The 57671-nt window shown below is 69.5% G+C and carries 48 protein-coding genes, 3 tRNA genes, 1 other RNA gene and 1 pseudogene (1 of these 53 only partly in view); 36 read left to right on the plus strand and 17 right to left on the minus strand.

What is annotated here, in order from left to right:
* From ACLBYD_RS06435 to ACLBYD_RS06470, 8 genes are all read left to right on the plus strand, one after another.
* Positions 1-435: DUF3152 domain-containing protein (locus tag ACLBYD_RS06435; protein WP_447815804.1), on the plus strand; the 435-nt coding region annotated here is incomplete at its 5' end.
* Between the two features lie 54 nt (positions 436-489).
* Positions 490-1722: an adenylyltransferase/sulfurtransferase MoeZ gene (moeZ, locus tag ACLBYD_RS06440; RefSeq protein WP_447815805.1), complete on the plus strand. Its 1233-nt coding sequence runs from the start codon at positions 490-492 to the stop codon at positions 1720-1722.
* A gap of 75 nt (positions 1723-1797) precedes the next feature.
* Positions 1798-2652 carry a TIGR02569 family protein gene (locus ACLBYD_RS06445; protein ID WP_026061392.1) on the plus strand — a complete coding sequence of 285 codons (855 nt, stop codon included), beginning with the start codon at positions 1798-1800 and terminating at the stop codon, positions 2650-2652.
* 122 nt (positions 2653-2774) lie between these two features.
* A complete protein-coding gene (locus tag ACLBYD_RS06450; RefSeq protein ID WP_039584791.1) occupies positions 2775-4229 on the plus strand; it encodes a nitrate/nitrite transporter in 1455 nt (484 codons plus the stop codon).
* A 29-nt stretch (positions 4230-4258) separates the two neighbouring features.
* Positions 4259-6775 (plus strand): nitrite reductase large subunit NirB, encoded by a 2517-nt coding sequence (gene nirB / locus ACLBYD_RS06455; RefSeq protein ID WP_447815806.1) that lies wholly within the window; start codon positions 4259-4261, stop codon positions 6773-6775.
* Between the two features lie 89 nt (positions 6776-6864).
* Positions 6865-7299 carry a nitrite reductase small subunit NirD gene (nirD, locus tag ACLBYD_RS06460; protein WP_060651360.1) on the plus strand — a complete coding sequence of 145 codons (435 nt, stop codon included), beginning with the start codon at positions 6865-6867 and terminating at the stop codon, positions 7297-7299.
* Positions 7296-8435 carry a uroporphyrinogen-III synthase gene (locus ACLBYD_RS06465; protein ID WP_447815807.1) on the plus strand — a complete coding sequence of 380 codons (1140 nt, stop codon included), beginning with the start codon at positions 7296-7298 and terminating at the stop codon, positions 8433-8435. Before nirD ends, ACLBYD_RS06465 begins: the two co-directional genes overlap by 4 nt.
* Positions 8432-9160, plus strand: a complete 729-nt coding sequence (locus ACLBYD_RS06470; protein ID WP_447815808.1) for a sirohydrochlorin chelatase — start codon at positions 8432-8434, stop codon at positions 9158-9160. The genes ACLBYD_RS06465 and ACLBYD_RS06470 overlap by 4 nt, the downstream gene beginning before the upstream one ends.
* Before the next feature lies 1 nt (position 9161).
* On the opposite strand, the gene ACLBYD_RS06475 is transcribed toward ACLBYD_RS06470, so the two are convergent.
* Positions 9162-10898 (minus strand): NTP transferase domain-containing protein, encoded by a 1737-nt coding sequence (locus tag ACLBYD_RS06475; RefSeq protein ID WP_447815809.1) that lies wholly within the window; start codon positions 10896-10898, stop codon positions 9162-9164.
* Between the two features lie 94 nt (positions 10899-10992).
* Between ACLBYD_RS06475 and ACLBYD_RS06480 the strand changes: the two genes are divergently transcribed.
* Positions 10993-11406 (plus strand): DUF6412 domain-containing protein, encoded by a 414-nt coding sequence (locus tag ACLBYD_RS06480; protein ID WP_447815810.1) that lies wholly within the window; start codon positions 10993-10995, stop codon positions 11404-11406.
* On the plus strand, positions 11372-13237 hold the full coding sequence (locus ACLBYD_RS06485; protein ID WP_447815811.1) for a DUF6297 family protein: 1866 nt from the start codon (positions 11372-11374) through the stop codon (positions 13235-13237). The genes ACLBYD_RS06480 and ACLBYD_RS06485 overlap by 35 nt, the downstream gene beginning before the upstream one ends.
* Here the strand turns inward: ACLBYD_RS06485 and ACLBYD_RS06490 are convergent.
* Positions 13196-13537: an MGMT family protein gene (locus tag ACLBYD_RS06490; protein ID WP_413767150.1), complete on the minus strand. Its 342-nt coding sequence runs from the start codon at positions 13535-13537 to the stop codon at positions 13196-13198. The two genes, ACLBYD_RS06485 and ACLBYD_RS06490, sit on opposite strands and share 42 nt — an antisense overlap.
* A gap of 3 nt (positions 13538-13540) precedes the next feature.
* Positions 13541-14326: an alpha/beta fold hydrolase gene (locus ACLBYD_RS06495; RefSeq protein WP_413767151.1), complete on the minus strand. Its 786-nt coding sequence runs from the start codon at positions 14324-14326 to the stop codon at positions 13541-13543.
* A gap of 155 nt (positions 14327-14481) precedes the next feature.
* On the opposite strand from ACLBYD_RS06495, the gene ACLBYD_RS06500 reads away from it, so the two are divergent.
* Entirely contained in the window at positions 14482-17808 is a 3327-nt protein-coding gene (locus tag ACLBYD_RS06500; protein WP_447815868.1) for an ATP-dependent helicase, read from the plus strand.
* The gene (locus tag ACLBYD_RS06505) at positions 17805-21161 is read left to right on the plus strand and encodes an ATP-dependent helicase (protein WP_447815812.1); all 3357 of its coding nucleotides are present in this window, start codon (positions 17805-17807) and stop codon (positions 21159-21161) included. Before ACLBYD_RS06500 ends, ACLBYD_RS06505 begins: the two co-directional genes overlap by 4 nt.
* A 7-nt stretch (positions 21162-21168) precedes the next feature.
* Here ACLBYD_RS06505 and ACLBYD_RS06510 read toward each other — a convergent pair whose 3' ends face one another.
* Positions 21169-22233, minus strand: coding sequence for an NAD-dependent epimerase/dehydratase family protein (locus ACLBYD_RS06510; protein ID WP_258258517.1), 1065 nt, complete (start codon positions 22231-22233; stop codon positions 21169-21171).
* Positions 22234-22282: 49 nt separating this feature from the next.
* Positions 22283-22672: a DoxX family protein gene (locus tag ACLBYD_RS06515; protein ID WP_447815813.1), complete on the minus strand. Its 390-nt coding sequence runs from the start codon at positions 22670-22672 to the stop codon at positions 22283-22285.
* A gap of 121 nt (positions 22673-22793) precedes the next feature.
* On the opposite strand from ACLBYD_RS06515, the gene ACLBYD_RS06520 reads away from it, so the two are divergent.
* Both ACLBYD_RS06520 and nudC read left to right on the plus strand, forming a co-directional pair.
* Complete coding sequence (locus ACLBYD_RS06520; protein WP_120279828.1) at positions 22794-23882, plus strand: potassium channel family protein; 1089 nt, start codon at positions 22794-22796, stop codon at positions 23880-23882.
* Positions 23883-23891: 9 nt separating this feature from the next.
* On the plus strand, positions 23892-24791 hold the full coding sequence (gene nudC, locus ACLBYD_RS06525; protein WP_447815814.1) for an NAD(+) diphosphatase: 900 nt from the start codon (positions 23892-23894) through the stop codon (positions 24789-24791).
* Positions 24792-24872: 81 nt separating this feature from the next.
* Here nudC and ACLBYD_RS06530 read toward each other — a convergent pair whose 3' ends face one another.
* Positions 24873-25127 carry a mycoredoxin gene (locus ACLBYD_RS06530; protein WP_447815815.1) on the minus strand — a complete coding sequence of 85 codons (255 nt, stop codon included), beginning with the start codon at positions 25125-25127 and terminating at the stop codon, positions 24873-24875.
* Positions 25128-25237: 110 nt separating this feature from the next.
* On the opposite strand from ACLBYD_RS06530, the gene ACLBYD_RS06535 reads away from it, so the two are divergent.
* Complete coding sequence (locus ACLBYD_RS06535) at positions 25238-27382, plus strand: ATP-dependent DNA helicase UvrD2 (protein WP_447815816.1); 2145 nt, start codon at positions 25238-25240, stop codon at positions 27380-27382.
* Between the two features lie 56 nt (positions 27383-27438).
* Here ACLBYD_RS06535 and ACLBYD_RS06540 read toward each other — a convergent pair whose 3' ends face one another.
* Positions 27439-27798, minus strand: coding sequence for a VOC family protein (locus ACLBYD_RS06540; protein WP_447815817.1), 360 nt, complete (start codon positions 27796-27798; stop codon positions 27439-27441).
* A 159-nt stretch (positions 27799-27957) separates the two neighbouring features.
* Here ACLBYD_RS06540 and ACLBYD_RS06545 point away from each other — a divergent pair, with 159 nt between their 5' ends.
* The gene (locus ACLBYD_RS06545; RefSeq protein ID WP_447815818.1) at positions 27958-28098 is read left to right on the plus strand and encodes a hypothetical protein; all 141 of its coding nucleotides are present in this window, start codon (positions 27958-27960) and stop codon (positions 28096-28098) included.
* Positions 28099-28334: 236 nt separating this feature from the next.
* Positions 28335-28664 carry a WhiB family transcriptional regulator gene (locus ACLBYD_RS06550; protein WP_447815819.1) on the plus strand — a complete coding sequence of 110 codons (330 nt, stop codon included), beginning with the start codon at positions 28335-28337 and terminating at the stop codon, positions 28662-28664.
* Positions 28665-28679: 15 nt separating this feature from the next.
* Here the strand turns inward: ACLBYD_RS06550 and ACLBYD_RS06555 are convergent.
* The 3 genes and pseudogenes from ACLBYD_RS06555 to ACLBYD_RS06565 all read right to left on the minus strand — a co-directional run.
* A pseudogene (locus ACLBYD_RS06555) lies at positions 28680-29999 on the minus strand (ABC1 kinase family protein); the annotation flags it as partial.
* Positions 29996-30889, minus strand: coding sequence for a hypothetical protein (locus ACLBYD_RS06560; protein ID WP_447815820.1), 894 nt, complete (start codon positions 30887-30889; stop codon positions 29996-29998). The gene ACLBYD_RS06560 and the pseudogene ACLBYD_RS06555, both read right to left, overlap by 4 nt.
* 84 nt (positions 30890-30973) lie before the next feature.
* Entirely contained in the window at positions 30974-32419 is a 1446-nt protein-coding gene (locus tag ACLBYD_RS06565; RefSeq protein WP_447815821.1) for a zinc-dependent metalloprotease, read from the minus strand.
* A gap of 183 nt (positions 32420-32602) precedes the next feature.
* Here ACLBYD_RS06565 and ACLBYD_RS06570 point away from each other — a divergent pair, with 183 nt between their 5' ends.
* The gene (locus ACLBYD_RS06570) at positions 32603-33628 is read left to right on the plus strand and encodes a YlbL family protein (RefSeq protein WP_447815869.1); all 1026 of its coding nucleotides are present in this window, start codon (positions 32603-32605) and stop codon (positions 33626-33628) included.
* A gap of 41 nt (positions 33629-33669) precedes the next feature.
* Here the strand turns inward: ACLBYD_RS06570 and ACLBYD_RS06575 are convergent, their stop codons facing one another.
* Positions 33670-34275, minus strand: coding sequence for a PPA1309 family protein (locus ACLBYD_RS06575; protein WP_060651378.1), 606 nt, complete (start codon positions 34273-34275; stop codon positions 33670-33672).
* Positions 34276-34467: 192 nt separating this feature from the next.
* On the opposite strand from ACLBYD_RS06575, the gene ACLBYD_RS06580 reads away from it, so the two are divergent.
* On the plus strand, positions 34468-37485 hold the full coding sequence (locus ACLBYD_RS06580; protein WP_447815822.1) for a UPF0182 family protein: 3018 nt from the start codon (positions 34468-34470) through the stop codon (positions 37483-37485).
* 66 nt (positions 37486-37551) lie between these two features.
* Here ACLBYD_RS06580 and ACLBYD_RS06585 read toward each other — a convergent pair whose 3' ends face one another.
* The gene (locus ACLBYD_RS06585; RefSeq protein ID WP_447815823.1) at positions 37552-38082 is read right to left on the minus strand and encodes a transglycosylase family protein; all 531 of its coding nucleotides are present in this window, start codon (positions 38080-38082) and stop codon (positions 37552-37554) included.
* 468 nt (positions 38083-38550) lie between these two features.
* On the opposite strand from ACLBYD_RS06585, the gene ACLBYD_RS06590 reads away from it, so the two are divergent.
* Positions 38551-38627: transfer RNA gene (locus ACLBYD_RS06590), tRNA-Met, on the plus strand.
* A gap of 34 nt (positions 38628-38661) precedes the next feature.
* On the opposite strand, the gene ACLBYD_RS06595 is transcribed toward ACLBYD_RS06590, so the two are convergent.
* From ACLBYD_RS06595 to ACLBYD_RS06605, 3 genes are all read right to left on the minus strand, one after another.
* A complete protein-coding gene (locus ACLBYD_RS06595; protein WP_447815824.1) occupies positions 38662-40365 on the minus strand; it encodes an acyl-CoA synthetase in 1704 nt (567 codons plus the stop codon).
* Between the two features lie 209 nt (positions 40366-40574).
* Positions 40575-41789, minus strand: coding sequence for an acyl-CoA dehydrogenase family protein (locus tag ACLBYD_RS06600; RefSeq protein ID WP_447815825.1), 1215 nt, complete (start codon positions 41787-41789; stop codon positions 40575-40577).
* 28 nt (positions 41790-41817) lie between these two features.
* The gene (locus tag ACLBYD_RS06605; protein ID WP_193902326.1) at positions 41818-43212 is read right to left on the minus strand and encodes an acyl-CoA dehydrogenase family protein; all 1395 of its coding nucleotides are present in this window, start codon (positions 43210-43212) and stop codon (positions 41818-41820) included.
* 122 nt (positions 43213-43334) lie between these two features.
* On the opposite strand from ACLBYD_RS06605, the gene ACLBYD_RS06610 reads away from it, so the two are divergent.
* Positions 43335-44171, plus strand: a complete 837-nt coding sequence (locus ACLBYD_RS06610; RefSeq protein WP_421096912.1) for a MerR family transcriptional regulator — start codon at positions 43335-43337, stop codon at positions 44169-44171.
* Positions 44172-44209: 38 nt separating this feature from the next.
* Here ACLBYD_RS06610 and hisN read toward each other — a convergent pair whose 3' ends face one another.
* Positions 44210-44995, minus strand: a complete 786-nt coding sequence (hisN, locus tag ACLBYD_RS06615; RefSeq protein WP_447815826.1) for a histidinol-phosphatase — start codon at positions 44993-44995, stop codon at positions 44210-44212.
* A 145-nt stretch (positions 44996-45140) separates the two neighbouring features.
* On the opposite strand from hisN, the gene prfB reads away from it, so the two are divergent.
* The 15 genes from prfB to ACLBYD_RS06690 all read left to right on the plus strand — a co-directional run bounded on the left by prfB (position 45141) and on the right by ACLBYD_RS06690 (position 56900).
* Positions 45141-46259, plus strand: a complete 1119-nt coding sequence (prfB, locus tag ACLBYD_RS06620; protein ID WP_060651385.1) for a peptide chain release factor 2 — start codon at positions 45141-45143, stop codon at positions 46257-46259.
* A gap of 21 nt (positions 46260-46280) precedes the next feature.
* Positions 46281-47168 carry a mechanosensitive ion channel family protein gene (locus ACLBYD_RS06625; protein ID WP_447815827.1) on the plus strand — a complete coding sequence of 296 codons (888 nt, stop codon included), beginning with the start codon at positions 46281-46283 and terminating at the stop codon, positions 47166-47168.
* A complete protein-coding gene (locus tag ACLBYD_RS06630) occupies positions 47165-47671 on the plus strand; it encodes a hypothetical protein (RefSeq protein ID WP_447815828.1) in 507 nt (168 codons plus the stop codon). The genes ACLBYD_RS06625 and ACLBYD_RS06630 overlap by 4 nt, the downstream gene beginning before the upstream one ends.
* A gap of 55 nt (positions 47672-47726) precedes the next feature.
* Positions 47727-48416 (plus strand): cell division ATP-binding protein FtsE, encoded by a 690-nt coding sequence (gene ftsE / locus ACLBYD_RS06635; RefSeq protein WP_006550350.1) that lies wholly within the window; start codon positions 47727-47729, stop codon positions 48414-48416.
* Between the two features lie 49 nt (positions 48417-48465).
* Positions 48466-49371, plus strand: a complete 906-nt coding sequence (gene ftsX / locus ACLBYD_RS06640) for a permease-like cell division protein FtsX (protein ID WP_120279813.1) — start codon at positions 48466-48468, stop codon at positions 49369-49371.
* 69 nt (positions 49372-49440) lie between these two features.
* Positions 49441-49917 carry an SsrA-binding protein SmpB gene (gene smpB, locus ACLBYD_RS06645; RefSeq protein ID WP_024101458.1) on the plus strand — a complete coding sequence of 159 codons (477 nt, stop codon included), beginning with the start codon at positions 49441-49443 and terminating at the stop codon, positions 49915-49917.
* Positions 49914-50771, plus strand: a complete 858-nt coding sequence (locus tag ACLBYD_RS06650; RefSeq protein ID WP_447815870.1) for an EamA family transporter — start codon at positions 49914-49916, stop codon at positions 50769-50771. The genes smpB and ACLBYD_RS06650 overlap by 4 nt, the downstream gene beginning before the upstream one ends.
* Before the next feature lie 128 nt (positions 50772-50899).
* Complete coding sequence (locus ACLBYD_RS06655) at positions 50900-51322, plus strand: TIGR03667 family PPOX class F420-dependent oxidoreductase (protein WP_447815829.1); 423 nt, start codon at positions 50900-50902, stop codon at positions 51320-51322.
* 114 nt (positions 51323-51436) lie between these two features.
* Positions 51437-51805: a transfer-messenger RNA gene (gene ssrA / locus ACLBYD_RS06660) on the plus strand.
* A 514-nt stretch (positions 51806-52319) separates the two neighbouring features.
* Entirely contained in the window at positions 52320-53948 is a 1629-nt protein-coding gene (gene pgm, locus ACLBYD_RS06665; protein ID WP_447815830.1) for a phosphoglucomutase (alpha-D-glucose-1,6-bisphosphate-dependent), read from the plus strand.
* A 60-nt stretch (positions 53949-54008) separates the two neighbouring features.
* Positions 54009-55226 (plus strand): MFS transporter, encoded by a 1218-nt coding sequence (locus tag ACLBYD_RS06670; RefSeq protein ID WP_447815831.1) that lies wholly within the window; start codon positions 54009-54011, stop codon positions 55224-55226.
* Between the two features lie 26 nt (positions 55227-55252).
* A complete protein-coding gene (locus tag ACLBYD_RS06675) occupies positions 55253-55744 on the plus strand; it encodes a MauE/DoxX family redox-associated membrane protein (protein ID WP_447815832.1) in 492 nt (163 codons plus the stop codon).
* 41 nt (positions 55745-55785) lie between these two features.
* Positions 55786-56535, plus strand: coding sequence for a DsbA family protein (locus ACLBYD_RS06680; protein ID WP_447815833.1), 750 nt, complete (start codon positions 55786-55788; stop codon positions 56533-56535).
* 146 nt (positions 56536-56681) lie between these two features.
* Positions 56682-56754 (plus strand) — tRNA-Ala (locus tag ACLBYD_RS06685).
* Between the two features lie 73 nt (positions 56755-56827).
* A tRNA-Ala gene (locus ACLBYD_RS06690) sits at positions 56828-56900 on the plus strand.
* Positions 56901-57001: 101 nt separating this feature from the next.
* Here the strand turns inward: ACLBYD_RS06690 and ACLBYD_RS06695 are convergent.
* On the minus strand, positions 57002-57671 hold the 3' end of the coding sequence (locus ACLBYD_RS06695; protein ID WP_447815834.1) for an SIP domain-containing protein. 1175 nt of this gene lie beyond the right edge of the window; the window shows 670 of its 1845 coding nt (coding positions 1176-1845); its start codon lies off the right edge, out of view — the gene reads right to left on this strand; the stop codon is at positions 57002-57004.

Genomic DNA, 57671 nt, shown 5'->3' on the forward strand with positions numbered 1-57671 from the left:
CCGCGGAGCTGGATCGGCGACGAGGCCGTCGCCTTCCGCCGCGTCGACACCGGCGAGCCGGACTTCCGGATCTCCCTCACCTCGCAGATGACCATCCGCGAAGGATGCGGCTACGACATCCCGCTCGAGGGATCGTGCTTCAACCCCTCGATGGAGCGGGTGTTCCTCAACGAAGCGCGGTGGGTGCGCGGGGCCGTCGCCTTCCAGGGCGACATCGGGTCGTACCGCCAGTACGTCGTCAACCACGAGGTCGGCCACGCCATCGGCCTGGCGCAACACGACGCCTGCACCACCGACGGCGGCCTCGCGCCGATCATGATGCAGCAGACCTTCGGCACCGCCAACGACGACATAGCGCGCTTGGACCCGGGTGGCGCGGTCCCTGCCGACGGGGCGCGGTGCCGGTTCAACCCGTGGCCGTACCCGCGGGCGTAGGCGCCGGGCACGGTCGTCGACGGGCGGGGCGGGGGTGCAGCACCGAATGGCACCATGGACGGTGACGCAGGACGCATCGCGACAGGAGAACCCGTGACCGCAACGACACCGTCGACGCGCCGATCCCTTCCGCCGCTGGTGGAACCCGGCCCGGAGCTCGGTCACGAGGAGGTCGCCCGGTACAGCCGTCACCTGATCATCCCGAACGTCGGGGTCACCGGTCAGCGACGGCTGAAGAACGCGCGGGTGCTGTGCATCGGCGCCGGTGGGCTCGGTTCGCCCGCACTGCTGTATCTCGCGGCGGCGGGCGTCGGCACGATCGGCATCGTCGAGTTCGACGACGTGGAGACGTCGAACCTGCAGCGTCAGGTGATCCACGGTCGCTCCGATGTCGGACGACCCAAGGGGGAGAGCGCCCGCGACAGCATCCTGGCGATCAACGACGGCGTCACCGTGCGGCTGCACGAGGCGCGGCTGGAGTCGAGCAACGCCGTGCAGTTGTTCGAACAGTACGACCTGATCCTCGACGGCACCGACAACTTCGCGACCCGCTATCTCGTCAACGACGCCGCCGTCCTCGCCGGCAGGCCGTACGTGTGGGGCTCGATCTTCAGGTTCGAGGGCCAGGTGTCGGTGTTCTGGGAGGACGCCCCCGACGGTCGCGGCCTGAACTACCGCGACCTCTACCCCGAGGCGCCGCCGCCGGGAATGGTTCCCTCGTGCGCCGAGGGCGGTGTGCTCGGTGTCCTGCCCGGCACGATCGGCACCGTCATGGCCACCGAGGCGATCAAGCTCATCACGGGGATCGGGGAGCCGCTGCTCGGCCGACTCATGATCTACGACGCGCTCGCGATGTCGTTCCGCACGGTGACCCTGCGCCGCGATCCGGGACGGGAGCCGGTCACAGAACTCGTCGACTACGAGGCCTTCTGCGGGATCGTTCCCGACGCCGCCGCATCGGCGCGATCGGCCGTCACCCCCACAGAACTGCGCCGCATGCTCGACGAGGGCCGCGACCTCGCGCTGATCGACGTGCGCGAACCCGTCGAGTGGGAGATCGTCCGCATCGACGGTGCCCGGCTCGTGCCGAAGGACCGCATCCTCTCCGGGGAGGCCCTCGCCGACCTGCCGCAGAACACCCCGATCGTGCTGTACTGCAAGACCGGTATCCGCTCGGCCGAAGCGCTCGAAGTCCTTGCGCGAGCAGGTTTCTCGGATGCGACGCATCTGCACGGCGGCGTGATCGCCTGGGCGCAGCAGGTCGACACCTCGCTGCCGGTCTACTGACGGTGACCTCGTTGTGACCTGAAACAGCGGAGTGCCTTCCCGATCCGGGCGGTTTGCGGAGGTAGGTTGAGCGTCGTGAGCTCACCCGAACCGCCTCAGCACGTGTGCTCCACATTCGGTCTCCGCGATGTCGAACCGGTCCCGCTCGGGCCCGACTGGGACGGAGGTTTCCGGTGTGGGGACGTCGTGCTGTCCCGTGTCGCCGATCATGCCCGCGCGGCCTGGTCCGCCAAAGTGCGGGAGACCCTGACCGTCGACGGCGTGCGGCTGGCGCGCCCGGTGCGGTCCACCGACGGCCGCTACGTGGTCTCCGGATGGCGCGCCGACACCTACATCGTCGGCACGTCCGAGCCCCGGCACGACGAAGTGGTCTCGCTGTCGCTGCGGCTGCACACCGCCACCGCGCAGCTCGAACGTCCCCGTTTCCTCATGCAGCCACCCGTCGCACCCTGGGAGGACGTCGACGTCTTCGTCGCGGCCGACCGCGCGGCCTGGGAGACCGTGCCCCTGCGCAGCGCCCGCGCGGCGGGGGCGCCCGAGACGGTGACCCCCGACGGCCGTAAGAGCCTCGACCTGATCAACCAGCTCGCGACCTTCCGCAAGCCCGTGCACCTGCCCGACCAGCTCGTCCACGGCGACCTGTTCGGCACCGTCCTGTTCGCCGGGCGCGCGGCACCCGGGCTGACCGACATCACCCCCTACTGGCGTCCGGCCTCGTGGGCGGCCGCCGTCGCCGTCGTCGACGCACTGTCGTGGGGCGGTGCCGACGAAGGGCTCATCGGTCGCTGGGAGGACCTGCCGGAATGGCCGCAGATGCTGCTGCGCGCGGTCATCTTCCGTTTGGCCGTGCACGCGCTGCACCCGCGCTCGACCGAGGACGCCTTCCCGGGCCTGGCGCACACCGCCGACCTCGTGCGGTTCCTCCTGTAACACCTCACAGGGCGGCCGGGGCCGGGGTGAGCAACTCTTGACGCGACGGTCACCGCGGGCAGCACCGTAGCAACACCCGTTTCCTACCTTGGGGATCAACACGGACCCGAGGAGGAACGGCGATGACGACCTTCATCGAAAAGGAAAGTCTCAGAGACAAATTCGCGCGCAAGCACAACATCGAGCGGTGGGACGCCGAGGATGTGGAGGCGTGGGAGGCCGGCGGCAAGCAGGTCGCCAAGCGCAACCTGATCTGGTCGGTGATCGCCGAGCACGTCGGCTTCTCCGTCTGGTCGATCTGGTCGGTGATGGTGCTGTTCATGCCCACCGAGGTGTACGGCATCGACGCCGCCGGCAAGTTCTTCCTGGTCGCCGTCCCCACGCTCGTCGGCGCGATCCTCCGCATCCCCTACACCGTCGCCACCGCCCGCTTCGGTGGCCGCAACTGGACCATCTTCAGTGCCCTCGTACTGCTGATCCCCACCATCGGGGCGCTGTACCTGATGCTGAACCCGGGCCACTCCTACACGACGTTCATGCTGGTCGCGGCACTTGCCGGTGTCGGCGGCGGCAACTTCGCCTCGTCGATGACCAACATCAACGCCTTCTACCCCCAGCGACTGAAGGGCTGGGCCCTCGGACTCAACGCCGGCGGCGGGAACATCGGTGTCCCGGCGGTCCAGCTGATCGGCCTGCTCGTCATCGCCACCGTCGGCAACACCGAGCCCTGGATCGTGTGCGCGGTCTACCTGGTCCTGTGCGCCGTCGCCGCGCTCGGCGCCGCCCTGTTCATGGACAACCTCCGTGATCAGAAGGCCGACCTGCGGGCCATGGGCGCCGCGCTGAAGTTCCGCGACTCGTGGATCATCTCCTTCCTCTACATCGGCACCTTCGGTTCGTTCATCGGCTTCAGCTTCGCCTTCGGTCAGGTCCTGCAGATCAACTTCCTCGCCGGCGGCGACACCCCCGCCCAGGCCGCACTGCACGCCGCGCAGATCGCCTTCATCGGCCCGCTCCTCGGATCCATCTCGCGCCCGCTCGGCGGAAAGCTCGCCGACCGCATCGGCGGCGGGAAGATCACCCTCTACACCTTCGTCGCGATGGCCCTGGCCGCCGCGGTGCTCATCGTCGCCGGCACCCTCGACGACCGCACCACCGGCGCCGCGACCGGCGGTGTGCTGACCGCCATGGTGCTCGGCTTCATCGCCCTGTTCCTGCTCTCCGGGCTCGGCAACGGCTCGGTCTACAAGATGATCCCGTCCATCTTCGAGGCCCGTGCGCAGGATCTCGACGAACTGGATCGCGACGAGAAGGCCGCCTGGTCGCGCAGCATGTCCGGTGCCCTCATCGGCTTCGCCGGTGCCATCGGCGGACTCGGCGGCGTGGGCATCAACCTCGTCTTCCGCGCCTCCTACGGCGGCGAGGCGCAGTCCGCGACGATGGCCTTCTGGGTCTTCGCGATCTTCTACCTCGTGTGCATCGCGGTGACCTGGTTCGTCTTCCTCCGCCGCCCGAACACCACCCCCACGAGCGAGCCGTCCACCGAGGCTCCCGCCCCGGCCCGCGTCGCAGTCTGACCGATCCCGGCACGAAGAAAGAGAACATCATGAGCCGCAAGAACGTCGTCGTCGTCGGACACGGAATGGTCGCCCACCGCTTCGTCGAAGCCCTGCGCGTCCGCGACGAGCAGAACAGCTGGTCGGTGACCGTGCTCGGCGAGGAGGCCGACGCTGCCTACGACCGCGTGGGACTGTCGTCCTACGTCGGAGCCTGGGACCGCAAGGAACTCGCCCTCGCCGGAAACGATTACGCAGCAGACGATCTCGTCGACCTGCGTGTCGGTACCCGCGCCGTGGGAATCGACCGCGCGGCCCGCACCGTCACCACCGCCGGCGGCGACGTTCTGCCCTACGACAGCCTCGTCCTCGCGACCGGCTCGTACCCCTTCGTGCCGCCGGTGCCCGGCCACGACCTGCCCGGCTGCTTCGTCTACCGCACGCTCGACGATCTCGACGGCATCCGCGCCGCCGCCGAACGCGCCAAGGCCGCCGGTCTCGCCGGCATCGTCATCGGTGGTGGCCTGCTCGGACTCGAAGCCGCCAACGCGTTGCGCCTGCTGGGCGTGACCCCGCACGTCGTCGAGTACAACAACCGGCTCATGCCCGCTCAGGTCGACGAGGGCGGCGGCCGCGTCCTCGAGCGTCTCGTCACCGACCTCGGTCTCGTCACCCACACCGGCGTGGGCACCGAGAAGATCGAGTCCGGACCGGAAGCGCTGCAGGTGACCCTGTCCGACGGGACCGTCCTCGAGGCCGGACTCGTGATCTTCTCCGCCGGCGTCCGTCCCCAGGACGAGCTCGCCCGCGAGGCCGGACTCGAACTCGGCGGCCGCGGCGGTGTGCTCACCGACCGCACCTGCCGGAGCACCTCGGACGAGACCGTCTATGCCATCGGTGAATGCGCCGCCGTCGAGGGCACCTGCTACGGACTCGTCGCGCCCGGCTACAGCACCGCCGAGGTCGTCGCCGACCGGCTCGTCGGCGGCACCGCCGAGTTCCCCGGCGCCGACCTGTCGACGAAGCTCAAGCTGCTCGGCGTGGACGTCGCGAGCTTCGGCGACGCCCACGCGACGACGCCCGGCGCGCTCGAGGTCGTGCTGTCCGACTCCGCGAAGGGCACCTACGCCAAGCTCGTCGTCTCCGACGACGCCAAGACCCTGCTCGGCGGCATCCTCGTCGGCGACGCCTCCGCCTATGGCGCGCTGCGACCGCTCGTGGGCCGCGAACTGCCGGGTGATCCGGCCACGCTGATCTCCCCGGTGGGGGAGAAGCCGGGCGCCGGCGCGCTGCCCGACGACGCCGAGGTGTGCTCGTGCAACGGTGTCACCAAGGGCGCGATCTGCGGTGCGATCTCCGAAGGCGCCTGCGACATCGCGCAGATCAAGTCGTGCACGAGCGCCGGCACCACCTGCGGCGGTTGCCTCCCGAGCATCAAGCAGCTGCTCGCCCAGTCGGGTGTGCAGATGTCGAAGGCCCTGTGCGAGCACTTCGAGCAGTCGCGCGCCGAGTTGTTCGAGATCGTCCAGGCCACCGGCATCCGCACCTTCTCGGCGCTCATCTCCCAGTACGGCACCGGACACGGCTGCGACATCTGCAAGCCGGTGGTGGCCTCGATCCTCGCGTCCACCGACTCCGACCACATCCTGCACCCCAAGCAGGCCGGTCTGCAGGACACGAACGACCACTTCCTCGCCAACATCCAGAAGAACGGCACCTACTCGGTCGTGCCGCGCATGCCCGGTGGCGAGTGCACCCCCGAGCAGCTCATCGTGATCGGTGAGGTGGCACGCGATTTCGGTCTCTACGTGAAGATGACCGGCGGTCAGCGCGTCGACCTGTTCGGTGCCCGCGTCGAACAGCTCCCGCAGATCTGGAAGCGTCTCGTCGACGCCGGCATGGAATCCGGGCAGGCGTACGGCAAGTCGCTGCGCACCGTCAAGAGCTGCGTCGGCTCCACCTGGTGCCGCTACGGCGTGCAGGACTCGGTCGGGATGGCCGTCGCTCTCGAATTGCGTTACCGCGGACTGCGATCGCCCCACAAGCTCAAGATGGGGGTGTCGGGATGCGCCCGTGAGTGCGCCGAGGCACGCGGCAAGGATGTCGGTGTCATCGCGACGGAGAACGGCTGGAACCTGTACGTGTGCGGCAACGGCGGCCAGTCACCCAAGCACGCACAGCTCCTCGCCGGTGGTCTCGACGACGAGACCCTCGTCCGGTACATCGACCGGTTCCTGATGTTCTACATCCGCACCGCCGACCGGCTCCAGCGCACCGCTCCGTGGCTCGACGCACTCGAGGGCGGCCTCGAGCACCTCGAGGAGGTCGTGTGCGACGATGCCCTCGGTATCGCCGACGATCTCGAGGCTGCGATGGCCAAGCACGTCGAGGGCTACAAGGACGAGTGGGCCGGCGTCCTCGAGGATCCGGAGAAGCTGGCGCGGTTCGTCTCGTTCGTCAACGCGCCCGAGCAGCCCGACCCCACCGTCCGCTTCGACGACAGCGGCCCCCGCAAGGTCCCCGTCCTCGTGGGTATGCCGGGCATCGGACCCGGAACCGGGGCGTGACGACCGCTTACCCCGAGGGAACGAGCGGGTAACGCGCTCGAAACACCGGGCACCCAAACTTCAGGACAGCAGTTTCAAGGAGGACAGCGATGACCGTCATCGAGACGCATACCGTAGGGGGATCGACGCGCGACAGCGTGTTCGACGGGCGGCTGGAATGGACCTCGGCCTGTCCGCTCAGCCATCTCATTCCGGGTCGCGGCGTGGCCGTGCTGCTGCGCGGCGGCGAGCAGGTGGCCCTGTTCCTGCTCGACGACGGAACCCTGCGCGCAGTGGGCAACTTCGATCCGTTCGGCCGCGCCGCGGTGATGTCCCGCGGCATCGTGGGCGACCGGGGCGGAGAGCCCACCGTGGCCTCGCCGCTGCTCAAACAGGTCTTCTCCCTCGATGACGGCCGGTGCCTCGACGATCCGTCGGTGCGTCTGCCCGTCTACGAGGTGCGCGTGTGGGCGGGAGTCGTCCAGATCCACAGCCTCGTCCCGCGCGACCGGCGGCACGAGGATGCGACCGGAGAGGGTTCGTGAGCGACGACAACGCGCCGTTGCGGGGATTCACCATCGGCGTGACGGCAGCTCGGCGTGCCGACGAGTTCGCCACGCTCCTCACCAGGCGTGGCGCCGAGGTCGTGCACGCGCCCGCCATCCGCATCATCCCGCTGTCCGACGACGACGAGCTCGAGCGCGTCACCCGCTGCATCGTCGCGCAGCCCCCGGACATCACGATCGCCACCACGGCGATCGGGTTCCGCGGGTGGATGGGTGCTGCGGAAGGTTGGGGACTCGTCGACGACCTCGCGCAGGCACTCGGCTCGAGTCGGATCCTCGCCCGTGGCCCGAAGGTCACGGGCGCGATCCGGGCCGCCGAACTCCGCGAGGAGTGGTCTCCTTCCTCGGAATCGTCCGCCGAGGTGCTCGAACTCCTGCTGAACGAGGGTGTCGCCGGCCGCCGCATCGCGGTGCAGCTGCACGGTGAGCGCACCGAATGGGAACCCGGGACCGACGTGTGCGAGGCGCTGCGTGCTGCGGGCGCCGACGTCGTGCCCGTCCCGGTCTATCGGTGGACGCCCCCCGAGGATCTCACCGCGCTCGACCGGATGATCGAGCAGATCGTCGAACGCGGACTCGACGCCGTGAGCTTCACCAGCGCACCGGCCGTCGCGTCGATGCTCATGCGGGCCAAGGAGACCGGCTGGCTCGAGCCGATGCTTCGGTCGCTGCGTACCGGCGTCACCGCGGTGTGCGTCGGTCCCGTCACCGCGGCACCGCTCACCGAACTCGACGTGCCCGTCAGCATGCCCCACCGCTCCCGGTTGGGTTCGCTCGCCCGGCACATCGCCGAGGAACTTCCCCGGCGGGCCGTGCGCATCGAGGCCGGCGGTCACGTGCTCAGCCCGCGAGGACGCTGCGTGATCGTCGACGGCACCGTGCGGTGCCTTCCCCCTGCCGGGATGGCCCTGATGCGCACGCTCGTCGCGCGCCCCGGTCTCGTCGTCTCCCGCGAGGAACTCCTCGCTGCTCTGCCCGGTGGTGGCGGCGACACCCACGCCGTCGAAACCGCGGTCGCCCGGGTGCGCTCGGCTCTCGGCGCACCGGCGATCGTGCAGACCGTCGTCAAGCGCGGCTACCGCCTCGCCGTCGACCCGGAAGGAATGCATTCATGACCGGTACACACACCGACCCGGCGCTGTTGCTCGTCGCGCACGGCACCCGCAATCCGCGCGGTGTCGACATGATCGCGGCGCTCGCCGATGCCGTCTCCTCCCGCGTCGGCCCCACCCGTGTCGCCTTCGTCGACGTCCTCGGCCCGTCGCCTTCGGAAGTCCTGCACGGCACCGATCGTCCGACCGTGCTCGTCCCCGCCTTCCTCGCCTCCGGCTATCACGTGCACACCGACGTTCCGCGCGAGGTCGCGGCCGGTGGGAACGACGCGGTGACGATCACCCCCGCGCTCGGTCCCGATCCTGCTCTCGCCCGTGTCCTCGTCGAGCGGTTGCGGCAGGCCGGCTGGGTCGAGGGCGACGACGTCGTCCTCGCGGCAGCCGGCTCCTCCGACCCTCGCGCCCGCCGCGACGTCCACGTGACGGCCCGCATGGTCTCGTCGCTCGTGCAGACCCCGGTGCGGGTCGGATGGATCGCCACCGGCGAACCGCGGGTCGCGACCGTCGTGGACGAGGTCCGTGCCGGCGGCACGCGCCGGGTGTTCGTCGCGTCCTATCTTCTCGCCGACGGCCTGTTCCACCGCCGCCTGTCGGAGGTCGGCGCCGACGGCGTAGCTGCGCCGATCGGTGTCGCCGAACCCGTCGTCGACCTCGTGGCCCGGCGCTACCGCTCCGCAGTCGACGCGTTGCGCCTCGCTCCCGTGGGAGCGGCTCGCCACCGCGACTGAATCAGCGGGGGAGCGGCAACAATTCGACGCGATCGCCGTCCACCGCTCCCGGTGGCACCACGGCGATCGCGCTGCGCCCGATGAGGCCGGCGAGATGCGCCGTACGAATCGTGTTGTCGCACAACCATCGTCCCTGCGCGTCCTGGCGGGCGGGGAGCAACCGCGTGATGTCGCCGACGACCTCCGAGGCATTCGCCAGCGGAGCGGTCACAGGAGTCGGCGGGGTGCGGAGGGTGCGGCCGTCGGTGATCGCAGGCAGCAGCACCAGCAGCGTCGACACCGCTGCCACCGGGTTCCCGGGCAGTCCCAGCACGGCACGGCCGTCCGGCAGCGTCGCCGCGACCTGCGATCCGCCGGGCTTGCAGCGGACCCGTTCGACGACCACCTGCGCGCCGGCCCGCGCCAGCGCACCGCGCAACTGATCGGCGGCGCCACCGCCCGTCGCGCCCACGATGATGATCGCATCGGCGTCGGTGCCCGTGAACAACGCGTCGAATCCGTCCGCGGTGTCGCGGAGATGCCCTTCACCGACCACCGTGGCGCCGCACCAGCGGACGAAGTCCGGGAGTACCGGACCCAGCGAGTCGCGCGTCTGCCCCTCGCGCAGAGGGCCGGTGCGACGGATCTCGTCGCCGGTGAGCACGATGTGCACACGCAGCGGACCGCGCACCCGAAGCTCGGTGACCTCACCGCTGGCGGCCGCGGAGACGACCGCCGGGCTCACGGCGGTGCCGGCCTCGGCGAGGACCGTCCCCGACTCCCAGTCCTCCCCGCGGCGACGCGCGTCGTCGCGCACGGGTGCATCGGGCAGGCGGGTGACGAGACTGCCCTCCACGCGGACGAACTCGTCGCGCACGACAGCGGTCGCGCCGGCCGGCAGATGGGCGCCCGTCGCGATCCGGGCGGCCTCCCCGTCGCCGAGCGTGAGCGAACCTCCGTCACCGGCGTAGCGGATCTCGTTGCGCAACAACCACGGTCCGTCGCCCGCCACCGCGTAACCGTCCATCGCCGAGGTCCGGACGCGAGGCAGCGCCTCCGCCGCGACGAGCGGCGCCGCCAACGTGGCGCCCCGCGCCTCCTCGACCGGCACGGTGCGGGAAGACAACGGCGACAACGCTTCCCGTAGGATTCTCCGCGCCTGGTCCGGATCGGCAGCCACACGGGCGGTCGCGGATCCGGCGCGCGCCGCCTCCAGATCGGCCGGGGTGTCGCAGTCGGTCGCTTCGGACACCGCGACGGTGACGTACCGCTCGGGCAACAACGCCTTCATGGGCCGGTTCGCGACGTCTCCACCGAGAGAGTCCAGACGCGCGGCCAGCGCCGGTGTCCGCCACGCGGCGAGCAGGAACTGCACCCGGCCGGTGTCGTCCACCGCGAAGGCGGCCTCGGCCGTCGCATCCTCGTTCAGGGCCTCCAGCAGGGCCGCAACCGTCGTCGGTGTGACGAACGGAAGGTCGGCGGCGAGAGTGACCACGAGATCGGCGACCGGATCCGCCGCTGCCAGCGCCGCGACCGGACCTGCACCGGACGGTGTCTCCTGGATCTGCAGCACGTGGGGATCGAGATCGTCGCGGTGCGGACCCACCACCGTCACCCGCGCGCACCCCTCGACCGCGCCCAGGGCGGTGTCGAGCATCCTGCGGCCGCCGACGGTCAGAGCGGGCTTGTCGACGCCTCCCATGCGGGTCGCGCGGCCTCCCGCGACGATCACGGCTTCGACGTGGGTGAGCGTGCTCATGTCTTCATGCTGCCTCATCCGCCGCGCTCGTGATCGTCTGTACTCGCCGTGCTGTAACCGATCGCACTGCCGTGTCGCGGATAGACTGCCGGGTATGTTCTTCGGTTGGCGGAACGGCGCGGCGGTGTTCGTCGTCCTCCTGTCCTGGCTCGTCGCCGCGGTCGTTCCGGTCACTGCGGTCTCCACCGGCGACACCGCCGGACTGCTCCTCGGTCTGCTGGTGGTGGTCGTCGCAGCACTCGCGTTCGTCGCCGCAGCGGAGGATCCGCTGTTCGCCTTCGGTCGCAGCATCCGGGGCCCGACCTCCGAGGAACGACGTCTGCGCGGCGGGTTCCGCCGCCACTCCCATCCCGACACCGCCGGACGGCCACGTCCGCGCTCACCCGGTTCTGTCCTCGCCCTCGACACTCCGTCCGACGAGGAACACCGGGAGATCTTCCGTCTCCGATCCCTATCCGCACGGCACACCCGCCGTGTCCGTCCGCAACGCCCACCGCTCGTTCGGTGACCTGACCGTCTTCACCGGGGTGGACATCGACGTCGCCCCCGGCCGATGTTGCGCCGTGGTCGGCGCGAACGGTACCGGTAAATCCACCCTGCTCGGATGCGTCGTCGGCGTCGACCGACTCGACGACGGCGTTGTCGAGATCCACGGCGTCCCCGTCGACGAGAGCTCGCCGACGCTGCGACGGCAGGTCGCCGCAGTCCTCGGCGACGTCGCGACATTCGCGCATCTCACCGCACACGAGCACCTGCAACTCGTCGCCACCGGTCACGGCGTGACCGACCCGTTCGACGCGGCGACACGGGTTCTCCAGGAGGTCGGTCTCGCTGCGTCGGCCGATCGACTGCCGCCGACCTTCTCGAGCGGGCAACGCCGCCGGCTCGCGCTGGCCTCCGCGCACGGTGCTGATGGTCTCGCACGATGCCGCGTTGGTGGATGCGGTCGCCGACCAGGTGGTGGAGGCGGACCGATGGCGCTGACCGGAACCGTCCGCAGTGCGCGTGATCTCCGCGCGCTCCGTCACGCCTTCGAGCGCCGGCACGCTCCGCTCACGGATCGTCCGGCTCTCGCCGCGCTGGTCGTCCTCGGCGTGTACGTGGGCGGGGGACTGGCGTGGTGGTTGTTCTCCCTGCCGTCGACGACCTTCGCGTGTGCGGACCCGATCGTGCGCGATCCGGCGTGCACCTCGGCGTGGGGATGGACGGTCGTCGCGATCGCGGTTGCTGCGGGGACGGCGTCCGCTCGGACCGCAGGCCCGGTGACGTGCGGTGCCGAGACGGCGTTCTGGCTGCTGTCCACGCCGGTGGATCGCGGTGCGGCACTCCGGCCGAGGGTCGCGGCGCTCCTGATCTGCGGTGCGATCGCGGGTGCTCTCGCGGGACGGTTCGCGACCTTCGTGACCGCCCCGGAGGGACGCGTCGCGTTCATATGTCTCGCCGCCGCTCTCGGTGTCGGTGCCCTCACCCTTCCGATGCTCGTGCAGTTCCGGATGCTCGCGCCCGCGGTCGTGCGGGTCGTGATCGGGCTGTGTCTCGTCGCCGTTCCGGGAGTGGTGGCGGTCGCCGCCGTCGGCGTCACGGTGCCACCGCCGGGACCGTTGATCGTGGTGGGGGCGTGGATCGCCGTTGCGGCAGCGGCGGTCTCGGCGTTGCGTCGGTGCGACAGGATCGCTGCGCCGGAGTGGAGGGCGGGATCGGACACCGCGGTCGGTGTGTCGGCGTCGTTCACGGCACTCGATCCGTCGCTTTTGGCAGGCGTGGTCGAGCGGAAGGTCTGGTTGCGCATCGGATCCCGCCGCTCGCGGGCCTTGCCGCGCCGCCGGATCGCGGCACTCGTCCGTTCGGATCTGCTCCGCCATGTCCGTAGGCACACACCCGTGCTCGTCGTGTGCGTGGCGCTGCTCGGCGTCGCGGTGCTGATGTCGGTCGTATCGCCGCCGGCTGCTGCCGTGGTGCAGCTCGTCACCGTTTTCACCGTGGCGACGATCTTCGGTGCGGGTCTGCGCGACGTGAGCCGCGACCCCGATTTCGCCGTCCTGCTCGGTACGCGCGATACGCACCTGCATCTCGCGCTCTCGGTCGTCCCGGGGTCGGCCGCGCTCGTTGCCGCTGCGGTGACGGGGTTCGCCGGGAGTGCGTCGACGGCGAGCGTCGTGCTCGGGCTGCTCGGTGGGTGCGCGGCCGCCTATCGGATGCGCACTCGACCTCCGATCGGGTACGACGGCCTGATCCTCGAGACGGCCGTCGGGCAGATCCCGGTCGATCTGCTCCGCCAGTGGGCGCGGGGACCGGACCTACTCGTCGTATGCGCCTGGCTCGCCGCCGTGCTCGCCTGAGCGTGGCGGGAACCGGTGCCGTGCCCGGGCGAGATCGATCCGGTCGCCGGAGATGGGGACGCCCTCGAGTTCGAGGCGCGCGAGTTGCCGGCGTGCGAGGTGCGCGGCCGGTCGTCCGGAGGCGGGGACCACGCGATGCCACGGCAGGTCGGCGGAATCGGTCCGCATGATCCAGCCGACGGTGCGTGCACTCGACAGGCCCGCGGCACCGGCGATGTCGCCGTAGGTCACGACCCGGCCCGCGGGCACGGAGGCCACGAGTTCGCGGACCCGCTCGATCTGCTCGTCCGTGGTGACCACCGGCTACACCATCCGGGCCACGAGTTCGGCGGTCTCGGCGGGACGGGCCTGGTCGATCATGTGGTTGCAGTCGAATTCGAACAGGGTCAGGTCGTCGCCGAGTCGTTCCGCGAGGTCGCGACGGAAATCCGCCGTGGTGTACGGGGGCTGCACCTTCCCGGCCTGCACGAAGATCGTCGGGATACCGGCCGGTGGCAGGACGGGTCCGCGGGCCAGCTCGCCCCACGAGGTCACCAGCGCCGGTACGCAGATCCGCCAGTTGACGCGCCCCGAGTCGAGTTCGACGAGGTGTTCGGCGATCTCCTCGTCGAGAAGCTCGGGTGCCACCTCCCCCCAGTCGCCGTGGACCTTCTCGGCCCGCGCCTCCGCCTCGTCCGTGTAGTCGGGATTGTGGAGCGTGAGGTCGGCGATCTCGAGCATCCGGTCGGCCGGGAGACCGATCGCCGGATCGAGGAGCACCAGCGCCCGCACCCGGTCGGGCACCGCGGCGGCGAGATGCAGCGCGAGGGCACCCCCGAAGGAGTGGCCCACCACGGTGACGGGGCCGGTGGTGTGCGCGTCCAGCACGGCCGTCAGATCGGCGACGTGGGCCTCGAACGACCACGGGGGAGTCCACGGCGACCGGCCGTGGCCCCGCAGGTCCGGAGCGACGAACCGCAGGTGGGGAAGGTGCCGTTCGGCGAGGTTGCGCCAGCGTCGGCCATGACCGGTGAGTCCGTGCAGGGCGAGGACCTCCGGTCCGTCGTCCGGCCCGAACAGATGGGTGTGCAGAAGCTCCGTGGCACTCACGCCGACCACTATCCCAGTCGTGGCCACGCGGTGTGCCCCCGGACGCTGTCGTACCCGTCTGGTGGGATGGGGTCATGCTCGACGTCGATACCGGCACCCCCGACCTGCGCCCACCACGGGCGCAGGTCACCGACCTGCCTGCCACCGTCTCGCGCATGTCCGAACCGCAGATCCCCGATCGCGTCCGCCGCCCGGCCGCGCGCCTGGTGCGCAGGTCCGCCGAGGCGCCGGTGGCCCGCGAGTGGCCCGACGACGTGCGAGTGCTGTTCGACGACGCCCCGCCTTCCCTCCGCTGGCGGCCGTGGCAGGTCCTCGGCGGTCCCGGCACGGGCAAGACGTCCCTGCTGGTCGATCTCGCGGTCCACCGCATCGCTAGCGGGGCCGATCCCGAGTCGGTGCTGATCCTCACCCATTCGCGGCGGGCCGCCACCGCCGTGCGCGAGGCGATCACGGCCGGTCTGATCGCGCTCGGCGACGGCGCTGTGCCCCGCGCGACGCGCGAGCCGCTTGTCCGTACCGTCCACTCCTACGCCTTCGCGGTGCTGCGGTTGCAGGCCTCGGCGCACGGCAATCCACCGCCGCGCCTGATCACCGGCGCCGAGCAGGACGCCGTGCTGCGCGAACTGCTGCGCGGCGACATCGACGACGGCGCCGGGATGTGGCCCGAGCGGTTGCGTCCGGCACTGGGCATGACGGGCTTCGCCGTCGAACTGCGCGACCTGATGCTGCGCGCGAACGAGCGCGGTCTCGGCCCGGAGGATCTGGTGGCCCTCGGGGAGCGCCGCAATCGACCGGAGTGGGTCGCGGCCGGGCGTTTCGCGGAGCGCTACGAGCAGGTGATGCTGCTGCGCGGTGCCGTCGGTCTCGAAGCTCCGGAGGCCACCGCTCCGGCACTCGACGCGGCCGAACTGGTCGGTGCGGCGCTCGCGGCGTTCGCGACCGATCCCGATCTGCTGGCCGCCGAGCGCGGCCGCATCCGCCATCTGCTCGTCGACGACGCCCAGCATCTCGATCCGCAGGCCGCCGACCTGGTCCGCGTGATCGGTACCGGCACCCGCACGAGCACGATCGCCGGCGACCCCGATCAGGCCGTCTTCGGCTTCCGCGGCGCCGACACCTCCTTCCTCGAGAGCCTCGGCGAGGCCGACGGATCGCGCCGGATCGTGTTGGGTGTCAACCATCGTGCCGCTCCCGAGGTGGCGTCCCTCGCCGACGGGATCGCCCGCAGACTGCCGGGCCTGCCACCGCACCGGGGTATGGCCGGGCACCGTGTCGAGGAGAGCGATCCGGGGCAGGTCCGGGTGGCGGTGTGTTCGTCGCAGGCCAAGGAGGCGGCACTGGTCGCCGACACCCTGCGCCGGTCCCATCTCGTCGACGGTGTGCCGTGGTCTCGGATGGCGATCGTCGTGCGGTCCGTGCCGCGGGTACTCGCTCCGCTGCGTCGCGCGCTGCTCGCGGCGGGCGTCCCGATGACGACCGCCGCGTCCGAACTCCCGCTGGCCCGCCAGCACAGCGTCGCAGGACTGCTCCTCGTGCTGCGCGCGGTGTCCGACAGCGGCTTCGGAGGCGACGAAGCGCTCGCCCTGCTGTCCGGGCCCATCGGCGGTGCCGAACCGGTCGCGCTGCGCAGACTGCGGCGTGGCCTGCGGCGGGTCGAGCTCGCCTCGGGCAACGAACGCGACTCCGCCGAACTGCTGCGCATCCTGCTCACCGAGGGCGACGACAGCACCGAGAACGCGCATCTGATCCGCGGGCTGACGGACGTCGAGGCCGCCCCGCTGAAGAAGGTGCTCGGTGTGCTGCGCAAGGCTCGCTCGGCGGCCCTGCGTGGGGGCGGTCTCGAGGACGTGCTGTGGGAGGCGTGGCAGGCCACCGGACTCGAACGGCGATGGGCCGCCGCGTCGGCCTGGGGTGGGCCGATCGGGGCGCAGGCCGACCGCGATCTCGACGGCGTCGTGGCCCTGTTCGACGCCGCAGCCGACTACGTCGACCGTCTGCCCCGCGCACACATCGCCGGGTTCGTCGACTACCTCACCGAGCAGGAGATCCCCGCCACGGCCCGCACCCGTGTCGCCGCCGAATCCGAAGCGGTCACGGTCGTCAGCGCGCACTCCGCCGCCGGTCGCGAATGGGACGTCGTGGTGGTCGCCGGTGTCCAGGAGGGCCTGTGGCCGAGCCTGCGCGCACGCGGCACCCTGCTCGGCATCGAAGCTCTGATCGACGCCGTCTCCGGCGCCGACGGCGGCGACGAGGCCGGTGCACGGCTCTCGCGCACCGCACCGCTGCTCGCCGAGGAGCGGCGCCTGTTCCTCGTGGCGTGCAGTCGCGCCCGCACCCACCTTCTGGTGACGGCCGTCGATTCGGTGAGCGGCGACAGCGAACTGGTCCGTTCCCGTTTCGTCGACGAACTGCGCAGTGCCGACACCGACGAGCTCGATGCGTCCGACGATCTCCTCGCCGAACCCGTGCCCGACGAGGTCCGCACCCGCGTGCTGGCCCTGCCCGCGCTCGTCGCCGAACTGCGCAGCGTGGTGTGCGATCCGGAGATCGCCGAGACCGAACCCGAACGACAGCAGCGCGCCGCCCAGCAACTCGCGCGGCTCGCGCGCGCCGGGGTCCGCGGCGCCCACCCCGACGACTGGTACGGCACGGCCGATCCCAGCACCGCCGACCCGCTGTGGGATCCCGACGACGACGCGGTGCGGTTGTCGCCGTCCACGGTCGAGCAGCTCACGACCTGCCCGCTGCGGTGGATGTTCGAGCGCCACGGCGGTTCCGACGGCGAGAACAGCCACGCCGTCACCGGCACCCTCGTGCACACCCTCGTCCAGGCGCTCGCAGGGCGGATCCCGCCCGACCGCATCGACCAGGCCCTCGAGAAGGCATGGGACTCGGTCGATCTGGGTGCCGAATGGTATGCCCGCCGCGAGCTCGAACGCACCCGCCGCATGCTCGACACCTTCTCGACTTGGCTGCAGGGCACACGCGGAGAGCTCACCGAGATCGGCGTCGAGATCAAGGTCGACGGCATCCTCGAACCCGAGTCCGACGACAAGCCCCGCGTGCGGCTCCGCGGTCGCATCGACCGGCTCGAACGTGACGCCGAGGGTCGCCCGGTCGTCATCGACGTCAAGACCGCGAAGAACCCGGTGTCGAAGGACGCCGCGCGCGATCATGCCCAGCTCGCCGCCTACCAGGTGGCCGCGGCGGCCGGCGCGATCGAGGGCGAACCGGCATCGGAGCCCGGTGGCGCGCGCCTGGTCTTCGTGGCCAAGCCCCACAACAAGGAAGGCGCGACGCAGCGCGTGCAGCCGCCCCTCGACGAGGACGGTCTCGCGCAGTGGCGGGAGATCATCCACGACGCAGCGGCCGCGACCCGCGGCCCCCGCTTCGTCGCGAGGGTCAACGACGGGTGCCGGCACTGCCCGGTGCTGTCGAGCTGCCCGGCACACGACGAAGGCAGGCAGGTGACAGGGGAATGAGTGCACCACGGGTGAGCGCGAAGCGCCTGGCGGAGGCACTGGGACAGTTGCCGCCGACGACCGAGCAGGCCGCCGTCATCGAGGCCCCGCCCGGCCCGATGCTGGTCGTCGCCGGAGCCGGTGCCGGCAAGACCGAGACGATGGCCGCGCGGGTGGTGTGGCTCGTCGCCAACGGTCTCGTCGAACCCGAGCAGGTGCTGGGCCTGACCTTCACGCGTAAGGCCGCGCAGCAGCTCACGGCCCGCATCCGGGCGCGCCTGGCCAAGCTCGCAGGATCGGCGCTCCTGCGCGACCTCGACCCGAGCGGTGGGCTGCGCGCGCGGATCCTCGGCAGCGAACCCGAGGTGAGCACGTACCACGCGTACGCCGGTCGCCTGCTCACCGAGCACGGTCTGCTGCTACCCATCGAACCGTCGGCGACCCTGCTGTCCGAGACCGAGCTGTGGCAGGTCGCGCACCGCGTGGTCAGCTCGTGGGACGGCGAACTCGACACCGACCGCAATCCCGCATCGGTGACCGAGGCCGTTCTCGCACTGTCCGGCCAGCTCTCCGAGCACCTCGTCGAGCCGGATCTGCTGCGCGACGCCCACGTCGAACTCGAACAACTCGTGCACACCCTCCCGCCCGGCCCGGGGCAGCGCGGAGCACCGTCGAAGACGCTGCTCGGCTACCTCGAGACCCAGCACGCGCGGTTGCAGTTGCTTCCGCTCGTCGAACGGCTGTCCGAGACACTGCGCCGCGAAGGTGCTCTCGACTTCGGGAGCCAGATGTCGCTCGCCGCGCGGGTCGCCCGCGATCACCGCGAGGTGGGAGCCGGGGAGCGGGAACGATTCCGGGCCGTGCTGCTCGACGAGTACCAGGACACCGGGCACGCCCAGCGCGTGTTGCTCGCCGCCCTGTTCGGCGGTGGCGCCGATCCCGGTCTCGCGGTCACCGCGGTCGGCGATCCCATGCAGTCCATCTACGGCTGGCGCGGCGCGTCGGCCGCCAACCTGCCGCGGTTCGCGACCGACTTCCCGGCGGCCGACGGCGAGCCGGCACCCACCCGCGAACTGCTCACCAGCTGGCGCAATCCGCCGCAGGCCCTCGAACTGGCGAACGTCTCGTCCGAACCTCTGCGCGATCGCGGGGTGTCGGTCAGCCGGTTGCGTCCCCGCCCCGACGCGACCGCCGGCGACGTCCGCCTCGCGCTGCACTCCGACGTCGCGGTCGAACGCGACTGGGTCGCCGACCGGATCGCCGACGAGTACGCCGCCGCCCGCGAGGGCGGCCGCACACCGCCGACCGCTGCGGTCCTCGTCCGCCGCAACGCCGACGCCGCGCCGATCGCCGAGGCTCTGCGCGCCCGCGACCTTCCGGTCGAGGTCGTCGGCATCGGCGGGCTGCTGCACACCCCGGAGGTCGCCGACGTGCTCGCGATGCTGCGTCTGGCGGCGGATCCGCTGGCCGGGAGCGCGGCCGTGCGGGTGCTCACCGGTGCCCGCTGGCAGCTCGGCGCCGCCGACCTGAAGGCACTGTGGGAGCGCGCCCAGGAACTGGCCATCGCGGGACGCTGGGGTGTCACCGGCGCGGTGACCGATCCCGACGCGCTCGAGGACGCACTCGATTCGGCGCTGCCCGGTGAGTACGCCGACCAGGCCGGTCTCGCCGATGCGATCTCCGATCCCGGCGACAGCAGCCGCTATTCCGAGTTCGGCTACGCGCGCATCGTCGCGCTGGGCCGCGAGCTGACCTCTCTGCGCGAGCGGCTCGGCCAGCCGCTCACCGAACTCGTCGCCGAGGTCGAGCGTGTGCTCGGTATCGGCATCGAGACCGAGGCCCGCGTGGGCAGCAGGCGCGGTGTCGCCGGCCGTGAGCATCTCGACGCCTTCGCCTCCGTCGTCGCGTCCTACGCGGGACGGACCAACGCGACGCTTCCCGGCCTGCTGTCCTACCTCGCCGCGGCGGAGGAGATCGAGCAGGGGCTCGCGCCCGGTGAGGTGGAGGTCGACCCCGACCGCGTGCAGGTCCTCACCGTCCACTCGGCGAAGGGCCTCGAATGGGAGGTCGTCGCGGTGCCGCACCTGGCCGCCGGGGTCTTCCCGTCGTCCACGGCCGCCGCGACCTGGCTCGGCTCGACGACCGAACTGCCCCCGCATCTGCGGGGCGACCGGGTGCTGCCCGACGACGATCCGTACAGCACCGACGGTGTGCCCGTGCTCGACCTCGACGACGTCTCCGACCGCAAGATGCTCGAGCGGGCCATCGACGCCCACAAGGACGCGCTCAAGCGCCGCAAGCTCGACGAGGACCGCCGGCTGTTCTACGTCGCTCTCACCCGCACCGAGCGAGCACTGTTCGTCTCCACCCACCACTGGGCCGACACCGGATCCGAACCGAAGGGGCCCTCGCCGTTCCTCGAGGAACTGCACGAGATCGTCACGGCCCGGCCCGAACTCGGTGCGGTCGACCACTGGGCTCCGGAACCCGAACCGGAGGAGGAGAACCCGCTCACGGCCTCACCGCGCAGCGCACTGTGGCCGCGCGACCCGCTCGGTGCCCGGCGCACCGAGGTCGAACGCGGCGCGGCACTGGTCCTCGCCGAGTTCGACCGGACCGACCTCCCGACCGAGTACGACGACGATCCCGACGAGTGGGCCACCGACGTCGATGCGCTCCTGGCCGAACGCGAGCAGCGCGCCGAGCAGAGCGCCGAGGTGGTGCTGCCCGTACAGCTGTCCGTCAGTCAGCTCGTCGATCTCGCCACCGATCCTGATGCCCTCGCTGCCCGTCTGCGTCGTCCGTTGCCGTTCCGGCCCAATCCGCTCGCGCGTCGCGGCACCGCCTTCCATGCGTGGCTCGAGCGCAGATTCGGCGCGACACGTCTGCTCGACCTCGACGAGCTTCCCGGTGCCGACGACGAGGACGGCGACGATTCGCACTTCGACCGGCTCCAGGAGGCGTTCCTGCGGTCGAAGTGGGCGTCGCGCAACCCCGTCGATGTCGAGGTGCCGTTCGAAACGGCCCTGGGCGGCACCGTGATCCGCGGACGCATCGACGCCGTCTTCGAGGATCCGGACGGGGGTTGGACGGTCATCGACTGGAAGACCGGCGCCGAACCGGAAGGTGAGAAGCTCGCCGCGGTGGGTGTGCAGCTCGCCGCCTACCGGCTCGCCTGGGCCCAGTTGATGGCGGCGCGGACCGAGCGGCTCACCGGCCGACCGGCCGAACTGCCGCTACACAAGGTCCGAGCGGCCTTCCACTACGTCCGCACCGGACGCACCGTCGCCCCCGAGGAACTGCCGAATGCGGCGATGCTCGAACGCCTCGTGCTCGAGGCGGGGAATCTGCGAGGGCGTGCCGACGGCGAGTGACGCAACCTCAGGGGCGCTGCCCGATACCGGTGGCCACTTCGTGTGCCCGGCGTCCGGCGGTATCGGGTGCCAGGGGAGCGGTGGGCATCCCGGCTCCCTCCCGCAGTCCCGACAGGAATTCCTCGAGGATCTCGGGCGGCGAATACTGCGGTTCCCAGCCCAGTTCTGTGCGGGCGCGCGTGCTGTCGAGCAATGGAAGTTGCAGCACGGTGTCGAGCAGGCCGGGGGAGGCCGGAACGAGATGCGCGTGCCAGGCCGCCCGCACGGCCTCGCGGAGTGCTGCACGCGGTACGGGGATCTTCCTGGCGGAGAACATCTCTGCCAGGAACGCGCCGTCCACGGGCGGTTCCGTGGCGAGGTTGAACGCGCCGCGGACGGGCCGGACGGTCGCACGGACGAAGGCGTCGGCCACGTCGCTCGTGTGCAGTACCTGGGCACGCAGATCCTCGACCAACGGCATCACGGGGAGCAGTCCGCTGCGCAGCAGGTTTCCCGGGAGCAGGGGGCCGACGAACAGGCGTCGCTGTGAGGTCGCCGATTCGCGCTTGAAGATGAAGTAGGGCCGCATCCGTACGATGCGCATCTCCGGCGCCCGCAGTTCGAGGGTGTCGAGAAAACGTTCCAGATACGACTTCTCGCGGGGATAGGCGGCACCCGGCCACCCGTGCGTGGGCCAGTCCTCGGTGACGCGATCCGTCGAGCTTCCGGGCGAATAGGCCGCGACCGACGACGAGTAGATCAGCGCGGGAACCTTCTCCGCGGCAGCCGCCTCGAAGACAGAGATCGCGCCGAGCACATTGTTCTTCCAGGTCACCTCAGGACGGTGAGTTGGCTGGAACAGCCAGGACAGGTGGATCACCGCGTCCGCGCCCCGCACGATGGGGCGGAAGTCGTCGGTGGTGGTGTCAGCGACCGTGAAGGTCGCCTTGGGGGACGTCCATTCCGTCGGTCGTCGCGCGACGCCGACGATCTCGGCGACGTCGGGTTCGCGTCCGAGCGCCTCGACGATCCCGGTTCCCAGGTTTCCGGTCGCGCCGACGACGACCACCTTCAGACCACGTGCGGTGTCCATACCGACGCATACCCGCTCGCTGTGACCTCAATCACCGCGTGTGGTTAGCTCAGCGGGAGGATGTGCGGCGGACCTTCAGTGCCTCGGTGACGAGCGGGATCTGCAGCGGGAGCCGGGCGAGCGACACCGCCTTGGCGGCGGGGGAGAGTTTCGGGCTGCGCAGCCACGTCACGGCCATCTGCACGTTGGCGGGGAAGACCGCCAGGAACAGCACCGCGGCCAGGGAACCGCCGAGGCGCCGGGTGCGGGGCACGGCGAGCGCGCCGGCGACGGCGATCTCCGCGACCCCCGAGGCGTAGGTGTAGGTGCGGGCATCACCCGGCAGGGCGCGGGGCACGATGCCGTCGAACGGTTCCGGTCGCACGAAGTGCAGGACCCCCACGCCGAGAAGGAGACCTGCCAGCCGGATCGCAGAGCGCTGCGACGCTTTCGTGGACATGCGTGCCACACTAGCGCGCGGCGGTACGCTGCGATCCGGTATCGGGCGCAGTCCGTTCGGTACCGCGACGACCGAGGGTGGCCACCAGTGGAGGCCGACAGCAGGAAGGTGGGACACCGCGATGCCCGGGAGGTTGCGTGCGCGGTTCAGCCGCTCCGATCAGCTCACCGAGCGCCCCGACTTCGCGCTCGTCGGTGTGCTGCGCGTACCCCAGGAACAGACGAGTCCCGGACTCGCGATCGCGCGTCGCATCGGCTACGCGTTCGCGGCGCTGTTCCTCGCGGTCGTCGTGGTCTACCTCGATCGCGATGGCTACCGCGACGCCCAGGGCGACGAACTGTCGCTGCTGGACTGCGTCTACTACGCCACGGTCTCGCTCTCGACCACCGGCTACGGCGACATCACCCCGTTCACACCCGAAGCGCGCCTGATCAATATCCTGCTGATCACCCCGCTCCGGGTGTTCTTCCTCATCGTGCTCGTCGGTACCACTCTGTCGGCACTGACCGAGAGTTCCCGGCAAGCATTCAAGATCCAGCGTTGGAGGCGCCGCGTGCGTAATCACACCGTCGTCATCGGTTACGGCACCAAGGGCCGTACCGCAGTCGACGCGATGCTCGGCGACGGGGTACCCCCGTCCGAGATCGTCGTGGTCGACACCGATCCGGTGGTTCTCGAGTCCGCGGCCGGCCAGGGCCTCGTGACGGTCCAGGGTTCGGCGACGAAGTCCGATGTGCTCCGGCTCGCCGGGGTGCAGCACGCGTCGGCGGTGATCGTCGCCGCGAACCGCGACGACACCGCGGTGCTCGTGACCCTCAGCGCCCGCGAGATCGCCCCGCGCGCGAAGATCGTCGCCGCCATCCGCGAGTCGGAGAACACCCACCTGCTGCGTCAGTCCGGTGCCGACTCGGTGGTCATCTCGTCGGAGACGGCGGGGCGACTGCTCGGCATCGCCACGACCACGCCGAACGTTGTCGAGATGATCGAGGACCTGCTCACACCGGAAGCCGGGTTCGCCATCACCGAACGCGACGTCGAGCCCGGCGAGGTCGGGGGATCCCCCCGGCATCTGAAGGACATCGTCCTCGCCGTCGTCCGCGACGGGCGGATGTGGCGGATCGGTTCGCCCGAGGTCGACGCGCTCGAAGCGAGCGACAAACTGCTCTACATCCGGCTGGTGGGTTCGCCGCCGGGCGCCATGCGTGGCTAGGGTGCTGATGTGACCGGTTTCGCTCTGTCGGGTACCCCGCTGCTCTCACGTACCGTCGTCGACCGGGCGGAGGAGCTGCGTTCGGACGAGGACGCCCTGCGCGCCGGCTGGGCCGACGCGAAACTCCTGCGGGTCGATCGACGCAACCAGGTACGCGTCTCCGACAGCGCACTCGTGCTCGGTGAGGCATCAGAACTCGGTCCCGAACCGGTCGAGGGCGCGATCTTCCTGGGTATCCGCGACGGACATCACGTCTGGGCGACCCGCGTCCTGGCGCAGACGGGCACGGTGGCCGATCTGCGACGCGTCGGCGAGCGTCTCGACGATGCGGACGCCGACCTGATGGTCAGCGCGGTCGCGTTGTTGAACTGGCACGACAACGCCGGCTACAGCGCGGTCGACGGCTCGCCCACCCGCCCGACGATGTCCGGCTGGTCCCGGATCAGCACCGAGACCGGGCACGAGGAGTTCCCCCGCACCGACCCGGCGATCATCTGCCTCGTGCACGACGGACACGACCGGGTCCTGCTCGCCCGGCAGCCGGTGTGGCCCGAGCGGCGCTTCTCCGTTCTCGCGGGCTTCGTCGAAGCCGGTGAGTCGCTCGAATCGTGCGTGGTGCGGGAAATCCGCGAAGAGGTCGGCGTGGAGGTGCGCGACGTGCGGTATCTCGGCAGTCAGCCCTGGCCGTTCCCTCGGTCGCTCATGCTGGGATTCGCAGCGATCGCCGATCCCGAGCAGGCGCTGGACTTCCGCGACGGGGAGATCACCGAGGCGCGGTGGTTCACCCGCGACGAGGTTCGTGCAGCGCTGGCGACGGGCGACTGGGCCTCCGCCGAGGACGCCCCACTGCTGCTGCCCGGCTCGATCTCCATCGCGCGCGGGATGCTCGAGGGCTGGGCCAAGGAGTAGAAGACCCGGGATCGACTCGGGTCCGGGCATGGAAGAGGCCGGCCGCGGCGGACGCGACCGGCCTTTTCGAACGAGCAGGAACTACAGACCCAGAGCGCGCTGGACCTCGTCGAGCGACGGGTTGGTGGCGGTGCTGCCGTCGGCGAACTTGACGGTGGGCACCACGTGGTTGCCGTTGTTGACGCTGCCGACGAACTCCGCGGCCGCCGGATCCGACTCGATGTCGATCTCGGTGTACGCGATGCCGTTCTGGTCGAGCTGGGTCTTCAGCCGCCTGCAGTAACCGCACCAGGTGGTGGAGTAGACGGTCAGGGCGGGTGCGTCGGTGGTCGTCATGTCTTGGAGAACATCACAGCCGCCGAACATGTTCCGCGACCGGGATGAGCTGTGGTCCTCACCACAGCGGGCGAGGTCACCGGAGGGCGGCGCTGTCGGCGGTCGCTGTCATGATGGAGGCCATGTGTGCGGATGTGGTGGACGGTCTCGACCCCGAGCAGGCAGCAGCGGTACTCGCCCCACGCGGGCCGGTCTGCGTGCTCGCCGGTGCCGGCACCGGCAAGACCCGCACCATCACGCGCCGCATCGCCCACCTCGTCTCCGCCGGTCACGTCTCCGCAAGCCAGGTCCTCGCCGTCACCTTCACCGCCCGCGCGGCAGGGGAGATGCGTTCACGCCTGCGCGCCCTGGGCATCGGCGGTGACGGCACGCAGGTGCAGGCCCGCACCTTCCACGCCGCCGCCCTGCGGCAGCTGCGGTACTTCTGGCCGCAGGTCGTCGGCGACACACCCTGGCAACTGCTCGACCGCAAGTTCGCGGCGGTCTCGCAGGCGGCGCACCGGTGCGGCTTCCCGACCGACACCGACACCGTGCGCGACCTGCTGTCGGAGGTCGAATGGTCCAAGGGCACGCTCGTCGCGCCCGAGGACTATCCGGCCGCGGCCGCCCGCGCCCACCGCACCCCACCGGCCGATCCCGAGCGGGTTGCGCGTGTCTACGAGACGTACGAGCAGCTCAAGACCCGGTCGGGCGACGGGATGTATCTCGACTTCGACGACCTGCTGCTGCACACCGCCGCGGCCCTCGAGGACAACCTCGCGGTGGCCGAGGAGTTCCGCGACCGCTACCGCTGCTTCGTCGTCGACGAGTACCAGGACGTCACTCCGCTGCAGCAGCGCGTGCTCGACGCCTGGCTCGGTGAGCGAGACGATCTCACGGTGGTCGGCGACGCCAACCAGACCATCTACTCGTTCACCGGCGCCACCCCGAAGCACCTGCTCGACTTCTCCCGCCGGTTCCCCGACGCCACGGTCGTGCGCCTCGAACGCGATTACCGCTCCACCCCGGAGGTGGTCGACCTCGCCAACCGCGTCATCGGCGCAGCACGGGGCCGCATCGCCGGCACCCGGCTCAAGCTCGTCGGTCAGCGTCCGTCCGGACCGGAGCCCACCTTCGCCGAGTTCGACGACGAACCCGCTGAAACCCAGGCGGTCGCCAAGGCCGTCGCGAAGCTGATGGGCAAGGGGGTCCCGGCGGCCGAGATCGCGGTGCTCTACCGCATCAACGCCCAGTCCGAGGCCTACGAGCAGGCGTTCACGCAGGCGGGGATCCCGTACCAGGTGCGCGGCGGTGAAGGCTTCTTCAACCGCGCGGAGGTCCGGCAGGCGGTCAATGCCCTGCGTCAGGTGGGTACACGCGACGATCTGCCGGAGGACGCCGGTCGCGGTGCCGGGCTGCTCAGCCTCGTCCGGGCCACCCTGGTGCCGCTGGGCCTGACCGACACCGAACCGGTGGGTGCGCAGGCACGCGAGCGCTGGGCGTCGCTCGTCGCGCTCGTGCAGCTCACCGAGGAACTGCTCGAGCACGAACCCGACCTCGATCTGCAGGGTCTGCTGCGCGATCTCGCGGCTCGTGCCGAGGCGCGCCAGCCACCGACCGTCCAGGGCGTCACCCTCGCGTCTCTGCACGCGGCGAAGGGCCTCGAATGGGACGCCGTCTTCCTCGTCGGACTCACCGACGGCACCCTGCCGATCACCCACGTCACCGGCGACAAGGACACCCCGCCCGACGAGGCCGGCATCGAGGAGGAACGGCGGCTGCTCTACGTCGGCGTCACTCGTGCCCGCGTGCACCTGCAGTTGTCGTGGGCGTTGTCCCGCACGGCGGGCGGACGCCGGTCGCGGCGACGCTCCCGCTTCCTGCACGGGCTCATCCCCGACAGTTCACCCGCGTCGAAGATCGCCGAACCGGCCTCCCCGCGGAAGAAGCGTCCGCAGTGCCGTGTCTGCGGCAAGCCGCTCATGGGCACCACCTCGACCATGCTCGGTCGCTGCGAGGGTTGCCCGTCCGATCTCGACGAGAATCTGCTGGTCGCTCTCAAGGAATGGCGCCGGGAGCGCTCGAAGGAGATGAAGGTTCCGGCCTACGTCGTCTTCAGCGACAACACCCTCGTCGCGATCGCCGAACAGCAGCCGCGCGACGATCGTGCGCTGGTCGCGATCCCGGGGATCGGGGCGAAGAAGCTCGAGCAGTACGGCGCCGACGTGCTCGCCCTCGTGCGGGGGGAGCGCACGGTCGACACCCTCGACCTCTAGTGCACCGTCGACACCCTCGACCTCTGAGGACTACCCGGCCGACGTCTCGGCCGGGTTCACTCGGCGCACAGGCAGAAGTAGTGCCCGGCCGGGTCGCGGAACACCCGGAAGGTGCTCTTGTTCGAGCCGTCGTCGGCGCGCAGCGCGTCGAGTCCGAGGACGAGACGTTCGGCCTCGTCGAGATCGGGCACGTGGAAGTCGAGATGGGCGTGCACACCGTCGGCGGGCCAGTGACGCGGCGTGAAGTCGGGATCGCGCTGGAACGCGATGGCGGTCGAGTCGTCACGGGTGAGTTCGACCCAGTCCTCTCGCTCGTTGGTGATCGTCCATCCGAGCAACCGGCGGTAGAAGTCGGCGAGCGCGCGCGGATCCGGGCAGTCGAGGACGGGCAGGAATCTCGTGGTCGCGAGGGACATGCCCTCCGACTGTAGTGCCGGGACGATGAACGTGGCACGAAACCGCAGGTAGAAAATAACTTGTGCCGATCGTGTCCACGAATCTACGCTGGATGACGATGTCACGGGAGACGGCCCGTGCGCGACGAGAAAGTGAGGTGGCCCCGATGCTCGGCTTCGATGCTCTTGCAGCGGCAACGGCCCCTCGCGTCGCTGTGGCAGTGGCAACTGCCCCTCGTGTCGCTGTGGCCGCCGCTACCACTCGCATTGCCACGCCTGTGGCTCGCACCGCCGCCACACCTGTGGCTCCCGCAGTGGTAGCCGCGCCGCGTGCACGCCGACGCGTGTACGCCGCCGCCTCGTCCGTGGTCGGAAGTCGATCGGGAAGTATCTCCCGGTAGACCTTCGTCTCCTCCAGGCCACGGACCCCGCCCAGCGGACCGTGGCCTTTCTCGTTCTCCGGCCGGGTTCGCATCGCATTCCACCGAACCAACGAAGGAGCTCACGTGCCGAGCGAATACCCGTCGAGCCTGTCGAAACGAACGGAAGGAGACGAGATGCGTCGTACCGACGACATCCTGTCGCGCAGCGACACTTTCGCGGTGTCACGTAACGACCGCGACCGCGACACCCTGCCGTGCCACGACAACGACCCCGACCTGTGGTTCGCCGAGACCCCGGCCGATCTCGAGTACGCCAAGACGCTGTGCGCGGGTTGCCCGGTGCGTGCCCGGTGCCTCGACGCCGCTCTCGAGCGGGAGGAACCCTGGGGCGTGTGGGGCGGGGAGATCATCGACCGTGGTGTCGTCGTGGCCCGCAAGCGGCCGCGGGGCCGGCCGCGGAAGAATCCGCTGTCCGAACCCCGCAAGGAACTGGTCTGTGCGTGAATACGGTTGCCNCTCCTCGACGAAGCCGGGTAGCCATTCACTGAGGATGCGCATGTACGGCGCCTCGGCGTCGAGCTGAGCGCAGATGCCGACCGAACCGAGCAGCACCCGGAACACACCCACGTACTCGGGCGGAAGATTCAGCGTCCGGGCCGTCTTGAAGGTCGAACTCGAGAAGTCCGTGGCCGTGCCCGCCACCCGCTGCAGCCACGCGCGGGTGAAGTGGAACGACTCGGTGTGGATCGGATCGGTGAACGGCCGGAGGTAGTCGGCGATCTCCTCGTCGGTGACCGTGCGACCGGGCAGCACGAACTTGTTGTCGTAGAGCAGCCGGGTGAGTTCGTCGAAACGTTCGTCGAGTGCGAGCCGGACCATCCGCCCGAGCACCGGCGGGAAGCCGTCGGGCATCGCCGCCGTGGCGCCGAAGTCGATGACCCCGAGACGGCCGTCGTCGAGAAGCATGAAATTGCCCGGATGCGGGTCGCTGTGGAGCAGACCGGCCCGTGCGGGCGAACAGAAGTGGAACTCCGCGAGCAGCGCACCGGCCCGGTTGCGCTGCTCTCGCGTACCACCGCTGATGATCGCCGACAGTGGTGTCGCCGAAAGCCATTCGGTCACGACGACCTTCGGCGCACTCGCGACGACACGCGGGATCAGGAACTTCTCGTCGCCGGCGAAGGCCTTCGTGAAGGCCCGCTGGTTGTCGGCCTCGATCCGGTAGTCGAGTTCTTCCTCGGTGCGTGCGGACAACTCGTCGAGCAGCGCACGCACATCGGCGCCCGGCATCATCGTGGCGAACAACCCGGCGAACCGGGACAGCGTGCGCATGTCGGCGCGCAGCGCCTCGTCGGCGCCCGGGTACTGGACCTTCACCGCGACCTCGCGTCCGTCCGACCACACGGCCCGGTGCACCTGGCCGATGCTGGCCGACGCGACGGGCACGTCGTCGAACGACTCGAAGCGCTCACGCCACTTCGTGCCGAGTTGCTGGTCGAGCACGCGGTGCACGGCCCGGGCGGGCAGGGGAGGGGCCTCGGCCTGCAGTTTGGTGAGCGCCTCCCGATACGGTTCGGCGAATTCCTCCGGGACGGCGGCTTCCATCACGCTCAGGGCCTGGCCGAACTTCATGGCGCCACCCTTGAGTTCGCCCAGCACGCTGAACAACTGCTCGGCGGCCTTCGCCGTCATCTCGGCGTCGATCTCCTCCCGATCTCCACCGGCGAGCCGACGACCGAAACCGACGGCCGCGCGCCCGGCGATTCCCAGGGGAATGCTCGCGAGCTTGGCAGTGCGGGACGAGCTTCTGCGAGGGATGTCTGGCACGCCCCCCATCATGCCTGACCGACCGGAGCGATGGCCGAGCAGTCGCACCGGGGATGACGGAACCATCGGCGCGTGACGATGCGGTGGTCTCGCAGGTCCAGTTCGAGGGTGCGGTCGACCGCCGGAGTCACCGACGGATCGACGGAGAGGAACGCCTCGATCTGACCGACGGCCATCGCCGCGGTCGCCGACGTCACCGCCCGACCGGCGTGGCCCTGCCGTCCGTACAGCTGACTCGCCAGTCGCGGCCAGGACGGATCGAGATCGGTCCGCACGAGATCGGCGCAGCGCAGGCAACTGCTCCGGCCGGGGAGTACGAACGGACCGACGATGCCGCGTCCGTCCCGGATGCGCACCGCGAGATGAGGGATCCCGGCCCGCACGAGCATGTTCACGAGGTGGGGGTCGGGCACCTGCCCGTCGGCGAGGACGACACAGTCGGCCGGACCCTGCGGTTCGTCACCGGGCGACGAGCGCACCCACCGCACGTCCCGCACCGGGAGATCCTCGACGATCGCCGACGCGAGCGGACCCGAGCCGTGGACCCGCACCCGCCGCGGTCGCCCCGGACCGACCGACGACGCGGGGACCTGCCGGAGCGCGCCCGTCGCGGTGAGCTCGTCGAGCACCTGCCGGACCCGTCCGGACGGAAGCCCACGCTCCGCCGCGGCGTCCAGCACCTCGTCGAGGGTGAGCCGGCCGTCGAGCAGCCGGACGAGAACGCCGAGGTCGAAGCGGTCCATGCCCTCGGGTGGCAGGACGACGGTCGCGGTGTCGGGACCCCAGCCGAGCTGGATCGAGCCGTCGGACCGTTCGAGTACGGCCAGTTCCGGATCGACCCGGAGAACCGCCGCCTCGGGCGGCGCGGGATTCGTGGTCGTCTCGCGACATGCGGTGATCATGGAGACAGACTGACAGCACCCGCGCCCGTGGACCGCTCACGAGGAGCAGTTGTCCACAGGCGCGGGTACCTCCGGCGGGTCGTTCTAGGAGGTGCTGTCGTCCCCGGGACGGTCCTCGTCGGATCCGTCCTCGGCGGCGCGATCCCGTTCGGCCTGCTCGCGTTCCATGGTCGCCTGCAGCTGGGCGATCGGATCGTCGAAGGCTCCGGTGCCGCCGCCGATCACACGGTCGACGAAGGCTGCCGGGTTGTCGAGATCCGACGAGTCCGGCAGCAGGTCGGGGTGCGCCCACACGTGGTCGCGGGCCTCGGTGCCGGCGTCGGTGGTGAGACGCCGCCACAGCGCGGCGGCCTCGCGCACCTTCCGGGGCCGCAGTTCGAGGCCGACGAGCGTGGCGAAGGTCTGCTCCGCCGGTCCGCCCGTGGCGCGGCGACGGCGCAGGGTCTCGGTCAGGGCCGAGGCACCCGGGAGCCGCTCGCCGAGCGCGTCGGCGACGACCGTCTCGACCCAGCCCTCGACGAGCGCGAGCATCGTCTCGAGTCGTTCGAGTGCGGCCTTCTGCTCCGGGGTGGTCTGGGGTTCGAACGCACCCTGCTTGAGGATCTCCTCGAGCTTGGACGGGTCGGTGAGTGCCGACGGATCGAGTCCCTGCGCGAGATCCTCGATCGACGACATGTCCATGCGGATGCCGCGTGCGTACTCCTCGACGGTTGCCAGCATCCGCTGACGCAGCCACGGCACGTGGCTGTAGAGGCGCTGGTGGGCGGCCTCGCGTGCGGCGAGGAAGACGAGCACCTCCTGCGCGGGCTGCTCGAGTCCTTCACCGAAGCTCTCGACCGCGGCCGGCAACAGAGCGGCGGTGCCCTCCGGGCCGAGCGGGAGACCGATGTCGGTGGAGGTGAGCACTTCCTTCGACAGCTGGCCGAGGGCCTGGCCGAGCTGGGAGCCGAAGGCGACGCCACCCATCTGGGAGAACATGCCGAGCATGGGCCCGGCCATCGCGCGGGCCTCCTCGGGCAGACCGTTCAGCATCATCCCGTTGACCTGCTCGGCGATCGGATCGCACAGGCGCTTCCACGTCTCGAGGGTGTTGTCGAGCCAGTCGACGGGCGTCCACGCCACGACCTTCGACGCACCCGCGGGCAGCGTGGTGGCCGCGTCGAGCCACAGTTCCGCGAGGCGCGCGGCGTCGGTCACGGCGTCGGCGGTGCGGGGCGAGACCGGGTCGACGGACCCGATCTGCTGTCGTGCGAGCGTCGTCGCGATGTCGTAGTTGACCGGACCCGAGCCGCCGCCGGAACCCATGGCGCTGCCCATGCCGGCGAGCATCTGGCCGAACTGGCTGAGCATCTGACCGAACTGCGCGGGATCGAAGCCCTGACCGCCGAAGAGGTTGTCGCCCCCGCCGCTGCCGGGGAGCCCGAATCCGAAGGGGATGCCGCCACCGGAGCCGCCGCTACCGGAACCCTCGTCCTTCCTGCGGTCGGGGTCGTCGTCGGGATTCGAGAATCCGAAGGGCGTGTCGCTCATGTATCCAACGGTACAAGGCGGCCCGGGTGGGGACCGGCATCGTGGTCACGCTCATGGCGAACACGGCGTGGTACGCCATCACGAGGGGGCGTGGTACGCCATCACGAGGGGGCGTGGTACGCCATGAGCGACACAGCACGGTCGTGGTGCGGGGCGTCGTCGGCCGACCGCTACCCTGGCCGGGTGAATCGTCGCTACGTCCTGCCGCTCGCGCTCGTGCTCCCGATCCTCGTCATCGTGGTCGTGGCATTCAACGTCCGGGCGCCGTACGTGGCGCTCGGCCCCGGGCCCGTCTTCGACACGCTCGGCGAGATCGAGGGCACCCCGGTCGTCGCGCTCGAGGGGATCGAGGCGGACGAGACCGAGGGCAGTCTGTTCATGACGACCGTCGGGGTCACCGACAATCTCACCCTCGCGCAGACCTTCACCGCCTGGATCAGCGGTCGCTACGGCGTCGCGCCGCGCGAGCAGGTCTACCCGCCCGATCGCAGCAAGGACGAGGTGCAGGCCGTCGACCAGGCGCAGTTCGCCCAGTCGGAGCGGTCCGCCGAACTCGCCGCCCTGCACTATCTCGATCTGCCGGTGACCCTGCGGATCGCCGAGGTGGGCCAGGACGCTCCCGCCTCCGGATTGCTCGAAGCAGGCGACCGGATCGTCGCCGTCGGCGGTGAGGAGATGCGCACGGCCGGCCAGGTCCAGCGCGCGGTCGGCGACGTGCCGCCCGGCGAGTCGGTGGGCATCACCGTCCTGCGCGGCAATGCCGAGGAGTCGTTCGACGTCCCCGTCGGTCCCCGGCCCGGCGACCCGGACAAGGGCTTCCTGGGCATCGCCACCGAGGAGGTTCCCGAGGTGCCCTTCGAGGTCACCTTCAACCTGGCCGACATCGGCGGCCCGTCCGCCGGCCTGATGTTCAGCCTGGCCGTGGTGGACAAGCTCAGCCCGGGCCTGCTCAACGGCGGACTCGACGTCGCCGGTACCGGCACGATCGACTCGGACGGGATGGTCGGGCCGATCGGCGGGATCACCCACAAGCTCACCGCGGCGTCGGAGGACGGCGCAACCGTCTTCCTGGTGCCCGCCGAGAACTGCGCGGAGGCGCAGAGCGGCGCGCCCGAGGGTGTGCAGCTCGTGAAGGTCGAGACGCTCGAGGGTGCGATCGACGCGCTGGCCGCGATCGCGGACGGACGCGACGCGCCGGCCTGCAGCTGATCACACCCGCCGCAGGACCGACAGCGCGGTGATCCGGCAGCTCAGTAGTCGTCGTCGCTCGCCTCGAGGGTCGCGTACAACGCCGCCACGACGTGCGGGGCGAGGTTGTCGTAGGTCCGCAGCTCGGCACCCGCGAACGGATCGTCGTCGTCGAGCGGACGCAACTGCAGGAGCGAGAGCGACGGCCCGTCGCGCAGGACCGCGGAGATGAGGCGGGCGGCGCGTCGTTCCGGGTGACTGTGCGCTGCGAGTCGTGCCGCCTCGTCGGCCGCGTGGGCGTCGGCGAGCAGCGGCGCGAAGGCGTCGTCGAGTTCGTTCTCGGCGCTCGGCGGCAGCACCACCACCTCCTGCACGAGCGCGCACCCGGCGACAGAGCCGGGCCAGGTGGTCGTGGCGAGGAACTCCTCGAGTGCGGGACTGCCGCCCTCGACGTCGTCGGGGAAGTCCTCCTGCGCGATCGGGGTGTACTCGTGTCCCTCGTCGAGCTGGTCGGCGAGGGTGGGTTCGGCGGCTGCGAGCAGCACGGTCGGGACGAGCGCGAACATCACGGGAGGGCGGTCCCAACCCTCCGCATCCGCGAAATCGATGATCTCGTGGACGGCGCGCGCGAGTCCTTGTTCGGAAGGTACGGGAAGACGTTGGTTCACCGGCCTATCCTGGCACCCGTACGCGGGTGTGCGCTGCCGGACCTGCGTCGTACGACCCCCGGTAGGAGGATTCCGTAGAGTGGGGCGAAACGGTCACTCCGTGACAACGAGGCGCGTTCGTACGCGTTCGTCGAGCGCGAGATGTACAGATGCGGTGCGATCGCGCCGCCGGACGAGTTGGGAGCGTGGCACGTGGGCATGAGGCCCCCGACCGGAGTACCTACATTGTCGAAGCGGAGCAGAGTTCTGCTGATCCTGGCAGTGGTGGCCGCAGTGCTGCTCCTGCTCGGACCACGGTTGGTGGACACCTACACCAACTGGCTCTGGTTCGGCGAGGTCGACTTCCGGGACGTATACGTCAAGGTTCTCCTGACCCGGATCGCACTGTTCCTGGTGGTCGGGTTGTTCATCGGCGGTGTCGTCTGGCTGGCGATGCTGCTCGCCTACCGGTCGCGCCCGGTCTTCGTGCCGACCACCGGACCCAACGATCCGGTGGCGCGTTACCGCACCACCGTGATGACGCGCATGCGCGCCTTCGGGATCGGCATCCCGGTCGTGCTCGGCGTGCTCTCCGGTCTGGTCGCCCAGGCCGGCTGGGTCACCGTGCAGATGTTCTTCAACGGCGGCGACTTCGGCACCACCGATCCGCAGTTCGGTCTCGACGTGGGCTTTTACGCCTTCGACCTGCCGTTCTACCGCTTCCTGCTCAACTGGTTCTTCGTTGCGATCGTGCTCGGGTTCATCGCGAACCTCGTCACCCACTACATCTTCGGCGGCATCCGCCTCGCCGGTCGCGGTGGAAGCATGTCGACGGCCTCGCGTGTGCAGCTCGCGGTCCTCGCCGGCCTGTTCGTCGCGTTCAAGGCGTTCGCATACTGGCTCGATCGGTACGAACTGCTGTGGAGCAGCCGCAAGGAACCCACCTTCACCGGCGGTGGCTTCACCGACATCAACGCGGTGCTGCCGGCCAAGCTCATCCTGCTCGCGATCGCCGTCATCTGCGCGATCGCGTTCTTCGCCGCGATCTTCCTGCGCGACCTGCGGATCCCCGCGCTCGCGACGGCGCTGCTCGTGCTCTCGTCGATCCTCGTCGGCGCGGTGTACCCGCTCATGGTCGAGCAGTTCTCGGTGCGCCCGAACGCCGCCGACAAGGAGAGCGAGTACATCGAGCGCAACATCGCCGCGACCCGCGAGGCGTACGGCATCACCGACGACAAGGTGGCGTACGAGGACTACCCGGGTGTGGGCACCACCTCGCCCGAGAACATCCCGGCCGACATCACCACGATCGCGAACGCCCGCCTGCTCGACCCGAACGTGCTTCCCCGCACGTTCACGCAGCAGACGCAGCTGAAGAACTTCTACGGCTACCCCGAGTCGCTCGACATCGACCGGTACGAGCTCGACGGTCGTATGGAGGACTACATCGTCGCGGCGCGTGAGCTCTCGCCGACGAGCCTGACCGGCAACCAGACCGACTGGATCAACCGCCACACCGTGTACACGCACGGCAACGGTCTCGTCGCGGCGCCCGCCAACCGCGTGAACGCCGCCGCGAGTGCGTCGGCGGAGGAGGCCGCCAACAGCAACAGCGGCTATCCCGTCTACTTCGTCAGCGACCTGGCGTCGCTCGCCGCGGAGAACCAGGTCATCCCCGTCGAGCAGCCCCGCATCTACTACGGCGAGGTCATCGCCGAGGCCGATCCGGACTACGCGATCGTCGGCAACAGCGCCGACTCGTCCGGGCCGCGTGAGTACGACACCGACACCGAGAAGTACACCTACACCGGCTCGGGCGGCGTCGACATCGGCAACTGGTTCAACCGGCTCGCCTTCGCCGCGAAGTACGGCGAACGCAACATCCTGTTCTCGAGCGCAATCGGCAGCGACTCGAAGATCCTCTTCAACCGCGACCCGCGTGAGCGCGTGACGAAGGTCGCGCCGTGGTTGACGGCCGACGGCGACGCCTACCCGGCCGCGATCGACGGCCGCATCAAGTGGGTCGTCGACGCGTACACCACGCTCGACTACTACCCGTACGCGCAGCGCGCGTCGCTCGAGGGCCTCGTCGAGGACAGCATCGACCAGAACACCGGCCGGTTGCTGCCCCGCAAGGAGGTCTCGTACATCCGCAACTCGGTGAAGGCGACGGTCGATGCCTACGACGGCACCGTCACGCTCTACCAGGTCGACGATCAGGACCCGGTCCTGAAGGCGTGGATGGGTGTCTTCCCCGACGCGGTGACCCCGCAGGACCAGATCTCCGACGAACTGCGGGCGCACTTCCGCTACCCGGAGGATCTGTTCAAGGTGCAGCGCGAGATGCTCGCCAAGTACCACGTCGACGACCCGCGCGAGTTCTTCACCAACAACGCGTTCTGGTCGGTGCCGGCCGATCCGACGGTCGACACCAGCGCGAACCAGCCGCCCTACTACCTGCTGATGGGCGATCGTGAGACGGCGGATCCGCGGTTCCGCCTGACCTCGGCGATGGTGGGTTACAACCGGCAGTTCCTGTCGGCGTACATCTCGGTCGAATCCGATCCGGAGAACTACGGGAAGTTCACGATCCTGCAGCTACCGACGGACACGCAGACCTTCGGTCCGGAGCAGACGCAGAACGCGATGATCTCCGACACCCGAGTGGCTTCGGAGCGGACCCTGCTCGAACGGTCCAACCGGATCCAGTACGGCAACCTGCTCACCCTGCCCATCGCGGACGGCGGCATCCTGTACGTCCAGCCGATGTACACCGAGCGCAATGCGACGGCGGGCAGCACGTCGACCTTCCCGCAGCTGTCGCGCGTGCTCGTCAGCTACCGGGAGCCGGGTGCCAGCGGTGGCGTCCGGATCGGGTACGCACCCACTCTGGCCGGTGCGCTCGATCAGGTCTTCGGATCCGGTGTCGGCGACGCGGCCACCGCTCCCGGCGGTGAGGCGCTGCCCACTGCCGAGGTCGACGACGAGACCCGCGGTGAGGCGATCGGCGAGGGCACGGAAGAGCAGAACCAGCCTTCCGATCAGCAGCAACAGCAGCCCGCCTCGCCGGCGCCGACCGCTCCCGCGAATCGCGATGCCGCGGTCGCGGAGCTCGATTCGGCACTCGCGGAGCTGGCCAACGCGCAGACCAGCGGCGATTTCGAAGCCTACGGTCGGGCGCTGCGGCGGGTGCAGCAGGCCGTCGACGCCTACGAATCCACCGGCGGCTGAATCACCGGCGGCTGATCCGGTAACGGAAACCGGNNNCCTTCGTCGTGTTCGCGGAGACGGTATGCGTCAGCGACCGGCCAGCGTGATGTCGACGATCTGCGCGAACTCGGCGCCGAAGCCGTACTGCTGGGCGAGCTGGTTGGCGGTGTCGACGGCCTGGGTGACCTCGGCCGGCAGCTCGGGCGCAGCCGGAGCCGCGGGTGCCGGAGCCACGGGTGCCGGAGCTTCCGGAGTCGGCGCGGGAGCCTCGGGCGCCGGCGCGGATTCGGTGGTCAGGTACTGACTGCAGACGGGCCACGCACCGGGGCCCTGCGTCTGCAGGACGTTCTCGGCGACGCGGATCTGCTCCGCCTTCGAGGCCTGGTCCGCGCGGCCGCTGCCGCCGTTGGCCTCCCAGGTGCTCTGCGAGAACTGCAGGCCACCGTAGTAGCCGTTGCCGGTGTTGATGGCCCAGTTGCCACCGCTCTCGCACTGGGCGACGCCGTCCCAGTTGTGCTGGGCGGCGGACGCGGTGCCGGTGGCGAGCGCGAACGGAACCGCGGCGAGTGCACCGGTGACGACGGCAGTGCGGAATGCACGCGTGCTGAAGTTGGTCATGCTGTGGGGTCCTTCCCGCGCTCGCGGAGCGCGACGGCCCTCGTCGATCTCGGCTGACGGAGAATGTCTCCGTCCGGATCGGGGACCATGTCGGTCGCGTCCCTGCCCCTCGGGTCTTCGTAGGCACCGGATCCCGCGGGGCAGACTGGCGGCGACGGGCCGGTGGTGGCTCGGCTGTTTCGAGCCGGGACCGACAGTACAAAGCGTGTCGCGGCCCGTCATCCCCGTGCCGGAAGAGGAGCCTGTCCACCTGATGGGATGACGCCGAGGGATTTCCCCAGCTCAGCAAGGATATAACGGGAGTCGATGCAAGATCGTTACACCTCCGTTATGTGGTGATAGTCATGGTCGAAATGTGAACCGGGTCACCCGGAAGGGGCGGTGATTCCGGTTGTCGTCGAGGAGGATCCGCGTCCGACGAGGCGATTTGCATTCCGTTTCCGCGCTCGTGTAGGTTCGTTCATGCAACGCGGGGTGGAGCAGCTCGGTAGCTCGCTGGGCTCATAACCCAGAGGTCGCAGGTTCAAATCCTGTCCCCGCTACCACCACGAAGGNNNGCCTTCGTTCTTTTCGGGAGGGTTACCCCCGGGCGGCGGTGTACCCCTTCTCGGGATCCTCGGGTACATCCATCTCCACCAGCACTCGGCGCAGCAGCTTCCCGGTGGCGTTGCGCGGCAGCTCGTCGAGGAAGACCACCTCGCGCGGGACCTTGTACCGGGCGAGATTCGCCTTCACGAACGCTCTGATGTCCTCGGCGTCGCGGGAGGAGTCGGGGGAGGGGACCACGAAGGCCCGCAGCCGCTGCCCGAACTCGGAATCGGGGACACCCACCACGGCGGCGTCGAGCACGTCCTCCCGTTCGGCGAGCAGGTTCTCGACCTCGAGCGGATAGACGTTCTCGCCGCCGGAGACGATCATGTCGTCGTCGCGGCCGTCGACGAAGAGGAGGCCGTTCTCGTCCCAGTGCCCGATGTCGCCGATCGACAGCAGTCCGTCGATGCGTTCCTTGTCGCGACCGTCGGTGTAGCCGGCGAAGGACAGGCCGCTCGAGACGAAGATGCGGCCGGAGACGTGCGGTTCGGTGATGCGGTTGCCGTGGTCGTCGAACAGCACCACCCGGCAGGTCACAGGAGGCCGGCCGGCCGTGCCGGGGGCCTGCCGGATGTCGTCGGGGGTCGCGACCGTCGCGACGGCGCATTCGGTGGATCCGTACAGGTTGTACAGCACGTGCCCGAAGGCCTCCGTCGTCCGGCGGCACACGTCGGGTGAGAGCGACGAACCCGCGGAGAAAACGATCTTCAGGCTCGAGGTGTCGTACTCGGCGATCTTCTCCGGTCCGAGGTCGAGGATCCGCTGCAGCATGGTCGGGACGACGACCAGCACATTCGCGCCGTGCTGCTCGACGAGGCCCAACGTGTCGACGGGGGAGAAGCGCCGCATCATCACCACGGTCTGACCGAGCGCGAGGGCGAGCGCGAACTGCGAGACGCCGGTGCCGTGGAAGGCGGGGGCGGCCATGAGCATCGTCTGCCCGGGGCGCAGCGGAACCCGATCGAGGAACTGGGCCGACGCGAACGGCGACGTGCGGCCGCGCGGCGCCCCCTTCGGGGTGCCGGTGGTGCCACTGGTGAGCAGCACGAATCCACCGAAGACCTCCGGGGCGGGTAGAGACGAGCCGTCCAGCCCCTCGATCGACTGCTCCAGGGTCGGGACATCGGGGACCTCGTCGTCCACCCAGGAGACGTACCGGCGCACGTCGTCGGGGAGCGCGGCGGCGACATCGGCGAACTCGCTGTCGAAGACGAACGTCGAGACCTGTTCGCGCGCGGCGACGTCGACGAGTTGCCGCGGGGCGAAGCCGGTGTTCATCATGACGAGCCGCACGCCGAGCTTGGCAGTGGCGAGCATGGTCAGCACGAGACCGCGGTGATTGCGGGCCATGATGCCCATGACCGATCCCGGTTCGACCCCGGCGCGCTGCCACGCACGCACGAGGGCATTGGAGCGGGCCTCGAGTTCCTTGTAGGTGACGTCGCCGGCCTCGTCGATCAGTGCGACGGCGTCCAGGCCGCGTTCGGCCTGCGCGTGCACGGCACCGGCGAACGGCCCGTACTTGTTGGCCGCCATGATCGTCCCGATGCTGTGGTCCACGCGCGGGAAGTGCAGCAGACCGGCGCGATGGAGTACCGCGAGTGATCCGACGGTGTCCTTGACCTGGCCGATCGTGTCGTCGAGCGTGATCCGCCCGCCCGTGATCCTGCCGAGAATGTCCTGACCGAGCATCCGTCCCCCTGGTTGTGTGTCGGCGTCAGGACACACAGTAGCCGTGACGTAGCTCACATTCCAGGCAAACTTCCTCGAATCGGTAGAACCCTCGCCGCACCTGCNGCGGCGAGGGCTCGTCCCCCGATGGATCCTCCGAAACGCCCGGTACCGTCGCCGGCCCCGGTCCCATCCCTCCGGGCCCGCGGACGGACCCCATGTCCCGGGCGTTATTTCAGTTCGGAGGACGACTTTCCGAGCACCCGCCGAGCGACGATGAGCTGCTGGATCTGCTGGGTGCCCTCGAAGATGTCGAGGATCTTGGAATCACGTGCCCACTTCTCGAGCAGCGGCCGCTGTGAGTACCCGTAGGTGCCGGCGAGTTCGACGGCCTTGAGCGAGACCGCGGTGCCGGTGCGGCCGGCCTTCGCCTTCGACACCGACGCCTCGAGGGAGTTGGGCTTCTTGTTGTCGGCCATCCACGTCGCGCGCAGCGCGAGCAGGTAGGCGGCCTCCCAGTCGGCCTCGAGCGCCAGGAACTCGGCGGCCGCGGCGTGCTGGTTGTTCGCGGGGATGTCGTAGGAGACCTCGACACCCGCCTCCTCGAGGATCGCGCGCAGTTCCTCGAGTACCGCGCGACCGAGACCCACGGCCATGCCGGCCACGATCGGACGCGTGTTGTCGAAGGTCTGCATGACCCCCGCGAACCCCTTCTCCGTGTTCACCTCCGGGGAACCGAGGATGTTGTCCTTCGGGATGCGGCAGTTGTCGAGCACGAGCACGGCGGTGTCGGACGCCTTGATGCCGAGCTTCTTCTCGAGGCGGGCGACCGAGAGTCCGGGAGCCTCGCGCGGCACGACGAACGACTTGATCGCGGCGCGGCCCTTCGACCTGTCGACGGACGCCCACACGACGATGTGCGTGGAACGCTCACCGGCGGTGACGAAGATCTTCTCGCCGTTGAGGACCCACTCGTCGCCGTCGAGCACGGCCGTGGTGGTCACGGCCGCCGAGTCGGATCCGAAGCCCGGCTCGGTGATCGCCATGGAGGCCCACACCTTGCCGAAACGTTCGAGCTGCTCGTCGGTGGCCACCGCGGCGATCGCGGAGTTGCCGAGGCCCTGGTAGGGGATCGACAGGGTCAGGCCGACGTCGCCCCAGCACGTCTCGATGACGTTGAGGAGACCGGCCATGTTGCCGCCGTTGGCGTTTCCGGCGGGGCCGTCCTGCTTGGCCTTGCTGTCGCGGCCGAGCGTGGCGCCCGCCGCGCCCTGACCGGAGTCGTTGAGTCCCTCGACCATCGCGGCCATGGTGTCGAGTTCGACGGGGTACTCGTGCTCGGCGAGGTCGTACTTGCGGGAGATCGGCCGGAAGATCTGCGCGGCGACCTGGTGGGCCTGGTTCGCGGAAGCTTTGAGCTTCCGGGGAAGTTCGAGATTGATCATCACAGGTTCCTTGTTCGGGTCGGGCCGATCAGACGAGGACGACGCCCTCGGCGACTCCGATTGCTCGCAGGTCGCGGTACCAACGTTCGACGGGGTGTTCCTTGGTGTAGCCGTGGCCGCCGAGCAGCTGGACGCCGTCGAGGCCGAACTGCATGCCCTTGTCGGTGGCGAGCTTGCGGGCCAGGGCCGCCTCGCGGGCGAACGACAGGCCCTGCTCGGCCCGCGACGCGCCGCGGAGCGTGACCAGGCGCAGACCGTCGAGTTCGATCTTGATGTTGGCCACCATGAACGCCACCGCCTGGCGGTGGCTGATGGGCTCGCCGAACGCCTCGCGCTCATTGACGTAAGGGACCACGTAGTCGAGCACGGCCTGACCGGTGCCCATCGCCAGAGCGGCCCATCCCAGGCGCGACAGACGCACGGCGTCGGCGTACTGCTCGGCGCGGACGTCTGCGTCGTCGTCGCCGAGACGTGCCGATTCCGGCACCGCGACGTCCTCGAGCAGTAGGCGACCCAGTCCGGCGGCGCGCAGGCCCATGCCCGGATCGGCCTCGATGACGACGCCCTTGCTCTTCGCCTCGACGAGGAAGAGGGACGGCTTGCCGTCGAGTTCGGCTGCCACGACGAAGAGTTCGGCGCTGCCCGCGGCCGGGACGAACGACTTCACGCCGTTGAGCCGATAGCCGCTGGGGGAGCGCACCGCCTTGGTCTGCAGCGCGAAGGGATCGAACAGGGCGCGCGGCTCGGCGATGACGACGGACGCCTGGGGAACGTCGTCGCCGGCAAAGGCCGGCAGGTAGGTCTTCTGCTGGTCCTCGGTGCCCCACTGCGTCAACGTCACGGCCACACCGCTCGGCGCGAGGATCGGCAGGGCCAGACCCATGTCGCCGTGCGCGAGGGCCTCGGCGACCAGCACGTTGGTGACCACGCCGCGCTCGTCGGCGGCGCCGTCGAACGCCTCGGGCACGTTGACCATGGTGATGCCGAGTTCGGCTGCGCGCGCGAGCAGATCGGCCGGGGCCGCGGCAGCCTCGTCGGCGTCGTGCGCGGCGGGCCGCAGGATTTCGGCGGCGAACTCACGCACCGTCTCCGTGATCATCTGCTGATCGTCGGTGGGGGTGAGGTCGAAGAAGTCGGCGTTCTTCGCGGTGGCGAGACGCTGCGGGCCGCTCGCGCCGCCCGACATCTTCTTGAAGGTGCGCGTGGCGGCGCCGAGGGTCTTGAAGCCCGTCTTCGTGGACTGGTACGTGATCCGGTCGATCGTCTCGCGGAACTTGTACCGGTCGGCCAGTTCGGAGCCCGTGATCCGGGTGAGCACGCGCATGGCAGCGCCCATGACGTCGCGTTTGATCGGATTGAGGCCGACGGCGGACGTGTCGCGAGGCGTGTGGCGGGCCACGCTGTCTTGCTTGCTCATGATCACCAGATGTCTCTCGATGCGGCAGCGGACGGCTCCGATCTTACTTGCGAGTAAGGTCGGTGTCTACTGCGCGGTAAGTTCCGCGGGTTGACTCTCACACCGTGTGAGGTCGCAGACTCGGCGCCATGACCGACACCATCAGGTTGATGTCCATCGGAGAGTTCTCGTCCCTGACCCGGATCAGCGTGCGGATGCTGCGGCACTACGACTCGCACGGAGTGCTGATCCCCGCCGTGGTCGACGAGGTCAGCGGCTACCGCCGATACCTCCCCGAGCAGACCGCCGATGCCGCGCGCATCCGGCGCCTGCGCGACGTCGGCTTCGGCGTGTCTGCCATCGGGGCACTACTGGCGACGGGCGGAACCCCCGCCTACACGCAGGCCCTGCGACTGCAGCGCCGTGTGCTGGAGGAGGAACTCGAACTCGGCCGCACGCGACTGAGGGCCCTGGACCGCATGCTCGACGAGATACCGGAGGACACGATCATGACCCGAATCGAACTGACCGAGATTCCTCAGCAGACATACGTCTGCCTCCGCGGCACCGTCGCCGACTACTCGGCCGAAGGTGAACTGTGGCAACGCTTCATGCCCGCCCTGCAGGAGCAGGGCATCGTCCCGACCGGACCCGGCGGATGCATCGAACACGACGGCGAGTTCCGTGAGTCGGACGTCGACGAATCGGTGTTCCTGCCGGTGGCGCCGGGAACCACGGCCCGCGAGCCGCTGACGGTCCACGAGTTCCCCTCACGCCGGGCGGTCGTCGCCACCGTGACCGGGCCGTACGCCGAATCGATCCCGCGGGCCCACGAGGCGATCGCCGAATTCCTGACCGAACACGGCCTGTCCGCGGCCCGGATCGAGGACGACGTGGCCACCCACCACTTCAACGTCTATCCGAGCGACCCGAGCGTCACGAGCGAAGCCGACCTCGAGACCGCCGTACATCTCCCCGTCCGCTGACGAACCCGGCCCCACGCGCGACGCTCCNNNCCGACCTCTCACTTCAGTCGACCGAGCACCTCGTCGTGCAGCGTGCCGTTGGTCGCGACCGCGCTGCCGCCGTGCGGACCGTCCGTGCCCTCGAGGTTCGTGAACCGGCCACCGGCCTCGCGCACCAAGACGTCGAGCGCGGCCAGATCCCACAGCGACACCTCGGGTTCGAGCGCGATCTCGAGGGTGCCCTCGGCGAGCAGGCAGTAGGAGAAGAAGTCGCCGTACGCGCGCACCCGCCACACGTCGTCGGTCAGGGCGACGAAACGATCACGGATGCCGCGATCCTGCCAGCCGCTCAGGCTCGAGAAGCTCAGCGACGCCGATGCGAGATCGCTCACCTGCGACACCGAGATGCGCCGGGGCTCGGCGCCGTCGTGCGACACCCAGGCACCGCCGCCCGCAGCCGCCCACCACCGACGGTTCAGTGCCGGGGCGCTGACCACACCGACGACGGGCACACCGTCCTCGAGGAGCGAGATCAGGCTCGCCCAGACCGGCACACCGCGCACGAAGTTCTTCGTGCCGTCGATCGGATCGACGACCCACTGCCGTCCACGGAAGACCGCGTCGCCACCGAACTCCTCGCCGAGCACCGCGTCGTCCGGTCGCTGCTCGCCGAGCACCTCGCGGATGGTGCGCTCGACGGCGAGGTCGGCGTCGGAGACCGGGCTCAGGTCCGGCTTGTCGTCCACCTTCAGGTCCAGCGCACCGAAGCGGTCGCGGGTGATGGAGTCGGACGCGTCGGCGAGTCGGAGGGCGAGGTCCAGGTCGGCGGTGTAGTCGGTGGTCATGACGGAAACGCTAGCCGCCGTCGCTCGGGGCCGAGCAGCTTGCCGTCCACTCCGGGGTCGGCGATGCTCGACCCGGCTCGGGCCCTGCCCGTGTCGATCGCCGCCCACGGCGGGCCCGTTCGTCGCTCCGGTAACCTGTTGAATCGTGCATCCCGATGTTTCCGCAGCCCTGACCGAGCTCGACACGACCCTCCGCACCGTGGAGTCGGTCCTCGACGTCGAGGAGCTGCGACGGCGCATCGACGAACTCGAGCACCAGGCCGCCGATCCCGAGCTGTGGAACGACCAGGAGCACGCCCAGAAGGTCACCAGCGAGCTGTCGCACGCGCAGGGTGAGCTGCGGCGGGTCGAGGGTCTGCGTCAGCGACTCGAGGATCTGCCGGTCCTCTACGAGCTCGCCGAGGGCGAGGAGGGCGAGGCCCGCACCGCCGCCATGGCCGACGCCGACGCCGAACGTGAGAGCCTGCGCGCCGACATCGAGGCGATGGAGGTGCGCACGCTGCTGTCGGGCGAGTACGACCAGCGCGACGCACTCGTCAACATCCGCGCAGGAGCCGGTGGCGTCGACGCGGCCGACTGGGCCGAGATGCTCATGCGCATGTACATCCGCTGGGCCGACAAGCACGGCTACGGCGTCGAGGTCTACGACACCTCCTACGCGGAAGAGGCCGGCATCAAGTCCGCCACCTTCGCCGTCAAGGCGCCCTACACCTACGGCACCCTGTCGGTGGAGATGGGCACGCACCGGCTCGTCCGCATCAGCCCCTTCGACAACCAGGGACGCCGCCAGACCTCCTTCGCCGAGGTCGAGGTGCTGCCCGTCGTCGAGACCACCGACCACATCGACATCGACGAGAACGACGTCCGCGTCGACGTCTACCGCTCGTCCGGCCCGGGTGGCCAGTCGGTCAACACCACCGACTCCGCGGTGCGTCTGACGCACATCCCGACCGGCATCGTCGTCACCTGTCAGAACGAGAAGTCGCAGCTGCAGAACAAGGTCGCGGCCATGCGCGTCCTGCAGGCCAAGCTCCTCGAGCGCAAGCGCCAGGAGGAGCGCGCCGAGATGGATGCGCTCAAGGGCGACGGCGGCAGCTCGTGGGGCAACCAGATGCGCTCCTACGTGCTGCACCCGTACCAGATGGTCAAGGATCTGCGCACCGAGTACGAGGTCAACAACCCGTCGGCGGTGCTCGACGGCGACATCGACGGATTCCTCGAATCGGGCATCCGCTGGCGTATGCGGGAAGAGCAGAAATCGTGATCGGAAACAGGAGAGGGGCCTGTGCCGTTTCTTCCCGGAGCTAGACTGCTCGACTGGTTGTCGACGAGCGGGCTGCTGATCGCACTCACGATTCTGGGTGCGGTTCTGATCGCCCGGTTCGTCTCCTGGATCGGCGGCCGCATCACGCGGCGCATCGACGAGCGCTACACGCAGTCCGACGACCTCGTGCGGTCCGAGGCGACGAAGCATCGCCATTCGGTCGCCCAGGTGGTCACGTGGATGGCGATCTCGTTCGTGTACATCGTCGCCACCCTGAAGGTGTTCGACTATCTCCAGCTGCCCATCGGCAGCCTGGTCGCGCCGGCGACCGTGCTCGGCGCGGCGCTCGGCTTCGGTGCCCAGCGCATCGTGCAGGACATCCTCGCGGGGTTCTTCATCATCACCGAACGGCAGTACGGCTTCGGTGACACCGTGCAGATCTCCGTGACCGGTGCGTCCGAGGACGCGATCGGCACCGTCGAGGACGTCACGTTGCGCGTCACCCGGGTGCGCAGCACGGCGGGCGAGGTCATCACCGTCCCCAACGGGCAGATCAACAAGGCCGTCAACCTGTCGAAGGACTGGGCGCGCGCCGTGGTGGACGTGCCGATCCCGGTGACCGCCGACATCGCCGACGTCACCGAGATCCTGCGCGAACTGGGTGTCGCCGCATACAAGGAACCCCGCCTGCGGGAGCTGTTGCTCGACGAACCGAGTGTGATGGGTGTCGAGAGCCTCGAAGTGGATCAGCTCAGCGTCCGCATGGTCGCGCGCACGCTGCCCGGCAAGCAGTTCCAGGTGGGCCGTCTGCTGCGTGCGCGGATCGCGCGAGCACTGCGTGAACAGGGCATCACCGTCACGCCCCAGCTCGACACCGCCAGCGTGGTCGATCGAGTGGAGGCACAGTGACACCGGGTGGAGGGACACCGGGTGGGGGCGCGGCGCCCGAGCCGGATCAGACGCACCGCAGGCGCATCCCGTCGCACCTGCTGGGCGGGCGGATCAGGACCACGACCTTCGCGTTGTGCACTCTGTGGCTCGCGCTGTGGGTGACCTATCTGTTCCTCAACCAGCCCGAGGACACGCCCGAGGCACCGTCGACTGCCGTGCTCATCTCCGAGACCCCGTACGTGCCGTACGTGCCGCCGGCGACCACGGTCCCGCAGGAGGGGTACGTGCCGGAGACCACCGACACGCCCTATCCGCCGACGACCTCGTCGCTCTACCCGCCCACGACGGCGACCGGTGTGCCGGGTTCGGAACAGGGGGTCGTGCCGCAGCAGGACGTGCCGACCACGGAGATTCCCACCACGACGAACAGGCAGTTCCCGTTCGATCTGCCGCGGATCCCCGGGTTGAACGACCAGCAGAACCCGACGGTGACCGAGGACACCGACGCCCCGCCGTCGTAGAGCGCCGACGAGCCGGGGCAATAGGTCACCGTCCGGTAACGGTTAGCATGTCCACGTGATCCGGCTGGAGAATGTGTCCAAGTCCTACAAGACGTCCACGCGTCCCGCACTCGAAGGGGTCTCGGTGCACGTCGAGAAGGGCGAGTTCGTCTTTCTCATCGGTCCCTCCGGATCCGGGAAGTCGACCTTCCTCCGGTTGCTCCTGCGTGAGGAGAAGCCCACCACCGGCGACATCCACGTGGCCGATTTCCACGTCAACCGGCTGCCGGCGCGGCGCGTGCCGAAGCTGCGCCAGAATCTCGGGTGCGTCTTCCAGGACTTCCGGTTGCTCCAGCGCAAGACGGTCGCCGAGAACATCTCGTTCGCTCTCGAGGTGATCGGCAAGCCGCGCGGGGTGATCGAACGGACGGTGCCGGAGGTTCTCGACCTGGTGGGACTGTCCGGCAAGGCCGACCGGCTGCCCGCCGAACTGTCCGGCGGCGAACAGCAGCGCGTCGCGATCGCGCGCGCGTTCGTCAACCGGCCGCTCGTGCTGATGGCCGACGAACCGACCGGCAACCTCGACCCCGAGACGAGCCAGGACATCATGCTGCTGCTCGAACGCATCAACCGCACGGGCACGACGGTGCTCATGGCGACCCACGACCACCACATCGTCGACTCGATGCGGCGGCGGGTCGTCGAACTCGATCTCGGACGCGTCGTGCGCGACGAGGCACGCGGCGTCTACGGCGTCGGTCGGTAGATCCGGTCACCCGAGCATCCCCACCAGGCAACCGAAGGATTCCCACCCGATGCGTGCCAGCTTCCTGTTCAGCGAGGTCACCACCGGCCTGCGCCGCAACCTCACCATGACCATCGCGATGATCCTCACCACGGCGATCTCCCTCGCGCTGTTCGGTGCGGGTCTGCTCGTGGTCCAGATGGCGGGCAAGACGGAACGGATCTTCCTCGACCGGGTCGAGGTGCAGGTGTTCCTGACCGAGGACATCTCCTCACTCGATCCGGAGTGCGAGCAGGATCTCTGCTCCGCTCTGCGCAGCGACCTCGAGGGCACCGACGACGTGGTGTCGGTCCAGTACCTGAGCCGCGACGACGCCGTCGCCGACGCCACCGAACGCGTCTTCGCCGATCAGCCCGAACTCGCCGAACTCGTGAGCGCCGACAGCTTCCCGGCCTCCTTCAAGATCAAGATGTCCGATCCGGATCGCTTCGCGGCGATCCAGGACGATTTCGGCACCAGACCCGGCGTCGACAGCGTGCTGAACCAGCAGGATCTCGTCGAGCGCCTGTTCGGCGTGCTCGGCGGCATCCGCAACGGTGCCTTCGCCATCGCCACGATCCAGGCGATCGCGGCCGTGCTGCTGATCGCCAACATGGTGCAGATCGCGGCCTTCACCCGCCGCACCGAGGTCGGCATCATGCGACTGGTCGGCGCCACCCGCTGGTACACGCAGCTGCCCTTCCTCCTCGAAGCGGTGATCGCCGCGATCGTCGGTGCCGCGCTCGCCATCGGCGGTCTGTTCGTCGCCAAGAGCATGTTCGTCGACGACATGCTCACCGAGGTCTACGACGCGAACATCGTCGCCCGCATCACCGACAGCGACATCCTTCTGGTCTCGCCGTTCCTGGTGCTCGTGGGTGTGGGAATGGCCGCTCTCACCTCGTATGTGACCTTGCGTCTGTACGTGCGTGAATAAGGTGTTGTGCGAGGTTCCTATGCTGGACGGTGTTCTGTTCGATCGATCGTGGACCGGAAAGGCCTGCACGTGAAGGAAAAGGGCCGGAAGGTCATCGCGACCAACCGGAAGGCGCGCCACAACTACACCATCCTCGACACCTACGAGGCGGGCATCGCCCTCGTCGGTACCGAGGTCAAGAGCCTGCGGGAGGGCAAGGCCTCCCTGGTCGACGCATTCGCGACCGTCGACGACGGCGAGGTGTGGCTGCGGGGTCTGCATATTCCGGAATACGGGCACGGCACGTGGACCAACCACGCTCCGCGCCGCACCCGCAAGCTGCTGCTGCACCGCCGGGAGATCGACGCGCTCGTCGGCAAGACCCGTGAGGGCAACCAGACCCTCGTGCCGCTGTCGATGTACTTCTCCGACGGCAAGGTCAAGGTCGAGCTCGCGCTCGCCAAGGGCAAGCAGGACTACGACAAGCGTCAGGATCTCGCACGCCGGACCGCCGAACGTGAGGTGACCCGCGAGCTCGGCCGGCGGGTGAAGGGCATGAGCCGCTGATTGCGGTCGCGCTCGCGCTGCTCGCGGCGGTCGGTTACGGCCTCAGCGATTTCGCCGGGGGCGCCGCTTCCCGACGCGCGAGCGCACTCGGCGTCGTCGCCGTCACCTACCCGGTCTCGCTCGTCGTGTCCCTGATCGCCGCGTCGATCGTCGGTGGCGACCTCACCGCGGCCTCCCTCGCGTGGGGTGCCGCGGCGGGCGTGGCCGGCGGCATCGCCGTCTGGTGGTTCTATCTCGCACTGGCGAACGGGCCGATGTCGGTCGTCTCGCCGGTCACCGCCGTCGTCGTGGCCGGGATCCCCGTGCTCGTCGGCATCGCGACGGGGGAGCGGCCCGGTCTGCTCGCCTATCTCGGCATCGTCGTCGCGGTGATCGCGGTGGGGCTGGTCAGTCGCGAATCCGACGAGACCGTCACCGGTGTCGGACACCCGCGCTTCACGTCGAGGATCGCGTGGTGGACGGTCGGATCGGGCATCGCCTTCGCGTTGTCGTTCGTCGGCCTCGGTCAGGTCGAGACCGGCACCGGACTGTGGCCGCTCGCAGCCTCCCGCGCGACCGCCACCCTCGTGGTCTGGCTCGTGATCGCCTTCTCGTGGCGCACCGTGGTGTGGCCGATCCGGCCGCTCCTGCCGATCCTGATCGGCATCGGCGCGATCGACGTGATCGCGAACGGTGCCCTGCTGTTCGCCTACCAGCACGGCCTGCTGTCGCTGGTGAGCGTGATCGCGGCGCTGTATCCGGCGGTGACGGTGCTGCTCGCCGTCATCGTGCTCGGTGAGCGCGTGAGCCGGGTGAAACTGCTCGGCCTGCTCGCAGCCGGGCTCGCCGTCGCACTCGTCAGCCTGCCCGGTTGATCCGTCCGGGATGGGGAAGAACACGAGGCACCGCGGTGTTGGACCCGGCATCGCGGAAAGCGCGCCGTCGGACGGGGCACCACGGGTAACGCCCGGCGGCGTCGGACTCGGAGAAAGCCGAGGATGCCATGACCGAAACCGTTCCTTCCACCCTCTCGATTCCCGATGCGGTCCAGAAGCGACTGACCGACGAATCCGTGATCTGGCTGACCACCGTCGACCGCCACGGCGGACCTGTCCCCACGCCCGTGTGGTTCCTGTGGGCCGATGAACGTTTCCTGCTCTTCTCGCAGCCCGGCACCGCCAAGCTCGCCAACATCACCGCCCGTCCACGGGTCGCCGTCAACCTCGAAGCCGACAGTGGCGGCGGGCATGTTGCGGTGTTCACCGGGACGGCCGCGGTCGCCGAGAGCGTCGACGACGACGAATGGCGGCGGTACGTCGACAAGTACGAAGCGGGTATGCGCTCGCTCGACTACAGCCCGGACGCCTTCCGGGCCGACTACTCCGTTCCGGTCCGGGTGACCCCGACCCGGTTCCGTGGCTGGTGAGCAGCGGTGTGAGCAGGCTCATGACCCGACCGCGAATCGTTTCCGGAAATGGGAATGACATCGGGCCCTCGGGTCGTTACAGTAGGTAGTCCTGCGAAGGTCGCAGGTGCGTACGGGGCTGAACGGTTTCGACTGCGTACGTTGAGCAAGGGGAAGCGTGTCGGTGCAGGCAAGAGACCACCGTAAGCGTCGCTGCAACCAATTAAGCGCCGAGTCCACTCAGCGCGAGTACGCCCTCGCTGCCTAAGCGAGCGCGTCTCTGTCAGCCCGGGTTTGCTCTCGACCCGGATCCTGGCATCGACTAGAGAGCTCTACCGTCCGGCTCGGTCGCGGAGTCGTACGGGACAACAAACAGCGACTGGGATCGTCATCTCGTCTTGTTCGCGAGAACGGGAGATCCGAGTAGAGACATAGCGAACTGCACACGGAGAAGCCCTCGCGAGGCGGCGGAGGACCCGGGTTCGATTCCCGGCAGCTCCACCATCGACCCGGGTAGGAGATCGACCATCGATCACCTACCCGGGTTTCGTTTTGTTCGGGTGAGCCTGATCGGCAGGCTCGGGAAACGGCAGTGCCCTGGAAACGGCAGTGCCCTGGAAACGGCAGTGCGCTGGAAACGGCAGTGCGCTGGAAACGGCAGTGCGCTGGAAACGGCAGTGCGCTGGAAACGGCAGTGCCCGCCGTCGAGACTCAAAGTGAGAGTGTTCTCGACGACGGGCACGGTCGCTGTCGGTCCCGGAGACGTCGGAGACGGCGCCGAAACAGCGAGAGCGAAACGAAGAAATGTCCTCCCCGGCATCGTCTTCATTTCGTTCACTGAAGTTAGCTCACCTAATTGTGAGGTACCAATACTACTTTCGAGTCAGAAACTTTGGTCCCACGACCGTGATGACCTTTTCGTCCGTTATCCGTATCGACGCGCGGATCGGGGTACTCATCCCGCGCGTGCCGCGGATCGGCGGCAAGATGAGAACACCACCATCGACGAGGAGAGCACATGGCGCACGAACGAGCGGGGCAGCCGGCCACCGCGGCGGATCTCGAAGATCTCGCACACCTTGTCACCGCCTACTACACCGTGCAACCGGATCCCGAGAACGCCTCGCAGCAGGTGGCTTTCGGCACGTCCGGTCATCGCGGCTCGAGCCTCGACGGTGCGTTCAACGAAGCCCACATCCTCGCGACCACCCAGGCGATCGTCGAATATCGCGCCCGGCAGGGCACTTCGGGCCCGCTGTTCCTCGGCCGCGACACGCACGCCCTGTCCGAACCGGCCTGGGCGAGCGCGCTCGAAGTGCTCGTCGCGAACGGCGTCGAGGTGGTCGTCGACTCCCGCGACCGTTACACCCCGACCCCGGCCGTCAGTCACGCGATCCTGCAGCACAATTCCGGCTCCGGTGCCCGCGCCGACGGGATCGTCGTCACCCCCTCGCACAATCCTCCGCGCGACGGTGGCTTCAAGTACAACCCCCCGTCGGGTGGTCCGGCCGACAGCGACGCGACGTCGGTCATCGCCGCTCGCGCCAACGAACTGCTCGCCGCCGGACTCGACGGGGTGAAGCGGGTGCCGCTCTCCTCGGCCCTCGCGTCCGCCGGACGACACGACTTCCTCGCCGCCTACATCGACGATCTGCCGAACATCGTCGATCTCGACGTCGTCCGCGCTGCGGGGGTACGGATCGGTGCCGACCCGATGGGCGGTGCGAGCGTCGACTACTGGGGTGAGATCGCCGAACGGCACGCCCTCGACCTCACCGTCGTCAATCCGCTCGTCGACGCCACCTGGCGGTTCATGACGCTCGACACCGACGGGAAGATCCGGATGGACTGCTCGTCGCCGAACGCCATGGCGTCGCTGATCGGCAACCGCGAGGCCTACGACCTCGCGACCGGCAACGACGCCGACGCCGACCGGCACGGCATCGTCACCCCCGACGCCGGTCTGCTCAACCCGAACCATTATCTCGCCGTCGCGATCGACTACCTGTTCCGCAACCGCCCCGGTTGGGCGGAGTCGAGCAAGGTGGGCAAGACGCTCGTGAGTTCGTCGATGATCGACCGGGTTGCCGCAGGCCTCGGCCGCGACCTGCTCGAGGTGCCGGTCGGCTTCAAATGGTTCGTCCCCGGCCTGAGCGACGGTTCGCTGGGCTTCGGCGGGGAGGAAAGCGCCGGTGCGTCCTTCCTCCGGCGCGACGGCTCGGTGTGGACCACCGACAAGGACGGCATCGTCCTCGCCCTGCTCGCGGCGGAGATCACCGCGGTGACGGAGAAGAGCCCGTCCCGCTACTACGCCGAACTCGTCGACCGGTACGGCGACCCCGCCTACGCGCGCGTCGACGCGCCGGCGACCCGCGAGCAGAAGGCGGTGCTGTCGAAGCTGTCGCCCGAGCAGGTCGGCGCCACCGAACTCGCCGGCGAACCGATCACCGCGACGCTCACTGCGGCTCCCGGCAACGGTGCCGCGATCGGTGGCCTGAAGGTCACCACCGAGAACGCGTGGTTCGCCGCCCGCCCGTCCGGAACCGAGGACGTCTACAAGATCTACGCCGAATCGTTCCGCGGCCCCGACCATCTCGCCGATGTCCAGCAGGCGGCACGCGAACTCGTCTCGTCCGTCCTGTCCTGAGCCCGCTCGCCCACCGCGCGACCGGGCGAGGTCGTGCGCCTCGCTAACATCGTGAACATCATGCGGACACGTGACGCGGCGTTGCCGCGGGAAATCTGGGTTCTGGTCGTCGCGAGTTTCGTGATCGCGCTCGGCTTCGGTCTCGTCGCTCCCGCGCTGCCCCAATTCGCGCGCAGCTTCGACGTCGGCGTGACGGCGGCGACGATCGTCGTGTCGTCGTTCGCCGCGATGCGACTGCTCTTCGCGCCCGCGAGCGGGTCGCTGGTGCAGAAGCTGGGGGAGCGGCCCGTCTACATCACGGGCCTGCTCATCGTCGCCCTGTCGACGGGCGCGTGCGCATTCGCGGCGAGCTACTGGCAGCTGCTCGTCTTCCGGGCCCTCGGCGGCATCGGGTCGACGATGTTCACGGTGTCGGCGCTCGGTCTGCTCGTGCGGATCGCGCCCCCGGACGCCCGCGGGCGTGTGTCCGGCCTGTACGCGACCAGCTTCCTCATGGGCAACATCCTCGGCCCGCTCTTCGGCGGTGCCCTGATCGGACTGGGGCTGCGCGCACCCTTCCTCATCTACGCCGTGGCGCTGCTCGTCGCGGCCTCGGTCGTGGGGATCAGCCTGCGTTCGTCGGAGCTCGCCCGTCCCGACAGCGGGGACGGCGTGCCCGTCATGCGCCTGCGCGACGCGCTGCGCTCGCCGGTCTACCGGGCGGCGCTGGGATCGAACTTCGCCAACGGCTGGGTGGTGTTCGGGGTCCGCGTGGCGATGGTGCCGCTGTTCGTCGTCGAGGCGCTCGACGAGGGTGAGGCGTTCGCGGGTGTCGCGCTGACCGCCTTCGCGGTGGGCAACGCTCTCGTCCTCATCAAGTCGGGCAAGCTGTCCGACCGGTTCGGGCGGCGACCCTTCGTCCTGGTCGGTCTATTGGTGTGCGGGGTCAGCACGATCGCGATGGGATTCACCGAGAGCGTCGTCTGGTTCCTCATCACGTCGTTCGTGGCGGGTATGGGGTCCGGGCTGTCGAATCCCTCGCAGCAGGCCGCCGTCGCCGACGTGGTGGGCAGCAAGGCCCGGGGAGGGCCGGTGCTCGCGACCTTCCAGATGGTCGCCGATGTCGGCGCGGTGATCGGTCCGGTCGCCGCCGGCTTCCTCGCGGACCGGTTGTCGTACTCGACGGCCTTCGCGGCCACGGGTGTGATCATGCTCGCGGCGACGCTGCCGTGGTTCGTCGTCGGACGCCCCCGGGTCGTCGAGCAGGCGACACCGGTGACCGACGACACGGCGCGGTGAGAAGACCGCCCGGTACTGTCGCCGGCATGAGGGTCGGTCTCGTCTCCACGCTTGCCCGATACGGTCTGGCGGCGGTGTGGCTCGTCTCCGGTTGGGTGAAGTTCTCGGATCCGACGCAGACCGTCGTGGCGGTACGGGCGTACCAGATTCTGTCCGCCGACTGGGTGCGGCCGTTCGCCGCCGTCTTCCCCGTTCTCGAACTGGCCCTGGGGTTGATCCTGCTCGTCGGTCTCGCGACGCGCTTCGCAGCGCTCGTCAGCGCCTTGGGGCTGGTCGCGCTCGTCGCCGCGATCGCCTCGGCGTGGGCGCGCGGCCTGTCGATCGATTGCGGCTGCTTCGGGGGAGGAGGTGTGGTCGAGGGCGTCGACGGCCGCGACTATGCGATCGAGATCGCCCGCGACGTCGGCTTCCTGGCGATGTCGATATGGCTGGTCGTCCGGCCGCGCACCTGGTTCGCGCTCGGTCCGGGTTCACGTGCTTCCCTCTCAGCGGCCCCTCAGCCGTCGATGGCAGAGTGAGATCGTCCTTCCCCATCGACGAGCAGTAGAGGGCAGCATCCGTGAGCGCGAAGAAGGTCTCATCCGGCAAGTACACACCGGAGCCGACGTCGAACAGGTTCACCTACATTCTCGGCGGCATCGCGATCCTGGTGATCGGTGCGCTCGTCGTCGGTGGTGTCCTGTGGTCGTCGGGTAGCGGCGATCCCCGCAGCGACGGTTACGGCTCCGTGCAGAACGCCGCGGTGGAGGTGTCGATCGAGGACGACGGCGCGATCCTGCTGGGTCGCCCCGACGCCCCGCGGACCGTCGACCTGTTCGAGGACCCGCTGTGCCCCTACTGCGCCGAACTCGAACACAAGCACTCGCAGGAGCTCGCCCAGGCGATCGACGACGGCCAGTTGGCGATCCGGTACCGGATGCTCGCCTTCCTCGACCGGGCGTCGAGCAGCGGCGACTACTCGACCCGCGCGGTGGCGGCGGCGCAGTGCGTCGCCGAGAGCGGGGACGCCCGCGCGTTCTCCGCATTCCACGACGCCCTGCTGTCGCCCGACAACCAGCCGGCCGAGGGTGGCGACGGTGACATCGACAACGCGGGTCTCGCGCAGATGGCGCGCGACGCGGGTGCCTCCGAGGACGTCGCGCAGTGCATCACCGACGGCGCCCGGATCGAACAGGCCTCGGCCGACGCGGAGGCGGGACGCCGTCTGCTCGCGACGACCGGAGCGGCCGGCACGCCGGCTGTCGTGTACGAGGGGACCGTCATCGACGCCCTCGGCAACGAGAACTGGGTGACCGAACTCGTCGGATAGACGGAGCGGTGGCGGGAGCCGCGCACGGTGCGTGCTCCCGCCACAGTCACGCCGTCTACCAGCCGATTTGTTGGCGTCGAGCGCGATGGTGTAGTTTTCTTTCAGCGCGAAGGGGTCAACCGGAGCGCGACGGTACAACCGAATACGGGGCTATGGCGCAGCTGGTAGCGCACCACACTGGCAGTGTGGGGGTCAGGGGTTCGAGTCCCCTTAGCTCCACAAGATCGCTACAGGCGAGAGTTCACGCTCTCGCCTGTAGTCTTCGGTGGCGGTCCCCGTCAGGGCCGTGCAAGGGGCTATGGCGCAGCTGGTAGCGCACCACACTGGCAGTGTGGGGGTCAGGGGTTCGAGTCCCCTTAGCTCCACCGTTCGGAAGACAGTCCTCGCGGGAGACTCCCTCGCAGCAGCTCTTCTCGTCGTTCTGCAGCGGCCCCGCGCGTCGCGAGGCCGCTGCATTCTCACGATCTCAGCCCGCCGAGCCGGTGGACGTGTACAGCGTCATGCCCCAACCCACCGTCGTGCGCTCGGGTTCCGCGAGGCCGGCCGCCTCGAACAGTGCCAGGTGGTCCTCGTGCGTACGACCACCGCCGCCGCTGAGCGCGAAGTCGACGAGATCGCCCTCGTAGTCGTGCTCACGGGCGATGTCGTCGAGCACATTGCCGAAGACGAGGATCCGGCCGCCCGGATTCAGTCCCGTCGCCGCCTGCTGCAGCACGTGCACGGCGTCGGCATCGGGCAGTTCGTTCAACCGGCCGGTCAGCAGCACCGCGTCGACCGGTTCGGGGCGGGCTTCGAGCATGCTGCCCGGCGTACAGGCGACGCGCTCGTGCTCGCCGTGGACGCGACGCAGGACCTCGATCTCCGACGGCGCGGCCACCACGGTCGCCCGTGCCGACGGATTCGCCGTGACGAGGGCGTGGGCATAGGAACCGGCTGCCTCACCGGAGACCACGATCGTCGTGACGTCGGAGGGTACCTTCGCCGCGAGGGCACCGGCGAAGTAGACGGCCATCTCGGCTTCCTGCTCGTACCGGTCCGTCAGGAGAGCGGTGTCGTCCGCGACGCGCTGCGCGAAGCTCTTCCCGAACCGCTGTGCGTCGTCCCCGCGGCCCGTGCGGACGGCGGCGAGGAGCGCG

This window comes from Rhodococcus sp. C26F (genome assembly GCF_053345925.1).

Coding starts and splice junctions, on each gene's coding strand:
- moeZ (WP_447815805.1), top strand. CDS start 490: ATGGACGGTGACGCAGGACGCATCGCGACAGGAGAACCCGTGACCGCA.
- ACLBYD_RS06450 (WP_039584791.1), top strand. CDS start 2,775: ATGACGACCTTCATCGAAAAGGAAAGTCTCAGAGACAAATTCGCGCGC.
- nirB (WP_447815806.1), top strand. CDS start 4,259: ATGAGCCGCAAGAACGTCGTCGTCGTCGGACACGGAATGGTCGCCCAC.
- nirD (WP_060651360.1), top strand. CDS start 6,865: ATGACCGTCATCGAGACGCATACCGTAGGGGGATCGACGCGCGACAGC.
- ACLBYD_RS06470 (WP_447815808.1), top strand. CDS start 8,432: ATGACCGGTACACACACCGACCCGGCGCTGTTGCTCGTCGCGCACGGC.
- ACLBYD_RS06475 (WP_447815809.1), bottom strand. CDS start 10,898: ATGAGCACGCTCACCCACGTCGAAGCCGTGATCGTCGCGGGAGGCCGC.
- ACLBYD_RS06480 (WP_447815810.1), top strand. CDS start 10,993: ATGTTCTTCGGTTGGCGGAACGGCGCGGCGGTGTTCGTCGTCCTCCTG.
- ACLBYD_RS06500 (WP_447815868.1), top strand. CDS start 14,482: ATGTCCGAACCGCAGATCCCCGATCGCGTCCGCCGCCCGGCCGCGCGC.
- ACLBYD_RS06505 (WP_447815812.1), top strand. CDS start 17,805: ATGAGTGCACCACGGGTGAGCGCGAAGCGCCTGGCGGAGGCACTGGGA.
- ACLBYD_RS06510 (WP_258258517.1), bottom strand. CDS start 22,233: ATGGACACCGCACGTGGTCTGAAGGTGGTCGTCGTCGGCGCGACCGGA.
- ACLBYD_RS06515 (WP_447815813.1), bottom strand. CDS start 22,672: ATGTCCACGAAAGCGTCGCAGCGCTCTGCGATCCGGCTGGCAGGTCTC.
- ACLBYD_RS06520 (WP_120279828.1), top strand. CDS start 22,794: ATGCCCGGGAGGTTGCGTGCGCGGTTCAGCCGCTCCGATCAGCTCACC.
- ACLBYD_RS06530 (WP_447815815.1), bottom strand. CDS start 25,127: ATGACGACCACCGACGCACCCGCCCTGACCGTCTACTCCACCACCTGG.
- ACLBYD_RS06535 (WP_447815816.1), top strand. CDS start 25,238: ATGATGGAGGCCATGTGTGCGGATGTGGTGGACGGTCTCGACCCCGAG.
- ACLBYD_RS06540 (WP_447815817.1), bottom strand. CDS start 27,798: ATGTCCCTCGCGACCACGAGATTCCTGCCCGTCCTCGACTGCCCGGAT.
- ACLBYD_RS06545 (WP_447815818.1), top strand. CDS start 27,958: ATGCTCTTGCAGCGGCAACGGCCCCTCGCGTCGCTGTGGCAGTGGCAA.
- ACLBYD_RS06550 (WP_447815819.1), top strand. CDS start 28,335: ATGCGTCGTACCGACGACATCCTGTCGCGCAGCGACACTTTCGCGGTG.
- ACLBYD_RS06560 (WP_447815820.1), bottom strand. CDS start 30,889: ATGATCACCGCATGTCGCGAGACGACCACGAATCCCGCGCCGCCCGAG.
- ACLBYD_RS06565 (WP_447815821.1), bottom strand. CDS start 32,419: ATGAGCGACACGCCCTTCGGATTCTCGAATCCCGACGACGACCCCGAC.
- ACLBYD_RS06585 (WP_447815823.1), bottom strand. CDS start 38,082: ATGACCAACTTCAGCACGCGTGCATTCCGCACTGCCGTCGTCACCGGT.
- ACLBYD_RS06595 (WP_447815824.1), bottom strand. CDS start 40,365: ATGCTCGGTCAGGACATTCTCGGCAGGATCACGGGCGGGCGGATCACG.
- ACLBYD_RS06600 (WP_447815825.1), bottom strand. CDS start 41,789: ATGATCAATCTCGAACTTCCCCGGAAGCTCAAAGCTTCCGCGAACCAG.
- ACLBYD_RS06610 (WP_421096912.1), top strand. CDS start 43,335: ATGACCGACACCATCAGGTTGATGTCCATCGGAGAGTTCTCGTCCCTG.
- hisN (WP_447815826.1), bottom strand. CDS start 44,995: ATGACCACCGACTACACCGCCGACCTGGACCTCGCCCTCCGACTCGCC.
- ftsX (WP_120279813.1), top strand. CDS start 48,466: ATGCGTGCCAGCTTCCTGTTCAGCGAGGTCACCACCGGCCTGCGCCGC.
- ACLBYD_RS06655 (WP_447815829.1), top strand. CDS start 50,900: ATGACCGAAACCGTTCCTTCCACCCTCTCGATTCCCGATGCGGTCCAG.
- pgm (WP_447815830.1), top strand. CDS start 52,320: ATGGCGCACGAACGAGCGGGGCAGCCGGCCACCGCGGCGGATCTCGAA.
- ACLBYD_RS06670 (WP_447815831.1), top strand. CDS start 54,009: ATGCGGACACGTGACGCGGCGTTGCCGCGGGAAATCTGGGTTCTGGTC.
- ACLBYD_RS06675 (WP_447815832.1), top strand. CDS start 55,253: ATGAGGGTCGGTCTCGTCTCCACGCTTGCCCGATACGGTCTGGCGGCG.